The sequence below is a fragment of the Pseudomonas sp. R4-35-07 genome (genome assembly GCF_003852235.1).
GTDB lineage: Bacteria > Pseudomonadota > Gammaproteobacteria > Pseudomonadales > Pseudomonadaceae > Aquipseudomonas.
On record NZ_CP027732.1, the window covers coordinates 3,884,063 to 3,941,733 of the forward strand.

40 protein-coding genes and 1 tRNA gene (2 of these 41 running past the window's edge) are annotated in these 57,671 nt (G+C 60.7%); 14 read left to right on the forward strand and 27 right to left on the reverse strand.

What is annotated here, in order from left to right:
* Positions 1 to 326, forward strand: the 3' portion of a protein-coding gene (locus C4J89_RS17695) for a transferase (protein WP_124415178.1). Its footprint begins 286 nt before the window's first position; only the last 326 of its 612 coding nucleotides appear in the window; its start codon lies off the left edge, out of view; it ends in the stop codon at positions 324 to 326.
* An 81-nt stretch (positions 327 to 407) separates the two neighbouring features.
* Positions 408 to 578 carry a DUF2986 domain-containing protein gene (locus C4J89_RS17700; protein WP_124363663.1) on the forward strand — a complete coding sequence of 57 codons (171 nt, stop codon included), beginning with the start codon at positions 408 to 410 and terminating at the stop codon, positions 576 to 578.
* On the opposite strand, the gene C4J89_RS17705 is transcribed toward C4J89_RS17700, so the two are convergent.
* The 5 genes from C4J89_RS17705 to C4J89_RS17725 all read right to left on the reverse strand — a co-directional run bounded on the left by C4J89_RS17705 (position 550) and on the right by C4J89_RS17725 (position 4,638).
* The gene (locus C4J89_RS17705; RefSeq protein ID WP_124415179.1) at positions 550 to 1,545 is read right to left on the reverse strand and encodes a GlxA family transcriptional regulator; all 996 of its coding nucleotides are present in this window, start codon (positions 1,543 to 1,545) and stop codon (positions 550 to 552) included. The genes C4J89_RS17700 and C4J89_RS17705 overlap by 29 nt on opposite strands.
* 4 nt (positions 1,546 to 1,549) lie before the next feature.
* Positions 1,550 to 2,092 carry a cysteine hydrolase family protein gene (locus C4J89_RS17710; protein ID WP_124415180.1) on the reverse strand — a complete coding sequence of 181 codons (543 nt, stop codon included), beginning with the start codon at positions 2,090 to 2,092 and terminating at the stop codon, positions 1,550 to 1,552.
* Positions 2,093 to 2,255: 163 nt separating this feature from the next.
* On the reverse strand, positions 2,256 to 3,467 hold the full coding sequence (locus C4J89_RS17715; RefSeq protein WP_124415181.1) for a YeeE/YedE family protein: 1,212 nt from the start codon (positions 3,465 to 3,467) through the stop codon (positions 2,256 to 2,258).
* 138 nt (positions 3,468 to 3,605) lie between these two features.
* Positions 3,606 to 3,681: transfer RNA gene (locus C4J89_RS17720), tRNA-Asn, on the reverse strand.
* Between the two features lie 54 nt (positions 3,682 to 3,735).
* Entirely contained in the window at positions 3,736 to 4,638 is a 903-nt protein-coding gene (locus C4J89_RS17725) for a LysR family transcriptional regulator (RefSeq protein ID WP_124415182.1), read from the reverse strand.
* A 99-nt stretch (positions 4,639 to 4,737) separates the two neighbouring features.
* Between C4J89_RS17725 and lldD the strand changes: the two genes are divergently transcribed.
* Positions 4,738 to 5,892, forward strand: coding sequence for an FMN-dependent L-lactate dehydrogenase LldD (lldD, locus tag C4J89_RS17730; protein WP_124415183.1), 1,155 nt, complete (start codon positions 4,738 to 4,740; stop codon positions 5,890 to 5,892).
* Between the two features lie 286 nt (positions 5,893 to 6,178).
* Positions 6,179 to 7,105: a GGDEF domain-containing protein gene (locus C4J89_RS17735; RefSeq protein ID WP_124363669.1), complete on the forward strand. Its 927-nt coding sequence runs from the start codon at positions 6,179 to 6,181 to the stop codon at positions 7,103 to 7,105.
* A 21-nt stretch (positions 7,106 to 7,126) separates the two neighbouring features.
* Here C4J89_RS17735 and C4J89_RS17740 read toward each other — a convergent pair whose 3' ends face one another.
* The 6 genes from C4J89_RS17740 to C4J89_RS17765 all read right to left on the reverse strand — a co-directional run bounded on the left by C4J89_RS17740 (position 7,127) and on the right by C4J89_RS17765 (position 16,963).
* On the reverse strand, positions 7,127 to 7,900 hold the full coding sequence (locus C4J89_RS17740; protein WP_372237506.1) for a TenA family transcriptional regulator: 774 nt from the start codon (positions 7,898 to 7,900) through the stop codon (positions 7,127 to 7,129).
* Positions 7,901 to 7,976: 76 nt separating this feature from the next.
* Positions 7,977 to 10,439 (reverse strand): EAL domain-containing protein, encoded by a 2,463-nt coding sequence (locus C4J89_RS17745; protein ID WP_124415185.1) that lies wholly within the window; start codon positions 10,437 to 10,439, stop codon positions 7,977 to 7,979.
* A gap of 71 nt (positions 10,440 to 10,510) precedes the next feature.
* On the reverse strand, positions 10,511 to 12,328 hold the full coding sequence (locus tag C4J89_RS17750; protein WP_124363672.1) for an ABC transporter ATP-binding protein: 1,818 nt from the start codon (positions 12,326 to 12,328) through the stop codon (positions 10,511 to 10,513).
* On the reverse strand, positions 12,321 to 12,956 hold the full coding sequence (locus C4J89_RS17755; RefSeq protein WP_124363673.1) for a DsbA family protein: 636 nt from the start codon (positions 12,954 to 12,956) through the stop codon (positions 12,321 to 12,323). The genes C4J89_RS17750 and C4J89_RS17755 overlap by 8 nt, the downstream gene beginning before the upstream one ends.
* A 3-nt stretch (positions 12,957 to 12,959) precedes the next feature.
* Positions 12,960 to 13,901 (reverse strand): rhodanese-related sulfurtransferase, encoded by a 942-nt coding sequence (locus C4J89_RS17760; protein ID WP_124363674.1) that lies wholly within the window; start codon positions 13,899 to 13,901, stop codon positions 12,960 to 12,962.
* A 155-nt stretch (positions 13,902 to 14,056) separates the two neighbouring features.
* Positions 14,057 to 16,963 (reverse strand): RHS repeat-associated core domain-containing protein, encoded by a 2,907-nt coding sequence (locus C4J89_RS17765; RefSeq protein WP_124415186.1) that lies wholly within the window; start codon positions 16,961 to 16,963, stop codon positions 14,057 to 14,059.
* A gap of 193 nt (positions 16,964 to 17,156) precedes the next feature.
* On the opposite strand from C4J89_RS17765, the gene C4J89_RS17770 reads away from it, so the two are divergent.
* Genes C4J89_RS17770 through C4J89_RS17780 form a run of 3 tightly spaced genes read left to right on the forward strand, consistent with a single transcriptional unit; the run spans position 17,157 to position 29,388 of the window.
* Positions 17,157 to 19,985, forward strand: coding sequence for a Tc toxin subunit A (locus C4J89_RS17770; protein ID WP_124415187.1), 2,829 nt, complete (start codon positions 17,157 to 17,159; stop codon positions 19,983 to 19,985).
* A 50-nt stretch (positions 19,986 to 20,035) separates the two neighbouring features.
* On the forward strand, positions 20,036 to 24,808 hold the full coding sequence (locus C4J89_RS17775; RefSeq protein ID WP_372238988.1) for a neuraminidase-like domain-containing protein: 4,773 nt from the start codon (positions 20,036 to 20,038) through the stop codon (positions 24,806 to 24,808).
* Complete coding sequence (locus C4J89_RS17780; RefSeq protein WP_124415189.1) at positions 24,805 to 29,388, forward strand: SpvB/TcaC N-terminal domain-containing protein; 4,584 nt, start codon at positions 24,805 to 24,807, stop codon at positions 29,386 to 29,388. Before C4J89_RS17775 ends, C4J89_RS17780 begins: the two co-directional genes overlap by 4 nt.
* 73 nt (positions 29,389 to 29,461) lie before the next feature.
* Here the strand turns inward: C4J89_RS17780 and C4J89_RS17785 are convergent, their stop codons facing one another.
* From C4J89_RS17785 to C4J89_RS17795, 3 genes are all read right to left on the reverse strand, one after another.
* Positions 29,462 to 32,449 (reverse strand): RHS repeat-associated core domain-containing protein, encoded by a 2,988-nt coding sequence (locus C4J89_RS17785; protein WP_124415190.1) that lies wholly within the window; start codon positions 32,447 to 32,449, stop codon positions 29,462 to 29,464.
* 138 nt (positions 32,450 to 32,587) lie between these two features.
* On the reverse strand, positions 32,588 to 32,881 hold the full coding sequence (locus C4J89_RS17790; protein ID WP_124363679.1) for a BolA family transcriptional regulator: 294 nt from the start codon (positions 32,879 to 32,881) through the stop codon (positions 32,588 to 32,590).
* Between the two features lie 6 nt (positions 32,882 to 32,887).
* Positions 32,888 to 33,406 carry a DUF2059 domain-containing protein gene (locus C4J89_RS17795; protein ID WP_003236690.1) on the reverse strand — a complete coding sequence of 173 codons (519 nt, stop codon included), beginning with the start codon at positions 33,404 to 33,406 and terminating at the stop codon, positions 32,888 to 32,890.
* 192 nt (positions 33,407 to 33,598) lie between these two features.
* Between C4J89_RS17795 and C4J89_RS17800 the strand changes: the two genes are divergently transcribed.
* Complete coding sequence (locus tag C4J89_RS17800) at positions 33,599 to 34,987, forward strand: class II fumarate hydratase (RefSeq protein WP_124371345.1); 1,389 nt, start codon at positions 33,599 to 33,601, stop codon at positions 34,985 to 34,987.
* Positions 34,988 to 35,577: 590 nt separating this feature from the next.
* A complete protein-coding gene (locus C4J89_RS17810) occupies positions 35,578 to 36,879 on the forward strand; it encodes an IS4 family transposase (RefSeq protein WP_124416046.1) in 1,302 nt (433 codons plus the stop codon).
* 148 nt (positions 36,880 to 37,027) lie between these two features.
* Here the strand turns inward: C4J89_RS17810 and C4J89_RS17815 are convergent, their stop codons facing one another.
* From C4J89_RS17815 to C4J89_RS17865, 11 genes are all read right to left on the reverse strand, one after another.
* Positions 37,028 to 37,984, reverse strand: coding sequence for a DMT family transporter (locus tag C4J89_RS17815; RefSeq protein ID WP_124363682.1), 957 nt, complete (start codon positions 37,982 to 37,984; stop codon positions 37,028 to 37,030).
* A 75-nt stretch (positions 37,985 to 38,059) separates the two neighbouring features.
* Positions 38,060 to 39,019, reverse strand: a complete 960-nt coding sequence (locus tag C4J89_RS17820) for a fimbrial protein (protein WP_124363683.1) — start codon at positions 39,017 to 39,019, stop codon at positions 38,060 to 38,062.
* A 37-nt stretch (positions 39,020 to 39,056) separates the two neighbouring features.
* Positions 39,057 to 39,593 (reverse strand): fimbrial protein, encoded by a 537-nt coding sequence (locus C4J89_RS17825; protein WP_124415191.1) that lies wholly within the window; start codon positions 39,591 to 39,593, stop codon positions 39,057 to 39,059.
* Positions 39,594 to 39,604: 11 nt separating this feature from the next.
* Complete coding sequence (locus tag C4J89_RS17830) at positions 39,605 to 40,084, reverse strand: fimbrial protein (RefSeq protein WP_124363685.1); 480 nt, start codon at positions 40,082 to 40,084, stop codon at positions 39,605 to 39,607.
* A gap of 43 nt (positions 40,085 to 40,127) precedes the next feature.
* Positions 40,128 to 40,610 (reverse strand): fimbrial protein, encoded by a 483-nt coding sequence (locus tag C4J89_RS17835; RefSeq protein ID WP_124415192.1) that lies wholly within the window; start codon positions 40,608 to 40,610, stop codon positions 40,128 to 40,130.
* A 10-nt stretch (positions 40,611 to 40,620) separates the two neighbouring features.
* On the reverse strand, positions 40,621 to 41,202 hold the full coding sequence (locus tag C4J89_RS17840) for a fimbrial protein (RefSeq protein ID WP_124363687.1): 582 nt from the start codon (positions 41,200 to 41,202) through the stop codon (positions 40,621 to 40,623).
* A gap of 17 nt (positions 41,203 to 41,219) precedes the next feature.
* Positions 41,220 to 41,981, reverse strand: a complete 762-nt coding sequence (locus tag C4J89_RS17845; RefSeq protein WP_124363688.1) for a fimbria/pilus periplasmic chaperone — start codon at positions 41,979 to 41,981, stop codon at positions 41,220 to 41,222.
* Positions 41,978 to 44,581: an outer membrane usher protein gene (locus C4J89_RS17850; protein WP_164487600.1), complete on the reverse strand. Its 2,604-nt coding sequence runs from the start codon at positions 44,579 to 44,581 to the stop codon at positions 41,978 to 41,980. Before C4J89_RS17850 ends, C4J89_RS17845 begins: the two co-directional genes overlap by 4 nt.
* Before the next feature lie 20 nt (positions 44,582 to 44,601).
* Positions 44,602 to 45,162: a fimbrial protein gene (locus C4J89_RS17855; protein ID WP_124363689.1), complete on the reverse strand. Its 561-nt coding sequence runs from the start codon at positions 45,160 to 45,162 to the stop codon at positions 44,602 to 44,604.
* A gap of 51 nt (positions 45,163 to 45,213) precedes the next feature.
* Entirely contained in the window at positions 45,214 to 45,735 is a 522-nt protein-coding gene (locus C4J89_RS17860) for a fimbrial protein (RefSeq protein WP_124363690.1), read from the reverse strand.
* Positions 45,736 to 46,181: 446 nt separating this feature from the next.
* Entirely contained in the window at positions 46,182 to 46,949 is a 768-nt protein-coding gene (locus C4J89_RS17865; protein ID WP_124415193.1) for a TSUP family transporter, read from the reverse strand.
* Positions 46,950 to 47,059: 110 nt separating this feature from the next.
* On the opposite strand from C4J89_RS17865, the gene C4J89_RS17870 reads away from it, so the two are divergent.
* Complete coding sequence (locus C4J89_RS17870; protein WP_124415194.1) at positions 47,060 to 47,929, forward strand: LysR substrate-binding domain-containing protein; 870 nt, start codon at positions 47,060 to 47,062, stop codon at positions 47,927 to 47,929.
* 291 nt (positions 47,930 to 48,220) lie between these two features.
* Here the strand turns inward: C4J89_RS17870 and C4J89_RS17875 are convergent, their stop codons facing one another.
* Complete coding sequence (locus C4J89_RS17875) at positions 48,221 to 49,405, reverse strand: thiolase family protein (RefSeq protein WP_124415195.1); 1,185 nt, start codon at positions 49,403 to 49,405, stop codon at positions 48,221 to 48,223.
* A 176-nt stretch (positions 49,406 to 49,581) separates the two neighbouring features.
* Positions 49,582 to 51,096 (reverse strand): polyphosphate:AMP phosphotransferase, encoded by a 1,515-nt coding sequence (gene pap / locus C4J89_RS17880; protein WP_124415196.1) that lies wholly within the window; start codon positions 51,094 to 51,096, stop codon positions 49,582 to 49,584.
* Positions 51,097 to 51,251: 155 nt separating this feature from the next.
* On the opposite strand from pap, the gene mnmC reads away from it, so the two are divergent.
* The 4 genes from mnmC to C4J89_RS17905 form a co-directional block, all read left to right on the forward strand.
* Positions 51,252 to 53,243 (forward strand): bifunctional tRNA (5-methylaminomethyl-2-thiouridine)(34)-methyltransferase MnmD/FAD-dependent 5-carboxymethylaminomethyl-2-thiouridine(34) oxidoreductase MnmC, encoded by a 1,992-nt coding sequence (gene mnmC / locus C4J89_RS17885; protein WP_124415197.1) that lies wholly within the window; start codon positions 51,252 to 51,254, stop codon positions 53,241 to 53,243.
* Positions 53,244 to 53,404: 161 nt separating this feature from the next.
* The gene (locus C4J89_RS17890; protein ID WP_124363696.1) at positions 53,405 to 55,177 is read left to right on the forward strand and encodes an N-acetylglutaminylglutamine amidotransferase; all 1,773 of its coding nucleotides are present in this window, start codon (positions 53,405 to 53,407) and stop codon (positions 55,175 to 55,177) included.
* A gap of 3 nt (positions 55,178 to 55,180) precedes the next feature.
* Complete coding sequence (gene ngg / locus C4J89_RS17895) at positions 55,181 to 56,926, forward strand: N-acetylglutaminylglutamine synthetase (RefSeq protein WP_124415198.1); 1,746 nt, start codon at positions 55,181 to 55,183, stop codon at positions 56,924 to 56,926.
* Positions 56,927 to 57,062: 136 nt separating this feature from the next.
* On the forward strand, positions 57,063 to 57,671 hold the 5' portion of the coding sequence (locus C4J89_RS17905; protein WP_124363698.1) for an osmoprotectant NAGGN system M42 family peptidase. The gene runs 591 nt beyond the window's last position; only the first 609 of its 1,200 coding nucleotides appear in the window; it begins with the start codon at positions 57,063 to 57,065; its stop codon lies off the right edge, out of view.

The following is a 57,671-nucleotide window of genomic DNA, read 5'->3' on the forward strand; positions in this document are numbered from 1 at the left end:
GGCCCAGTTGCGAATTGAAAAGCACCTTCATGCTGGATGGCAGCAAGTTGGCGCACTTCAATTTTGTCGGCGACTCACTGATTGGCGAAGGCGTGAATATCGAGGCCGGCGCGATCATCGCCAATTATCGTAACGAACTGAATGGAGCAGCGATCAGGATCCGCCATGCAACCGGCGTGATAGAGACAGGCGTGAACAAATTCGGTGCCTTGGTGGGCGACGGCTGCAAGATTGGCGCAAATGCAGTCATCGCTCCCGGCGCGCTATTGCTCCCCAACAGCCATGTTCCACGCCTGGGGTTGGTTGACCAGTTCGCTTACGATTGAGCTGCAGGCGGCTGAGTGCGTTGAACGGTCAGGCTTTTCAAGCTGGTATCATCCGCGCCCTCCCCCATCAGGCCAACACACATGAACCGCCAGAAAAAACTCAAGCAGCTCTTCAAGGCCAAGGCCAAAAAGGCCAGTGCCAAACTTGCGCCGAAGAGCAAAGATACATACGTCAGCAAGGCGGACCGTTTAAAGCTGGCGGCCGAGACCGGCCAGGAGTCGGTTACGCCCCCTGAGACGCTGGCTGAATAAGGCGCATCGCTGAAGGCGTGCCCGTTTCATATTTGCCCCAGATACGCCGCAGGTGGCGCGCCGAACCAAAGCCTGCGCGTTCGGCGACGGTTTCGATGTCCAGGCTCGACTCCACCAGCAGCTCGCGAGCCACGGCCAGGCGCAGACGGTGCAGGTAATCCAGCGGGCTGATGCCGACATGCTCGTGGAACAGGCGCGCCAGATGGCGGCTGCCGGTGCAGGCCAGGTCCGCCATGCGGGTGACGGTCCAGGCGTCGCAGGGGGCGGCAGCAATGGCGTCTTGTACACGATGGACTGCCGGGTGCAGGTGATTACGTCCGGCTATCCACGGCGATAACTGCGGGTCTGCGCCGCTGCGACGCAGGTACACCACCATGTCCCGTGCGACGGCGCAGGCCAGCCTTGGCCCGGCACGCTCGGCGATCAAGTGCAGCATCATATCGATACCGGCGGTGATCCCGGCGCTGCAACTGACCCGACCATCGGTGACGTACAGCCGGTTTTCCAGGACCCGGGCCTTGGGCGCGAGGGCCTGGAGGGTGGCGCACAGCGTATGGTGCGTGGTGCATTGGCGCCCGTCGAGCAGGCCGGCACGGGCGGCAGTCAGCGCACCGGCGCACACGCATATCAAACGCTCGGCAGAGGGCGCGAACACCGTCTGCAGCCACTGCACCAGGCTGTCGCTGGCGGATTCGAAGGCCTGCTGGCGTGCTTTGTCCACCTTCATGCTGGAGCCGACCAACACCACCAGGGTGCCCGGCGCCAAGCGGGTCGGCAAGGGCGCCAGACCGGTTAACGGCAAACCGATGGAGCTGTGCAGGGATTCCACCGGGCTGACGTACTGCAGCTCGAAATCCACCGCCGCCGGGTCGTCGGCCTGCGCGGCCAGGCGCAGCACTTCGGCAGGCCCCGCCAGGTCGAGCATCAGCACATTGGGCAACAGCACGAACAGCACCGGCACGCTCATGGATTCACCCCGCCAATGCCTGGGCGACGGTGACGATGCGCGCAAACCGATCCTCCAGCACCAGCTCCGTACGCTCGCGTATCTCCGCCAAGGTGTACACCCGGCCGCTGCGTGCGTGGGTCATCGGGAAGGTCAGCGTAGCCTCACTGACGAAGTCGACGTTAAAACCGCTGTCAGAAGCCTGCCGCGTGGTGGTTTCACAGCACTGTTCAGTACGAATACCACTGATGATCAATGTGGTGACGCCCATCTGCGTGAGGCGCGCGGCCAGCGATGTACCGGCGAAGGCGCTGTGGTAGTGCTTATGAATGACCAGCTGCGGATCGATCGATAACTCGCTCAATGTCTTGACGTTACCCGATGCCATCGAAAAGTGCCCTTGGTCTTCCACATGAAAGACTTGTACCACCGGGATGCCCTGCTGAACACAGCCGTCGATGAGGGCCTGCTGGTTTGCCAGGTAATCCGGCAGGTCGTTTTCGGACCAGTAGGGTGAATGACGGAAAGAATGCTGGGCATCAATCACGATCAGGGCTTTGCGGTTCATGGCGGGTCCTTTTGGCTTATGTATGGAGGCAGTGTTGCAAGCCATGGTAAAGACCCTGCCGGATGCACAACAGGCGCAAGGCGGACCGGTTCAGGACCGATTCGGACATACATACCATGCCATGACGTCGCAGCTGCCAGCCAGCCAAATATGCACCGCTCGTTCAGCAACCACTCAGGGCTACCTGAGGCCGTTCGCCGGCGAAGAAAAACGGTCGCAGGCGTACGCCCACGCTATTGCCGATAAACGCCGCCACCAGCCACAGCCAACCATGCAAGCTCCCCGAGGCAATGCCGCTGAAGTAGGCGCCAATGTTGCAGCCGTACGCCAGGCGCGAACCATACCCGAGCAGCAAGCCGCCGATGACCGCCGCGATCAACGAGCGCGCCGGGATCTTCAAGCTCGGCGCGAAACGCCCGGCCAGGCCGGCGGCCAACAGCGCGCCAAGAATAATGCCGATGTCCATGACGCTGGTGATGTCTTCCCAAACCGGTGCGGCCAGGGCCTTGGCATTGCCCGGCACCTGCCAGAACGCCCAACTGGCCACGTCCACCCCCAGCCCGCTCGCCACCTTGGCGCCCCACAGCGCGAACGCTGAAGTAATGCCCCATGGCCGCCCGGCCAAAGCCAGCGTGGCGTAGTTGAGCAAGGCCAAGCCAATCGCCCCCCACACCAACGGCCACGGCCCGCGCAGGAAGCGACGCAGCCCCCGATGTTCGCTGGTCACGCCGGCTTCAAGTTGGCCATGGCGGCGCTTCTCCAGGCGCACGGTCACCCACGCAATGAGCGCGAACACAGCCAGGCTCAGGAGCAACGCCGGCAATACGCCGAAACTTTTGACGATTGAAACAGGCGGGAACGACGGCAGGGCAAACCACCAGTCAACGTGGTGGGTGGCGATCAACGATCCGCAGATAAAAAACAGCAGAGTCACCAGCATGCGCGCATTACCGCCGCCCACGGTGAACAGGGTACCTGACGCGCACCCGCCGCCCAGCTGCATGCCGATGCCGAAGATAAACGCGCCGAATACCACCGACACCCCGGCCGGCGCCACCAGCCCGACCACCGGCTGGCCGAACAAGGTGCCCGCGCCCAGCGCCGGGAAGAACAACAAGACCGCCACCGCCAGCATCACCATCTGCGCGCGCAAGCCGGCGCCGCGCCGATCATTGATAAACACGCGCCAGGCCGAGGTAAAACCAAAGGCGGCGTGGTACAGCGTCAAGCCCAATGCGGCGCCGACGACCAGCAACAACACCTGGCGCACACCCACTGTGTTTTGCAGGAATACGGCGCCCGCCATCAGGACGATAAAGGCCACTAATGGCGCGAACGGCTTGCGCGCCCGGGTCAGGGAAAGGGAAGTGCTCATGGGGACCTCAATGTGTTTGAAGCTGGCCAGTATAAACCCAGAGCGATGGCGGGCAGGCGCGGTCGTTCTGGTACCCGCTGTTGCCGGGTCAAATTTCAAGCAAAAAAAAGCCTGCATCTCTGCAGGCTTTTCTCTATCTGGCTCCACGACCTGGACTCGAACCAGGGACCCAATGATTAACAGTCATTTGCTCTACCAACTGAGCTATCGCGGAATGCGCCGTATGTTACTGATTAAAAAGAAGAAGTCAAGCCTCCTCTGACGTGTGTCACAACGTGGCAGGATGACTGGTCGAAACCGCCTGCTCCCTGGCCAGTTCCAGCCAGGCGCGCGCAGCGGGTGGTAAGTGGGCACTGGCGCGCCAAGCCAGGGCGATATGCCAGTCAGTGTGGGGCTCGTCCAAGGGGATCAATGCGATGCCGGCGTGTTGGTGTGTGTGCGCCAGCATCCGTGGCAGGAAGGCGACGCCCAGGCCGGCGGTGACCAGGTCGACGATAAAGTCGATCTGCCCGCTACGAGCAGTCACCTTTGGCACTACGCTCTTGCGTTCGCAGGCGGCGAGGATTTTCGCGTTGAGGGCGAAACCGGCTTCGAACAAGATGAACGGCGAGTCTGCCAGGTCGGTGAAGTCGATGCGTTCGCGGCGCGCCAATGGGTGGCTGACAGGTAATACGGCGATCAACGGTTCGTTGCGTACAGGCTGGTAGTCGAAGCCTTCATCCACCGGCAGCAGCAGGGCCGCCAGGTCAACCTCCCCGGCTTCCAGGCATTCGCGCAGTTTTTTGCTGCCGTATTCGGTGAGTTCGATGTCGATGTCGGGGTAGCGCGTGCGGTAGGTGGCGAACATTGTCGCAAACAGTACGCCGCAACCTACCGGTGGCAGACCGATGCGCAGCACGCCGCGCTTGAGACCGCGCAGGTCGTTGATCTCCACCACCAGGTCATTGTGTTCGGCAAGCAGCACCAGGGCGCGGCGGTAGGTAATTTCGCCGGCGGCGGTGAGTTCGTTCTTGTGGCCAAGACGATTGAGCAGCGGTGTGCCCAACTCCTCTTCGAGGGTCTTGACCGCCTTGCTGACCGTGGACTGGGTCAGGGATACCACCTCGGCCGCCTGGGAAAAACCGCCCTGGCGCACCACTTCGACAAACGCTCGCAGGGTTCGCAGGTTCATCAGTATTCCTTTTGCGACTGGATTGCAGCGATAAAAGTTGTTTTTATCATGCCATAACTTTGCTTATCGTGGGCCACTTTGCCGAGTGGAGCCCATGCCATGATTATTTCGTCCGCCTCCGATTACCGTGCTGCCGCCAAGCGCAAGTTACCGCGCTTTCTGTTCGACTATATCGATGGCGGCGCCTATGCCGAACACACCCTGCGCGCCAATAGCTCGGACCTGGCAGAGATCAGCCTGCGCCAGCGCATCTTGCGCAATGTCGACAACCTGAGTTTGAAGACCTCGCTATTTGGCCAGGAGCTGGCCATGCCGGTCATTCTCAGCCCGGTCGGCTTGACGGGCATGTATGCACGACGCGGAGAAGTGCAAGCAGCCAAGGCGGCGGCGAACGCCGGTGTGCCCTTCTGCCTGTCGACGGTGTCGGTGTGCCCGATCGAGGAAGTCGCCTCGCAAAGCCCGCAGTCGATCTGGTTCCAGCTGTATGTGCTCAAGGATCGCGGCTTTATGCGCAATGCCTTGGAGCGGGCGCAGGCGGCAGGCGTGACGACACTGGTGTTCACCGTTGACATGCCAACCCCCGGCGCGCGTTACCGTGATGCGCATTCGGGCATGTCCGGGCCGTATGCGGCGCAACGGCGGATATTGCAGGCCGTGACTAAGCCGCAGTGGGCGTTCGATGTGGGCTTGATGGGCCGCCCCCACGACCTCGGCAATATTTCCAGGTACCTGGGCAAACCCACGCACCTGGAAGACTACATCGGCTGGCTGGCCACCAACTTCGACCCGTCGATCAGTTGGAAAGACCTGGAGTGGATCCGCGACTTCTGGAAGGGCCCGATGATCATCAAAGGCATTCTGGACCCGCAGGATGCCAAGGATGCCGTAAGTTTCGGCGCCGACGGCATCGTGGTCTCCAACCATGGCGGCCGCCAGCTCGATGGCGTGCTGTCGACCGCCAAAGCGTTGCCGCCGATTGCCGAGGCCGTTGGCGATGACCTCACCGTGCTGGTGGATTCCGGCATTCGTTCCGGGCTCGACGTGGTGCGCATGCTCGCGCTCGGCGCCAAGGCCTGCCTGCTGGGGCGCTCCGCGGTGTATGCGCTGGCCGCCGATGGCCAGCACGGCGTGGAAAACCTGCTGGAGATATTCGCCAAGGAAATGCGCGTCGCCATGACGCTGACAGGGGTCACTTCCATCGCGCAGATTGACCGTTCTACGTTGGTAACCTCCTCTTCAAACATTCAATATTAGTCAGAGAAATGACGCGACTGTTTGTCGACGGCTTTCATGAAAAATCAGTTCATTGATTTATATAGGTATTTATTAATTCAAACGATTGGCACGAATCTGGCTCTAACCCACTCACGCAGGTCAAGCGATGACAAGACGTGTGGCAGTGCCCTGGGCTTATAACCCGGCGTAAAGCGGTCTAAACTGTTTCCAATGTTTTACGGAACTGAAGGAACAGTAAGACGCTTGGCACTTGCCACTCTCATCCCGCCTGTAAGACAGTCATGTGCTTAGAGGCCGCCTACGTATGAAAACACCGACCCAGACCAACGCAATTGACTTTGACAGTGCCAAATTGCAACGCCTGGGGTTTGGTCAGCCGTCCCTTCGCCCCCATCGCCCCGCCACCCTCGGTCAGCTTCGCCAGCAACTGAACCAGCAATTGCAGACCAGCCTGGAACCGGAACGCATCCTCGGCTTGTTCTTCCGTGAAGTGCAACGCCTGGTGCCGCTGGACGCGCTGCAATACCGCTACGCGATCAGCGACCTGCGCCTGGAGTTCGGCCATCGCGGCCATCATTCGGTGAGCTACACCTTGAGCCATGAGGGCGAGCACTTGGGTGAGCTGGTGTTCCGTCGCAACCAACGCTTCCTCGAAGAGGAACTGGGCCAGCTCGAGTCCCTGCTCGCAACGTTGCTTTACCCAATGCGCAACGCCCTGCTCTACCGCGCCGCCACCCGCAGTGCCCTGCGCGATCCTTTGACCGAAACCGGCAACCGCGTGGCCATGGACCAGACCCTGCAACGGGAAATTGACATGGCTCGGCGCCATATGCACCCGCTGTCCCTGTTGATGCTGGACATCGATCACTTCAAGAAGATCAATGACACCCATGGTCATGCCGCCGGCGACAGCGTATTGCGCGCCGTGGCCGCAGCGATCAAAAGCCAGTTGCGCAACGTGGACATGGTGTTTCGATTCGGCGGGGAAGAATTTCTGATCCTGCTCTCCAACACCGGGCGCGATGCGGCGCGGATGGTCGGCGAGCGCCTGCGCCAGGCGGCACAAGCCCATGATTACTGGGTGGAGGGTACGCGGGTCGACTTGACGGTGAGCCTTGGCTGTTCGACGTTATTGGCGGCCGAGTCGGCGGAAAGCCTGCTGCGCCGGGCCGACAATGCCTTGTACGTGGCCAAGCGCGAAGGCCGCAACCGCTTGGCAATGGCGGGGTAAAACCCCGCCATCACGGGTGCATCACGCCTCGCTGGCGACGCGCGCCTGGCGCTCACGAACGAGTACGGGCGCCTTTTCTTTCTCTTGTTCCAGGCGCATGCAGCTTTCCAGGAACAGGTACATATAGTCGTAGCTCTTGCACACCGCCTGGCGCAACTCCACCTGCAGGGCCTTGCTCGGGTTCGTGCCGGCCAGTGTGCAGATGATTTCCAGGGCTTCCCAAGGGTGCGCGTCATCATACTGGGCGTGCATCTTCAGCCACTTCATCGCGCGCTTGCGTTCTTCCTCCGGGAAGGCGGCAGCATACACGCCGGTGGAACAGACCACGGCAGACCACTCGCCAGTGGCGCCCTCGATGGCGTAGTTGGTGGCGGCAATCGCAACGATCAACGAATCCGCCGAACTGGTGTGCCAACACCAATGACTCAATGCGTGCAACTCCGGTGGCACATCCTGTGCCTGCAGCTCTTCAAGACTGACGCCGTGGGCACGTGCCCAATGCACCCAATAATCGGCGTGGTTCAATTCCACGCGGATATTGCGCATCAGCCAACGACGCGCCATGTCCTCCCCCGGATGGCGGGCAAACTTGGTCTTGGTGAGGTTCTGTGCCATGTACAAGGCGAACTGCTCCACCACGGGCCAGCCACCGATCAGGTAGTGGCGCATGGTCTTGGCGCTGAGCGTGTTATCGCGCATGCGTTGGTACAGTTCGTGTTCGACAACCCGACGCTTGCTCTCGCTACAGTCCAGGATCAATTGCTGCGCCCAGGCGGGATAACTCGAGGCTTCCATAAGCGGGCCGGTTCTGTTGAAGGTGTCGATCACTGTAGGGCTCCTTTTTAAGTGTGATGTACAGACCAGCAAAGTTTCAGCGGAATGTGCCGGGCGCCTTGAATAACAGGGGCTGCGGCCGCGCAGGTCGGCATTGCAGGCTATCGAAGGTAAACAATTGCGGACGTTCAATCAGATAGCCCTGAGCGTAGTCCACGCCTATCTCAAGTAATGCCTGTTCGATCTGCGACGTTTCAACAAACTCGGCGATAGTGCGCTTACCCATCACATGGCCTATGTGATTGATCACTTCGACCATGGCGCGGTTAATCGGGTCGTCCAGCATATCCTTTACGAAACTTCCATCGATCTTCAGGAAGTCTACAGGTAAATGTTTGAGATAGGCGAACGAGGACATTCCGGCACAAAAGTCATCCAGGGAAAAATGACAACCTAACGCTTTGAGTTCATTAATAAAACGAATGGCACTGCCTAAATTGGCGATAGCGCTTGTCTCGGTTATTTCAAAACAAATCATTTCCGGAGGGATGTTGTAAGTGCCGAATTTCTCACGTAAAAAACCAAGAAAATCGTCATCGCCAATGGTTATTCCTGACAGATTAATCGCACACATGGCCATAGGTCGGCCCGGACGCTCGTGCATGCAACGCGCGATGATCTTGAAGACGTTCTCCACCACCCACCGGTCCAGGGAAGTCATCAAGCCGTAACGCTCGGCCGCCGGAATAAAACTGTCGGGCAGAATGATTCGCCCCGCCTCGTCGTGCAGCCGCAGGAGAATTTCGATGTGCCCATTGCCCGCTTCGGTATGGCCCAGAGGCGAGATTTCCTGGGAGTACAGGCAAAACCGATTCTCTTCCAACGCCATGTGCAAGCGCTGTACCCAGGCCATTTCACCAAAGCGCAGGGACAGCTCCGAGTCATCGGCGTGATACACCTGCACCCGGTTACGCCCCTTTTCCTTGGCCATGTAGCACGCCATATCGGCGGCGCGCAGGGACGTTTCCAGGGTGGTCGGGGTGTGTGAGATATGCACCAGGCCGATGCTGACGGTGGTCATGAACGGCCGGCCCTTCCACACAAAATGCAGGTTCTGCACGGTGTGACGCAGGCTCTCGGCGATCTTCTCGGCCACCGGCGCCGGGCAATTCTCCAGGAGGATGCCAAACTCATCGCCGCCCAGCCGCGCCAGGGTATCGCCTTCGCGCAAGTCCGATTGCAGCAACGCACAAATGTGCCGCAGCAACTCGTCGCCCGCAGCGTGGCCGCAGGTGTCATTGACCAGTTTGAACTGGTCCAGATCGAGAAACATCAAGGCATGGCGGCCGTTTTGCTGGCGCGCTACCTGCTGCAGCACCTGCTCCAGGCGGTATTCGAATTCACGGCGATTGGCCAGGCCGGTCAGGGCGTCATGGGTCGCCTGCCAGGACAGGTTGGCGATGTACTGGCGCTCCTGGGTCATGTCATGCAGCACCAGCACCGCGCCACTGACCTTGCCGGCGCTGCGAATCGGCGCGCCCACCAGGGTCACGGAAACGGTGCTGCCGTCCAGGCGCTGGATCAACTTGGAATGTTCACTGCCGCCACTGAGTTCGCCCTTGATGATGTGCTCGATCAGGGTGAAGCCGTCCGGCTCGGCGTTTTCATCCAGCAACTTGAACAACGCCGCCAGCGGCAGGCCCTGGGCCTGGGCCGACTGCCAGTGGGTCAACGCTTCGGCGGCGGGGTTCATGTAGGCAATCGCACCGTCCACGTCGGTGGTGATGACACCGTCGCCGATCGACTCCAGGGTAATCTGCGCCCGCTCCTTCTCCGCCTGCAGGGCATCGGCAAACGCATGACGCTGGGTCAGCAACTTGTGCGTGCGCAGCAACGCCAACACGATCAGGCCCAGGGCCGTGGCCAAGTTGGTGATCAACAACAGGCGCAGGATCATCCGCGACCCTTCACCCAAGGCATCACTGAACGCCTTGGCCGCCGGTGTCACACCTTCGTTGATGGCCGTGATGCGCGCCTTCCACAGGCGCACATCGTCAGCATTGACCCGATCAGCAGCAACGGCGCCATGCATTGCCTGGGCGAGGTCGTCCAGCTGCAACAAGTAGCCGTCGCCCACCGTCCAGAGTTCGATGGCTTTTTCCAGGTAACTGAAATGGCGGAAGTTGAGGTACAGCCAGATCAGGCTGGAGACGTCGTCCGGGTGGTTGCCACCCTTGATGATGCCCTGGCGTGCGGCGGGGATATCCGGGGTGGGACGGTCCAACGCAACGCGCAATTCATGCCCGCCCTGGGGCACGGCAATCGCTTGCTGATATTTGAGGTAAGTGGCGGCTTCGCGGTTATCGGCGTAAAGGGTCAGGTAGTAGATGGCGTCCTTCTGGCCCTTGGACCACAGACTTTCGCCAGCCACATAGCCACGCACCGCCGAGAGCACGTAGAGACTGACGCAGCCTAACAATGCCTGGAACAGCACGACGGCAATGAAGGGCCAGACAATGCCCAGCAACCGTGGCGTTCCGAGAGTCCGCTTTTGCTTCATGAAGTCCCTTGCACATGCACAGCTCAATACGCACGCGAAAATCCGCTCCCGATCGCACAACCTAAGCCAAATCACCGCACTTGTTGCAAGTGTCCATACAATTTGGCGTACAGCCCCCCGTCGGCAATCAATTGCTGATGGTCGCCATCCTCGGCGATACGCCCGCCATCGAACACCAACACCCGATCCGCCTGTTTCACCGCTGAAAGGCGGTGGGCGATGATCAGTGTAGTACGCCCGCTGAGAAACCGCGCCAGTGCCTGGTGCAGGTTGTACTCGGTGGCCGCGTCCAGAGCCGAGGTGGCTTCATCCAGGATCACCACCTTGGGCTCGGCCAGCACCATGCGCGCGATGGCCAGGCGTTGCCGCTGGCCGCCGGAAAAGCGCACGCCAGAGCGACCCACTATGCTGTCCAGGCCCAACGGCAATGCCTTGACGGTCGCCTCCAACTGGGCTATTTCCAGCGCCTGCCAGCACGCCTGATCCGTACGCTCGCGGCCCATTGTCAGGTTGGCGCGCACGGTATCGTTGAACAGTGCCGGGTGTTGCAGCACCACCGCGACGTTTTCGCGAATAGTCGCCAGGCCGATGTCCTGCTGGGTCGCGCCGCCAAAACGGATACTGCCGGCCTGGGGTGTGTAGAGGCCCAGCAACAGTTGCACCAGGGTACTTTTGCCGCCGCCGCTGGCGCCGACAATCGCCACCTTTTCCCCCGGTGCGATGGCCAGGTTCAATTGGTCGAGCACCAGGTCATCGCCGTAGCCGAAGTCCAGGCCGCGCACGTCGATGCCAACGGTTGCACGCCCGGTGAACGGATCGGTCCCCCCGGCGTACTGCGGCTCGTCGGCGCGGGCCAGCAGCTCGTTGATGCGCGTCAACGCGCCGCCTGCCGCGTAGTAGGCATATTGCAGGTTCAGCAATTGCTCCACCGGGCCGATCATGAACCACAGGTAGCTGAACACCGCCAGCATCTGGCCGATGGACAGGTCGGAAAACAGCACGGTGAGCATCGCCGCTGCGCGAAAAATGTCGATGCCGAACTGGAACAGCAAGCCACTGGCACGGCTGGACGCGTCGGTCTTCCATTGCGAGTGAATGGCGTAGTCGCGCACTTCCTGGGCACGCTGGCCCAGACGCCCGAGGAAAAAGCCCTGGCGGTTACCGGCGCGCACTTCCTGGATGGCGTCCAGGGTTTCGGTCAGCGCCTGGGTGAAGCGCGAGGTGCTGTCGTTTTCCAGTTTCTTCAAGTGTTTGACGCGCTTGCCCAACTGCACCGTGGCGTAGATCACCAGCGGGTTGAACAGCAGGATCAACAGCGCCAGTTGCCAGTGCATCCACACCAGGATGGCCGAGGTGCCAACCAGGGTCAGCATCGCCACCAGAAAGCGGCTGAGGGTTTCGCCGACGAATTTGTCCAGTGTGTCCAGGTCGGTGACCAAGTGGGTGGTCACCGTGCCGCTGCCCAGGCTTTCGTATTCGCCGAGGGAGATGCGCTTGAGCCGCTCGATCAGCCGCACGCGGATGCGGTAGACGATGTCCTTGGCCAATCGCGCAAACAGCCGCGCCTGCACCACGTTGAACACCAGCGCGCCGCAGCGCAGGGCCAGGGTGATCACCAGCATCAGGCCGATATAACCGGCGGCCTGCTGCCAGCCCAGCGGCAAGGCGTGGTTCATCACCTTGAGCGCGGCATCGCCACGGCCCAACAGCACTTCGTCGACCAACAGCGGTAACAGCAACGGGATGGGTACGCTGCACAAGGTCGCGAGCACGGCCACGCTGTTGGCGATCCACAGGGATTTCCTGTGGCGCAGGGCCAAGCGGCGAATTTCCGCCCAGGTCAGGCGGTCGGTGCGCTTGGGTTCAGGCGTGTCGGGCTGATCATGCACAGGTGGCGCGCTCCAGCCATCGCCCCAGCAATGGCGACAATTCGGACAAGGGCTGGTAGCCATTGGTCAGCAGCGCCAACTGGCCATTGCGCTCGGCCAGCAAGGTCGGGAAGCCTGCGATGCCCAGGTCCTGTACCCAGGTGAAATCGGCGGCCGTGGCGGCGTGCTGTTCGGCGCGGTCGAACTCGCCGGCAAACTCGATACGCGGAATACCGGCCTGCTCGGCCAGTTCCACCAGCACATGGGCAGAGGTGACGTCGCGGCCTTCTACATAGAACGCGTGCTGGATCAGCCCAAGCAGCTTCCAGGCGCAATCGGGCGCCAGGCTGCGCGCAGTGACGATGGCGCGGCACGCAGGCTCGGTGTCATAGACAAACCCATCGGGCAGCGCGCCTTCGCGCTTGAACGGCTGGCCGGTGGCGTCAGTCACCGCCTGCCAGTGCTCGAGGATATAGCGCCGGGTGTTCGGCTCCAGCGCCGCGCCGCTGCCGGTGCGCAAGCCACCCACCACCAGGTGCAACTCCACACCGCTCGCCCGGGCCTGCTCAACCAGCGCCTGCGCCACTGGGGAAAAGCCCCAGCACCAGGAACACATCGGGTCCATCACATAGAGCAGGCGCGCGGGCATGGTTCAAGCCTCGGAAGGGGTTTGCTTGTAGTTGAAGCCAATCGGGTGCGGCATGTTGCGGGCCTTGGCCAGTTCGATCTGCTTTTGCCGGTCGATGGCGCTGCGACGGGTTTTCTCCGGCAGCTTATCCCAGCAATGCGGGCAACTGATGCCGGCCACGTAGTGCTCGGACGCGCGGTCTTCTACGCTGACCGGTGTGCGGCAGGCATGACATTGATCGTAGTCGCCTTCGCTCAAGTCGTGGCGCACCGTCACGCGATTGTCGAAAACAAAGCAGTCGCCCTGCCACTTGGTCTCTTCCTGCGGCACTTCTTCGAGGTATTTGAGGATGCCGCCCTTGAGATGATAGACCTCGTCGAAGCCTTCACTGAGCATAAAGCTCGAGGCTTTCTCGCAGCGAATGCCACCGGTGCAGAACATGGCGACTTTCTTGTGCCTGGCCGGGTCGAAGTTGGCTTTGATGTAGTCGGGGAATTCGCGAAAACTGGTGGTTTTCGGGTCGATCGCGCCTTCAAAGGTGCCAATCGACACTTCGTAGTCGTTGCGGGTGTCGATCAACAGCACTTCGGGGTCGCTGATCAGCGCGTTCCAGTCTTTTGGATCGACGTAGGTGCCGACCTGTTTGTTCGGGTCGACGCCGTCGACGCCCAGGGTCACGATTTCTTTCTTGAGCTTGACCTTGGTGCGGTAGAACGGCTGCTCGTCGCAATACGACTCTTTGTGGTCGATGTCGTCCATGCGTGGATCGTTCTTCAGCCAGGCCATCAGGCCATCGATGCCTTCGCGGCTACCGGAAACAGTGCCGTTGATGCCTTCCTCGGCGATCAGCAACGTGCCTTTGATGCCGTTGTCGACCATCGCCTGCAACAGTGGCTCGCGCAGGGCGACGTAATCTTCAAGGGTGACGAACTTGTACAGTGCCGCCACGACGATAGGTTGGGTCATGGGTGTTCTCTCCAGGTGGCTACCCTCGTAAGGGGTGAACCGGATAAAAAAACGCGCCGGCCAGGCGGCGCGGCGCGCATTCTAGCAAAACCACGCCGCCGCCGCATCGACACACAGCCGCTGATATTGCCTCAACATCCTGGCGGCGATCGGCTTCAGCGGTGTGGGTTGCGTACGCCCTCCACTCGGTACTTCTGGCCGCCGAGGTGTTTGAACATCAAACGATAGGCACTGCGACCACGAGAAGCGGCGTAACCGTGCAAGTCAGCAGACCACAGTTGATCTCTGTGGAGATGCCAATGAACCGCGCCAAAACGACCTTCCCGCAAATGACTGAGGGTAAGGGCGATACTGCGGTCCTCGCGGCTCGACGAACTGATATCTCCAAGTACCTCGGTATTGATCTGCATCCGTGGAGCAGCGCCTCTTATCGCCCTCGGCGCCCTCATCGGCAGTTGGGCCTGCGCTTGCCGACCACCGCGTGCGCGACTGGAACCGGCAACCTGTGTCGTCGCCCCCACCTCGAACGTGCTTGCCCCCGCCGGCTGACCGCTCGCGGCAGCGGACTCACGCCCTGGTCTTCGCAGCAGTACCGCGCCATAGCCCATGCGTTTCAACTCAGGCATCGGGTTACGACTGTCCATCAGTATGCCCTCGACGCCCGCCGATTCACCCACAGGCCCCGCATAGCCATAGATGTCCCCTTCCGATGCATTGAGGTAAAGGGACATGCCTCCCTCGGCAGGGCGGCGTGCATAGGCAAAATTCACCAACCGCTCCGTTTCTTCGTGACTCAACCGCGCCCGCTGCGCCAACTTGATCGCCATCTCCGAAATATCCCTGGCGAATTGTTCCTCCACTTGTTCCGCAGCCCTTGCCACGGCCTGCGGTTGCATTTGCAGATAGGCATTCAGGCGACTGGTGCCAAACAGTACACCGCCCACCAGAGCCCCGATGGAAGCCCCCACCGTCGCATTCCCAAGCAGCGCCCCCACGCCCAGGCCCAGCAAGACCAAAAGCAGGAGGATTACAGTACCGCCCTGTATTTGGGTATTTTCCACATCGGCCGGCAGCAGCCCCATTGAATCAACGAATGTCATCGGGTTGTTGAACGCCATGAGATAGGGATTCAACTCTGCCCCGCCCCCTAGGGGGTCGGGGTTTATCCAGCGCTGTAACCAAGGGGCGTAGTAGCGGAAACCGTAGTAATACAAGCCGCTGCTGTCCCGCTCTTTGCCTGAATATCGGCGCGTCTTGTAGCGACCCTCCACCTCGCTGCGCGATGCCCACCACGCCGTCCCTCCATAGGGAAAATAACTCTCCTGGCTCAATAACTCTGCCTGTTCGCCCAACTCCAGCCCATGACTCGATTGCTGATCCGTCAGGCAAAAACGCAGGGTTGCATCGGCTGCTCCCTCATCGAGCCCCAGCTCCCATTGCAAGACCTCAACCGTGCACCGCGCCACTTCAAGACGCACAACACTCAGCCGGCGCAACGGTCGATGGCGAATTTCCAGGCCTGGCAGGTAATACACACGCGCCGTCTGCCGGCTGCCGGCGACCTGCTGGTGCGTGAGCTTGAGCGCGCGCTGGCCGTCGCCTGCGTACACATAGGCCTCCTCATCCGGGTCCCCCTCCTCTCGCAGAATCGTCGTGACCTTGGTCAACTGATTACGCACGTTCCACGCCATCGGCAGGCCACGTCCCAGCTGTTGCTGATTGCCATTGGCATCAAAACCCTGCGCCCACTCGCCAACCGGATGCTCGCTCGACAACGCACGATTACTGCCAGTTGCGACCTGCATGTCGCGGGTATAGCCGACACCACTGGACGGCACATGACGCAGCCGGGTCAGGTTGCCCCCCTCGTCATAGGCATAGTGCTGGGTATAGTTGCGCCATAAACCGGCGTCGGTCGAACCGAACGAAATACGCGCGGGCAGTGCCGGGCCGATGGCGGCGGCAGTACTTTCCCGGCCTGTGGCCTGGGTCAGTTGGTACAGCGAGTTGTACTCATAGCGATAGGAGGCAGCTACTTGCGTGTTGTGGCTCCACCTGGTCGGTTGTGCCTGATCCTGCAGGCTTGAAACATTTCCCACGGGATCATAGTCGTAGCTCAAATCCTGTAGCGGCGCCGCCCGCTCGTTTTTGCGGTACGCCATCAGCCGGCGCATACGGCCATCCTCGGCCCGATAGGTGGCCAGGCTACTCACGCCATTGCCCAGCAGGGCCGTCTCCACCTGGCCGGCGGCAGTGTAGACGTAGCCCTCTACCACGGTCTTGCGCGTACCACTCTTCAAGGTGAGGTGAATATTTTTCGCCTGCCCGTCCAGCCCATAGGCGAACTGTCGGGCATTGCCCTTGGCGTCGAGCTGTTCCACCGTGGCACCCAGGGCGTCAAACGCCCAGCGTGTGGTGTAAAGCTCAGGTTGCAGTTGCTGGTCCTGATCGGCCGGGGCAAGCGGCCAGTCAACAGTGCCCGGGGCCTCGCGAAACCGCCGGATTTGGCGCAGCACCTGCCCGGTCATCCCATAGGCGTCGAACACCTGCGTGCCCGCCGGGTCGGCATGGCGTACCAGGCGGCCACTGCGGTTAAGTGCGCGGTGCTCAGGCGTTGGCGCGGCATACACCAGGCGTTCGACACACCGGAGTCGCGCTTCGTCGGCAGTTTGTTCGAACACCGCCACCGGACGCTGCAAGGTGTCGTAGTCGTGGCGCTGATAGGCACCGCGGCCGTCCCAGGCATGCAACAGCTGTCCCGAGGGCGCCGCCAGCATCAGCCGCATGCCGGCGTCCACATCGTTGCTGCGGACCAAGCTACCAGACAGGCTGTACACCGAGGCCTGATTGGCCTCGGTCAACGGTTCGCGCGATTTAAGGGTAGAAAGGCGCGGGTCCCACTGCTCAAGCAACAGGCCGCTGGCCCCATAGACCTGACGCCTGACACGAGCCGTCGGCGCAGCCTGGGAGGTAGCGCACAGATAAGCGACGCTGCGCACGGTCAATCCACGGGGGTCGAAGGCCGCAAGCGAGGGCGTGTTTCGATGAAGTGAAGCAGACATGATCACATGACCTCAATTGCACAATGGTCAGCAAAGCCTAGGGTTCATGCCTGCACAGAGGTGGTATCGGTGTATGGATGCCTCAACCGGCGGGGGCCGACGATGCCTGTAAATAGCTATGCCTGGCCCCGTTAACCTGCGTGATAGCGTTTTTCATTGCCCGCCGGCCCCATCGGCAGGCGTGAAGGAACGTATGAATATGCAAGCCGACAGCAGCTCCTTGCTCGCTCAACTGATTGATCACGCACACCCTCCCGCCCCGGGTCGGGACGATTTCAACACCGCGCTGCAGCGCCTCGACATTCATTCGGTATTCGACATCGTGCGCCTCAGCGAAAAGGCCTTCGCAGAGCAACTGGCCACCTGCAACGATGACGATGCCCACGCGGTATACCGCAAGGCCAAGAGCGCTGCAGCGCAACTGGAAAGGTTGTTTCGCGAACAGCAGGTCTCGTCGCAGCGCCCTACCCTGCGCGCTAAACGCGATGTCGCCGCCGATACCGATGCCACCTACCAGGCCTTGTTCAACGAAAATCGCGAACAGTTCTGCGCCAACGCGTCCATTGCCGCAGTCGATTCGCCGGCTGCCTACCTGCGCGCGCTTTATCTGTTCGCCCTGCAACTGGAACAGAATGCCAAGGGGGCCGACGTGCTCAAACTGTCGGTCCGGCGTGCAGACCTCAAGGACCTGTTGATCGACCAACACAGCGTTACGGGCCAGGTGCCCATGTTGTCGATCATCAATCAGACCTTGCTCAGCAATATCGCAAACGCCAACGACGCCTACTCGCTGCTGAGCAACAGCTGGTACCCGTTTTCGTTGCCGTATCATTTCCACCACCAGCAATGCCGGCTGGGCTTGTCGGGCGACAAGCCGATGTTGGGTGAGTTGAACTATCGCATCAGTCGCCAGTTGCCCCTGGCGGGAGCAACCAGCACTTACGGGCAAGTCGTTACCCGCAACAATGAGGTGCAATGCCTGTTATCCGGGCTGAGCCCTGAACAACAGGCCCTGCTGAAAAGAGACTGGGTAACGGCGCAGGGCGCGCCAACCTTCTATCGCACGTACTTCAACTGGACGGCTGAACAGGGGCCGGAAGACGTCACTGATTTCCTGCAGCATACGCAACTGGATGCCGAACAACTTCAAGCGTTGCTGGCACAACAGACACAAGCACCGCGCCAATCGCCAAACTGCAAACAGCCCACCGGCCTCACTTACGGTGCCTGTTACATCAACGGCGCGCTTGCATCTGCCCCCACACTCGCGATCAGCCTGAACAAAGACGCCCCCGCCAAGCTGGTCAACGTGAGCCTTGAACGCTTCGACAGGCTGCAACGGATGATTCGCCTGCAGCGCTGGCTCGGCCTGCCTTTCGCGCAACTGGACACGTTGCTGGTCAGCGCGATGCGCTGCGAAGGCGCCAGCAACCGCGCGCTGCTGATCACCCATAACACCCTTCGGGCGCTGGGGGTCTTTTGCTATCTGAGCAAGCGCTACAGCCTGCAAGCCGAAGAGTTTGCCGCCTGGCTCCATCAGTTGCCCGTTCACGGTTCGGGTGAGCGCGTGTCGTTGTTCGATCAGGTGTTCAACCGCGCGGGTTCGGCCCTGCCTGCGCTGTGTCTGGACGAGCAGGCATTCGACGCAACCACCCGGCAACAACTCTGCGCCGCGCTGGGCCTGCAAGACACCCAGGACTCGCTGCAACTGCTGATCGCCGATGAGCCCGAAACCCGCACGGTCGAGACCGTCAGCGCACTCTATCGGCAAGCGCGAATCGCTCGGCTGTTCGGCTTGTCGGTCATGGAATGCCAGCAACTGCTGCAGTTGCCCGGCGCGACGCCCTTTCTTGCGCAACTGCGTCACCCAACGCTGAGACGCAAGCCTAAGGGCGCGGCTGACTTTCTCGATATGCTCATGCACCTGGAATGGGCCAGCCGTTGGCTCAAGGAGAATGGCAACAGCCTGTCACTGTTGAGGCACCAGCTATTGCTCGATCAGCAGGTCCAGGACCCGGCCATCAACCTGCTGTTGAAAGAATTCGCGGCCTACGATCAGGCTTCTCTCTCCAAACAGCTGAACCTGCTTGAACTTCCCCAACAACCCGCTGATGAAGCAGTTCGCTTGCCCGCCGTGGACTGGGAAGCCCTGGCCCAGCAAGTACTGCAACGGATGCGCTCAAACACGAGCATTGAGGTGGCGGTCGAGGAAGCGCTGTCCGCCATTGCCATCAGCTCGGACACTAATCGCACAACCTACTATATCGAGAGCGCCAAACCCAAGCTTCGTACCCTGATGGAGACGGTGCGTAATGAGTTCTGGGCGCTGTATCTACGCCTCAAAGAGATCATCCGCGCCGTACCCCAGCTGCCAGGCGGTGCCAATGGTCATCAAAAATATGACCATCACAGCCATTTCCTGCGCCTGCACGCGCCTGCAGCCCCACCCCTGCAAACCCTCGGCTATCTGATATTGCTGCTCCCCCACGCCGTCGATGTTCTGCAATTGCCGCTCAGCCGCCAGGCGCTTGATCAGTTTCTGATAAACCCGCACTGGCTGGACAGTGGCTATCAAGCGTCTTCGGTCCTTGAACTGACCCCGCACACCCTCTGCCTCATTCAGCAGTTCAACCATTGCATTGAGCGTTTTGGCCTGACGGAAGGACAAATTCTCGATTACTTCGGACAGGCCAACGCGCGGCCCAATCGCGCGGCACAACACAACACTGAAGAAACCAGCGAGCATCTCGCCCGACTTTTTGGCTGGAGTGCCAGCGAAATAACCGTCTTCAGCAGCCAACTGAACCCTCCACGCATTACCTCCATGGATCGCCTGGACTGGCTGCTGCGCTGCCGCCAAGCCAGCACCGCAACCGGCCTGTCGGCCACCCTGCTGATTGCAGCCAGCCAACTTGAAACCAACTCGACGTTCGCTCAATGGAAGGCCGTCGGTGAGGCGCTCACGAGTGCCCATGCCTCTCTCGTCAACACGCCTTTTTCTACCGACCTGCTCAAGGACTGATCATGTCTCACTCGCTTGACCAACAGCTTAATGAAAGCCTGCGCGACGCCATGCTCGCGTACTACCTCACCCATAAAGTGCCTGATGCGCTTAAGGCAACCATCGGCAATGCCGATGACCTTTACGCGTATTGGCTACTCGACGTACAAGTCAGCCAAGCCGTGCCGACCAGCCCGGTAGCCTGTGCCATTTCCAGCCTGCAGCAATACATCAGCCGTATTGAACTGGGCCTGGAGCCGGGCTATGCCCATCAGGGCATGACCGCGCAACAAAGCAAGATCTGGCGCGAACAGTTGCACACCTACCCGCTGTGGAGTGCCAGTCAGCAATTGCATTACCATCCGGCCAACTATCTGGACCCGACGTTACGACGGGACAAGACCGACAGTTTTCAACAGTTGCAAAACGACCTCAGCCAATACCGAATTCAAGCGGACACCATCACCACGGCGGTTCAGCAGTATCTGGCCAGGTTCGAGGAAACCGCCAACATACGCACGCTCAACGGCTATATAGACGCCGACTTGAACAACCTGCACAGCGGCACTTATTACTTCATCGGTAAATCGACCTCCGAAAACACCTATTACTGGCGCTCGCTGGACATGTCCAGGCGCTCCGGCGCGGTGCTCTTGCAGGATGCCTGGTCAGACTGGAAAAAAATCAACCTGTCGGTCTCCGACGCCACCGCCGAGCAAAGTATCCGGCCGGTGTACTTCAATAGCCGGCTATTTTTCATCTGGGCCGAGTGCATCAAACCCACCCCGTCCAATTCGTTTAAGCCGGCGCGACGGGATTCGGAGGAAAAGGACCATCTGGACGATTGGATCAACACGCACTATGTCAAATTCCGGCTCAATTTCTCGTATAAAAAACATGATGGCAGTTGGAGCGTGCCCCAGGCGTGCATTGAGCAATATTGTGCGACCGAAGACGTTAACGCATCGAGCGCGGAGCTGCTCAAAAGCATTACGCAAACGGTGGCAATCGTCGACAGCAAGAGCACGCCCGTACTTTTCTTAAGTGTGCTCGCTACCAGCCGTAAAGATCCTAGACAGCAGGATAATTTCATTGGCAGGTTTTTCCAGGCCGTTCATATCGACCAGTCCTTCACTATCACCACCGTCGCCGATGGCGGCAGCCCCGAACGCTATAGCGTGCTGCCCGGCTCAGAGGTGGCCGAAGAAATAAACCGGCTGCTGGAACCCTTCGATCCGTCCCAGAAGACCAAAGTACAGGCCATACTCAAGGGCGAGGCGCACAGCACTAACGGGTATTACAGCGAATTGCTGCCTGACAGGGCCAGGCAATTTCTCACGCTCTTCGCAAGCAAGAACCAAGGCAACTTGCAGTTCAAAATAGCGCCGCCAACCGAGCACACGATTGCTATCGCGTCGCAAATGATTTTTGAAAACAAAGAACATTGGAATTTTGAAACGAACCAGAAAAAAATAAAAAACACCGACGATACTAATGTCTCCTTCGATTCAAACACCCAAGAACTTGTGTTTTCTTCTACTCTCAGTGGCCGTTTCCAAGAGCCGTACAGCGTCACCTTGACTAAACAGCAGGGCGCAACTATCACGCTGATAACCAATGATGCACTGGATGACCCCAAAGCGACTCAACTTAAACTGAGCAAGGGCTCTATCATCACCGATTCCTCAACACCGCTGAAAACTGACTACTACGCACTATATTTAAAAAATTCGACCACCCATGAAGAATTTCCTAACGCTGTAAATAATATTAGCGGCGCACTGTTTACCCATACAACAGACCCGCAGAACTCAAACACCCTCTTATTGGAAGGTAATTTCATCGACAAAAACGCCTTCGTAAACTTATACACACATAAAGATTTCCATGTCATCCTCAACCGTTATGGCATTTATACCAGTCAAGAAGATAAAAAAAACAAGCTGCATTCACAAAACGCACTGATAATGAAAAGGGCAAGGGTTACCCCGCCCAAATTACGTGCCTATAAACACGTCATCATGAGTGCGAATTTCAAAGACTACCCATTCACCGAAACCATCAATGCCAACTCTCATCGCATCATCAACTTTCAGGACACAGCTCACGAAAGCCTGACCGGATCAAGCCCCGAATTGCCCGTCGGGCATCGGGTCACGGCGCGCATTCCGGTGACGCAGGAGCAGATGAAGTCCGGCTTCACCCTGATACATGGGGTGGTGACGCTTGAGCCTGGCGAAGACGGCACGAAAATCCTCGGCTATGCGTTGAATACGGCAACCCTCAAGCTGACAACACCAGTTTCTGACCCCGCGCTCAACCCGCAACTGGCGCCAACGATCAAAAGACTCGAATCGGGCAAATTCGGCACCGCTGAATTCATCGACTTTTCCAACAATTCGGCAAGCCTGCCTGCCGACATGCCCGCTACCCTGCGCATGAATACCTGCATTGCCGCCAAGCTGGTCCAGGCGGCCAATGTCAGCCTTGACCATTTGTTCTCGTTAACGCCAGAAACCTGGAAAGAGCCGCCACTCACACCTGGCGGCACAGCAGAAGGCATCGACTTCACAGGTGCTAACGGCAAGTACTTCTGGGAGCTGTTCCTGTACGCGCCCTGGCTGATAGCCCATCGCCTGAATCAGGAGCAACGGTATGCCGAAGCGCAAGCCTGGCTCGGCTATCTGTTCGACCCCGGGCGCGCCGCCGATGCGTCCAGCAAACGGCCTGCCTTTTGGGGTTTGCGCGAACTGGCCCGTGAAGAACGGCTGCCCGGGTACACCAGCCACGATCCCCACGAACTGGCGATACGCTCACCCGTGCATTTTCGCAAGGCGATCTACCTGTTTTACCTGGACATCCTGCTCAATCGCGGCGATGCCGACTATCGCCAGCTCACCCCGGACAGCCTGACCCAAGCCAAACTCTGGTACACCCGAGCCCAACATTTCCTTGGCCCACGCCCCAGGATCATCACCACTGAACCGTGGGCGCAAATCACCCTTGGCGCGCTGGCAACGCAGGGCTCTCAGGCCCTGGCCAAACTTGAGCAAACCAACCCGACCATCGACGTCAACCTGTCGGTCGAAGGCGATGCACTGCCTTGGCTCACGGACACCGATAATCTGCGCCTGCCTTTCAACGCCGAACTGGTGGCGCGCTGGGACAAGCTCGAAAGCCGTCTGCATAATCTGCGGCACAATCTGGACATCACCGGTAAACCCTTGCACCTGCCGCTCTACGGAGCGCCACTGTCGCCTCTCAAACTGCTGGCCGCCCAAGGCCAAGGGGCTTTCGGCGAAAGTGGTGCCGCGCCGTTCGTCGACGCGCACGTCGGCCATTATCGCTTCCAGGTCATGTCGGGCCACGCGCTCACGGCCGCCGAAGCGGTGATTCAATTCGGCAGTACGGTGCTGACCCTGGTTGAACGCAAGGAACAGGCGGAATACCTGGAGTTACAGCAACAACAGGCGTGGGACTTGGCCAATATCGTCGTGACCCAGCAAACCCAGGCGTTGCAGATCGACGCAAGGAACCGCCAGGCACTCGACGCCAGCCGACGCATGATCGAGTCGCGGATGCACTACTACGCACACCAGCTCACCGAAGGCATCAGCCCCGGCGAATCCCAGGCAGGCTTGCTCTACCTGATCAGCACCGGGTTCGACACCGCCGCTTGCGCCGCCGCCGCAGCGGCCGGCGTCGCGATGGTGGCACCCAATATCTTCGGTACCAGTGTCGGCGGCTCGCGTTGGGAAGGCCCGTTCTATGCTGCCCAAGCCATCGCCCAAGGCGTTGCCACGGCGCTGCGCGGCACCGCCGCAGACTTGGATCGTTCCGAGCAATTCAACCGCCGGGCGCAAGAGTGGGCCCATGCCCAGGATCAGGCCCGACTCGAACTGGCCCAGGTCGATGCCCAATTACAGGCCTATGCCGAGCAGGAAAAAGCCACGCGCCTGCAATTGCGCCTGGCCCAGACCTCCCTGGCCCAAGCCTGGTCGAACTATCAATTGTTGGCCAAGCGCTTTTCCAAGGCACAGCTGTATGACTGGCTCAACGCTCAGCTGAGCACGTTCTATTACCAAGTCTATGACCTTAGCCTTTCCCTGTGCCGCAGCGCCCAGGCGTGCTGGCAGTACGAGATAGCGGACTATGCGCGCACGTTTATCCAGCCTGGCGCCTGGAACAACAACTACCGGGGCTATCTGGCAGGTGAAGCCCTGAAGCTGTCGCTGTTGAACATGAACGCGGCCTATTTGAACCATAACGTGCGGGATCTGGAGATCGTCAAGACCATTTCCCTGCGCCACCGCCTGCACGAGTGCGAGCTCTCCCCCCCACCAACCGACACCTCTCAGACGCCGCCGCCCACGACTGAAGAGAAGTGGACCGCTCATAAACGACAACTGGTCACTAAAGGCACGCTGTGCTTCAAATTACCCGCGGCACTGTTTGAAGAGGATTACCCCGGGCACGTCCTGCGACGGATCAAAGGCATCAGCGTCTCGTTGCCCGCGACCCTGGGCCCTTATGAAGACATCAAGGCGATACTGACCCAGACCCGCAGCCAAATGGTACTGTCCAGCGGCGAGCTGCGCACGGACCAGCGTGCCCATCAGCAAATCGCACTGTCCACCGGGCTGGATGACAACGGCCTGTTCACCCTCACGTTCGACAGCAACGAGCGTTACTTGCCGTTCGAATACACGGGGGCCATCTCCGACTGGACCCTGGAATTTCCCAACCCGAGCCGGCAAAAAGCCGTCCTGGAATCCATCAACGATATTGTCATTCACCTGCGCTATACCGCCAGGGCAGTCGCTGCCAGTGGGGGACAGGCATGAGCGACGACACTTCCATGCTACAGGTCAATACCCCGGCCCTGCCCAAAGGCGGTGCGGCCATCCAGGGCACCGGCAAGGGCTGGGGCGATATCGGCTCCAGCGGTACGGCAAGCTTTGAAATTGCCTTGCCGATTTCGCCCGGGCGTGGCTACGCGCCGGCCATGTCGCTGACCTACCACAGCGGTGCCGGTAACGGCCCCTTCGGTCTGGGCTGGGGGGTGCCCCAGCCTGCCGTCAGCCGGCGCACCTCTCATGGCGTGCCTGGCTACACGATGCACGATGTGCTGGTGGGCCCCGACGCGCAAATCTGGCTACCGGAACGCGATGCCGAGGGCGCGATCATCAGCAACAGCCACGCGGCATTCAATGGTTTGCCACTGCCCATCGCGTATACGGTCACCCGCCACTTCCCCAGGGTCGAGGGCCGCTTCGACCGTATCGAACACTGGCAATCGGCAACCGACACGGCTGGCTTCTGGTTGATACAGGGTGCCGATGGCAGCCAGCACCTTTACGGAAAAACCGCGCTGGCCCGGATTGCCGATCCAGACCAGGCGCACCATGTGGCGCAGTGGTTGTTGCAGGAAAGCCTGAACGCCCACGGCGAGCACATTTATTATCACTACACGAAAGAAACCGACACCGCGCGCTACCCCAGGGACTGCCGCGCCCGGCATTACCTGCAAAGCGTCTGCTACGGCAACTTCACCGCCAGGGAGCAGGAGCAGCTTTACCTCTGGCAGACCGACGATAAACCGGACGTGGGCTGGCACTTTCAACTGCTCTTCGATTATGGCGAACGCGCCCTCGAACTGGATAAGCGCCCGACGTATCTGAAAATCCAGGACTGGCCGACACGGCCCGACCCTTGCTCGGATTTTGCCTTCGGCTTCGAGTTACGCACCCTGCGCCGCTGCAGCCAGATCCTGATGTTTCACCACTTCCCCAAAGAAACGCAAATGGGCGCCGACCCGGTGCTGGTCAAGCGCCTGCTGCTGGAATACCGCATCTCCTCGCAAGTCAGCCTGTTGAGCGCGGTGCATGAGCAAGCCTTTGACAGCGCGGGCAATAGCGTAAGCCGCCCGCCGCTGGAGTGCCTTTATGAGTCGAGCCAGCTCAAGGTTGACCCTGGCCGCTACCAGGCATTCGCTGCATTGCCCAGGCTGCATGGCGGCGCTCGTTATCAACTGGTGGATCTGTATGGCGAAGGCCTGCCCGGTGTGTTGTACCGCGCAGACAAATGTTGGTATTACCATGAACCGCTCAGGCCGCAACACCCGCGCACCAGCAACGAGGTGACCTACGGCGCGGCCGTGGAGTTGACGCGGCTGCCGGTGGCCGACAGCACCCGGCCCATCCACCAGGCGCTGGCCGATGTGACCGGCGACGGGCGTTTGGACTGGCTGGTGGCGGGGCCCGGGATGAACGGTTTTTTCAGCCTGGATGAACAGCGCAACTGGTCAGCCTATACGCCGTTCGATGCATTCCCGTCGGAGTTCTTCCACCCGCAGGGCACGCTCGCTGACTTGATGGGGGCAGGCCGTCATGATTTTGCGATGATCGGCCCGCGCAGCGTGCGCCTGTATGAACATCGCCGGGCATCCGGCTTCGCACCCGCCACCGAGGTGCAGCATGGGCCCGACGATGGCTTGCCGGTCATTTCCTCCTCGCCCAACGAACTGGTGGCGTTCAGCGATGTACTCGCCACCGGCCAACAGCATCTGGTGCGTATCCGGCATAACGAAGTGAAATGTTGGCCAAACCTGGGTCGCGGCCGTTTTGGCCAGGGGTTCGTATTGGCCACGTTGCCATTGCGTTATCAAACGTTCAACGCGGCGCATGTACTGCTCGTCGACCTCAATGGCGGTGGCGCGGCAGACCTGCTGTATTTGAGCGCCGCTCACCTGAGTATTTTCCTCAACAAAGGCGGCAACGGCTTCGAGACACAAGCGATCAACGTCCCGTGGCCAGAGGGCGTGCAATATGACGACCACTGCCAGGTCAGCGTTATCGACGTGCTCGGCCTGGGCTGTCCGAGCCTGATCCTGACCGCTGCCCACCAGACCTCCATCCACTGGCGCTATGACTTTTTCAGCCACAAGCCCTGGCTCCTCAGGCGCACCGATAACAACATGGGCGCCCAGGCGTTGATCAACTATCGCAGCAGTGCTCAGGAGTGGCTTGACGAAAAACGCGAACTGCATGCCGCAGGTCAGCCTGCGATCAGCCGGTTACCCTTTGCGCTGCTGCTGGTCAGCCAACAAAACCAATGGGACGAGATTACCGGCAACCAACTGACCCAGCGCGTGAGCTATCGCCAGGCGTATTACGACCGCCTGGATCGCGAGTTCCGTGGCTTCGGGCTGGTGCTGCAAACCGACACCGAACGCCGCAAGGACGCGCGCAACCCGCCAGGCTCCAGCGCACCCTTGCGCAGCAAAACCTGGTTTCATACCGGGCGCTCCCTTGACATGCCCACCCTCGACCAAAGCCCTCACGACCCGCATGCCAAAGCCCTCGGGCGCACGCTGGTAAGCCGCTACAGGGCGATGGCCCAGGCAGGGCCGCTGGATCATCATGACGACTTGATCAGCGATCCTGCGCCGGCACTGACACGCGAAGTGGCCCGTGCACTGAGTGGCAGTGTGTTGCGGGTCGAGGTGATGGCGGCGGACCCGGCGCACGACGCCGTGCCCTACTCGGTCAAACACCAGCGGTATCTGGTCCGCGAACTGGCGCCGGCCAGTGCCCATACGCCCTACGCGCGGTTGCTGCCATTAGCCCTGGAGTCGATCAGCTACCAATATGAAGGTGTGGCAGACGACCCCCTCTGCCAGCACCAGATCAACCTGCGCTGGGATACCTATGGTTGTCTGGTGCATGGCGTGGCCCTGCATTATGCCCGCCGTACCACCGCCAGCGACGCGCCACCCACCGTGCTGGTGAATGAGCACCAACAGCGCTGGTGGCGCGATACCCATGACAGCGCGCAACAGTTCTATTACCTGAGCGAAACGCTGGCACAGCCGATTCACCTGGACGGCGCACAGCAGTGGCGCCTGGCCTTGCCCTACCGCCAACGAGACAACGCCCTGGTGCTCGGCAAAGCGCCGGCGCCTGGCGGGCTGGCCCCCGCGCGCATCACCTATGAACGGTTCATCGACACTCGCGACGGGCCATTGGCCGCAGGGGCCTTGCGCACACTGAGCGGCTTGTCGGTGCAGCGCTACCGGCAGGCCGGTGGCTTAGGTAAAACCCTGGACCCCGGCGTCGCCACAGCCCAGGCATTGACCGATTACCTGGAAACCGCCGAGCTGGATGACCAGGCCTTGAAGGTTTACAACGACATCCCGGCCATGCCCAACCAACCCACCGTGGACCTGGTGCAAACGCTCACCGAGAGTGGCTATCGCACCATGGCGATGTTTTTTCTGTTCGACGGCGAGGCGCCGCCCGCGCAAAACCGCCTGTGGTCGATTTGCCGCCACTTTCCCCGTTATGACAAGCCCAGCCGGTTTTGTCGGTTGAGGGCGCTGCGGGCCACCAAGGCCCACGGCGAAACGACCCTTCAATACGACGCCTACACGCTGCAAACCCTGCGGGTGAAAGCCCCCGACGATTGCGTGACCGTAGCCGAATACGACTATCGATTGCTGCTGCCGACAAAAGTCGTCGACCCAAACGGCACGGTTCAAGAGGCGCTTTATGACGGTTTTGGGCAGTTACTGGCCAGCAGCTTTCACGGCCATGAACAAAACCTCAGGGTGGGCTTCGCCGCGCTGGACAGCTACCGTCCGCTCAAGCATGTAACGCCTGGGTCTGCCATCGAACAGGCGCAAAGCGTGTTGCAAGACATGGCCAGCGCGCACTGCTACGCCCCGTTCAGTTGGATGGGCAGCATCGACCCGGCCCAGGTCAAGCCGGAGTGGATTACCAAAGGCTACCTGCTCCCCGACGGGCATATCCGCATGAGCGCGCGATTGCGCCTGAGCGGCGATCGTCAAACGCTCAGCGACAGCGAAGTACAACTCAAGGCGTTGATCGATACGGCCAGCCGGACGCCGGTACATGGGCTCGTGCTGCAAGCCGACCGCTACCCCGGCGATGTCGAACGACAGGTGCGCATGACCTTGACCTGCTGGGATGGCTTCGGCCGTTCATTGCAGACCAAGCAGAAGACCGAACCAGGCCCGGCCCATGCGGTCGACGAGAAGGGCGACCTGTTGGTCGACAAGCTGGTGGATGCATCCGGCATCTTGAAGCAGCAGCTGCGCCAAGTGCATGCCGACCCCCGCTGGCGCGTCAGCGAGCGTGTCGAATACAACAACAAGGGCTTGGTCATACGCCTCTACCGCGCCTACTTCGCCAACAGCCACGCCTACGTCAACGATCACTCCATGCGCGAGCTGGGCCACAGCGACCGGCAATTGTATGACCCTCTCGGTCGCCCGACACAGACACTCACCGCAGGAGGATTCATGCGGCGTACCACCTATTGGGCCTGGTACACCGTCAATGAGGACGAAAACGACACTTACGACGAGCTGCACCCCGCCCAGGCACTGACTGACAACCCCTAAGGGCTGTCGATATGTAAACAACTTTTGGTAACACGCAAACATGGGCCGCCGCGACGGCCCATCCTTGTACTTGTCAGGATCGCCGGGCTGCGCTCCAGTTCGAGGCTAGGCTTGTGTACCCGCGCCTGGCATACACTACGAAAAAGCCGCGCCATTCGGTCAGTGCTGCCATCAGGCCGCGGGCCACCCTCACTATCGTGCGAGCGCTCCCGCTTTGCGCAGCCTGGGGCTGGCCCGTCAGCGCAACGGCCAATGCCTCAATCCCGGTCGCGGCCCAGTACGTCCACACCTGATTGAACATTCTGCTCAGCCCGCCGTGCATCAGCGCCGCAGGGTCCGGCGTCTGCACGGTCAGGCCATGGGCATCGTGGACGGCCGTGGAGTGGCCGCTACGAATCATCGCTCCCATCGCCCCGTCGTAGGCTTCAACTGCGGGTGACACATTGGGTTGCATCAGCGCAGGCACTTCGCCGCCGTACACCGCGTTGGCGACGGTGGCGACCGCGTACGCCGCAGTCGCGCCGGCGGTGCGGCCGAGCCTGGCCCGCAGGGGCGTGCTGCCCCAGGATGACCCGGTGCCGTGACCACGCATGATCTGCTGCACCAGTTCCCTGGAGAGCGAGCGAACATGCCCGCTCAACCGTTGCACCGCTACGGGGTCCCACTGCTCCTCGGCTTGAACGCTCAGCGTGTCAACCTGGACGGCGTAAGCAACGCCCACGAGGCTTGCCGAAATAGCACCGATCTGTGGCGCCATGCGGGTCCAGTTACCGACGATACCGGTGCTCATATGGAACGTGGCCAGGGCATCCAGCGCGGCGACGCTATAGCGCAAGGCCTGATTGCGTTCCGGCGTGGGCTGGAGGGTGCTGAATACCGCCAGCTCGACACCCGTCGCGACGGCATTGGCGATATAGGTGGATAAACCATCGCGAATCGCGGCCGACGAGGCCGCTTGTATCCTCGAGCGCATAATCCACCCTATATTCGCCAGCCTGCGGCTGATGGAAAGCCTGCGTATTTGTTTGTCCCGGGGCGCCTCCAAAGCCGGGGTTGCGGCCAGCCCTTGCGCATCGTCCCTGGTGACCGGGTTACCGCCAACCATCGCGTACAGGTTCAAGCCATCGGCATCGCCGGTCGGGTCCGGGCTGATCCAGCGGCATAACCACGGTGCGTAGTACCTGTAGCCGTAGTAAGACAGCCCGCTGGCATCGCGCTCCTTGCCTGAATAACGGATGAACCGGTAGCTCACCTCGCTGGCGTTTTTCGCCGCCCACCACGCGGTCCCACCATAGGGGTAATAACTTTCCTGGCTGAGCAGTTGCGCCTGCTCGCCCAGTTCCAGGGTGCTGCTGCCCAAGTGGTCCGACAAGCCGTAACGGATCTGCGCGTCCTGGCGCCCTCCCGAAGGGTGGCGATCCCAAAGCAGGACACGGACGGTGGTGGTTCCGGCATCGAGGTTGAGGACATTCAGTTGCTCCCCCGTTGCGCTGTCATGGCGAATTTCCAGTCCCGGCAAGTAGCGCACCTCGGCGGTGTGCATCACGCCCCGGGCCTGGGCGACCCGGCGTTTGAGGATGCGCTGGCCGGTAGCATCGTAGGCGTAGCGTTCTTCATCGTCGTTGCCGCCCGCACGCCGCACCTGCGTAAGGCGCACCAGTTGATTGCGCACATCCCAGCCCATCGGATGGTCGCCTGCCAACGCCTGCAGGTTGCCGTTGTGGTCAAAGCCCTGGCCCAACCCCGGCGCGCTGTTGCCATCGGCCTGGGGCAGAAAATGATTGCTGCCTGCGGCCACGCTCATCTGCCGCGTGAAGCCCGTGCCGCTGCTGGGCACATGTTGCAACGTGAGCACGTTGCCGGCGGCGTCATAGCTGAACCGCTGGGTGTAGCGACGCCATACACTGTCGTCAGTCGAGCCAAACGCTACCCTCGCCGGTAACGCCGAACCTTCCGGGTTACCGGCGGTTTCGCGGCCGGTGGCCTTGGTCAGTTGCGACAACGTGTCGTACTCATAAAGGCTGGCCGAACCGACTTGGGTGTTGCTGGACCATTGCGTCGGCTGGGCAAGGTCGTCGATCCGCACGACGTTGCCAACGCCGTCATAGGCGTAGCGCAGGTCTTGCAGCGCCGCGCCCGGTTGTGCGGGCAGATGGGCAGTCATTTGCCGCAAGCGACCATCGAACTCACGGTAGTGCATGGCCCGCACAACGCCATTGCCGGCGCGCTCGCCAAGCACCTGGCCGGCTGCGTTGTAGCGGCGCTCGCCCAGCACCTGCGTACGCACGCCGCCGCTGGGCTTCACAGCGATACTCGCCGGTTGGCCGTCAATGCCGTAGGCGTAGTCGAAGCGATTGCCCTTGGCGTCCGTGTGATGCAACCGCTCACCCAGGGCGTTAAACCCCACGGATGTCTGGAACGTCTCGGGCTCCAGGCGCTGCTCGCGTTGTGCATCGGGCTGCGGCCAATCCAGCGCGGCACCCGCCAGCCGGAAGCGTCGGGTTTGCTGCGCAACCTGCGCGTGCAGCCCATACGCCTCGTGGAACAACGAGCCGCCGCCGTCATCGTGGCGAATCACCCGGCCACAGCGGTTGCGTGCGGCCTCTTCAGCCGAGGATAAAGCATAGGCAAGACGCTCGACGCACCGCGCTTGCTCGTCACTGGCCGCCTGCTCGAACACGGCGACCAGACGCAGATACTGATCATAGCGATGAGCCTGGTGCGCGCTCCGCCCATCCCATTCTTCCAGTAAATGCCCGGCCTCCCCCATCAGCGTCAGCCGCCAGCCGGCATCCACGCTGTCGGTGCGCAACGCTTGTCCGCCAAGGCTATAGACCGTGCGTTGGTTGGGCGCAGTGTCCGGCTGTACGCGGGCCAACTGCAACAAACGCGGGTCCCATTGTTCAATCATCAAGCCCGTACTGCCAAACACCTGACGATGAACGCGCACCTGCGGTTCAACCTCTGGACTTGCGCGGTGGTAGTTGATGTTACGAACAATTAACCCACGCGGGTCGACTGCGGCCAGGGACGGCGTGTTTCGATGGATGGAATCAGGCATGACCTTAAGACCTTATTGCTGAATAAGTAGTCCTGAAAGCCTAGGGATGCGGGGGTGGAGCAAGGTGGTGCTGGAGGATGTTTTGTGTATCCGGGTACTGGCATCGCCTCGACCCGCTCGCGCGGGTCGAGGCTGCGCTCAATGCCCGCCGGCGCAGGTCGGCGAAGCCGGCGCTGCGTCGATGTTCGCCCATTCTTCAGGCGTGTAGGTATGCAGCGCCAGCGCATGAAACTCGTTCATCAGGTCACCCAGGCTGGCGTAGACCTTCTGGTGGCGCTTGACGCGGTTGAGCCCCTCGAATTGCTGGCTGACCAGCACGGCCTTGAAGTGGGTCTGCAACCCACGGCTGTGCATGTGGCTCTCATCCAGCACACTCAAGTGTTGCGGGTTCAGGGCGGCGAGTGCCGTTTCGATACGCTGTTGCATGGTCATTCCTGCTTACTTCTTCTTGGCCGGTGCGGCGGCTTTGGGCGTCAGCTCGTTGGTCATGTCTTCCAACAGCTTGTTCACCACCGGCACGGCGCTTTCCAGCTTGGCCTGGGTCATCTGGGCCGATTGCTGGGTCAGTTGCGGCATTTTTTCCAGGACTTTCTTGCCCAGTGGCGACTGGTAGAAGGCAACCAGGTCCTTGAGCTCCGATTCGCTGAAGTTGGTGGTGTAGAGCTTGACCATGTCCGGCTTCAGCTTCGGCCAGCCGATAGCCTGGTCCAGGGCGGCATTGGCCTTGGCCTGGTAGCTGTCGAGGACCGACTGCTTGGCGGCAGGCGCCTTGGTCTGTTCGAAACGCTGGGCGAACATTTGTTGCACTTGCATGTATACCGGGGTACCCAGCTTGTCAGCGTGGGCCAGGGTAAGGAAGGCTTCGGCACTGGCGTTGTGGCTGGCGGTATCGGCAAAAACCTGGCCGCTGGCGCAAACCAGAGCAACCGCGGTACAGATGGCACGAAGACGAGTCATCGAGTTTCCTTTCTAGCAGGCGAGGTAAAACCCCAAGGGCGACCATTCTGCGCCTAAAAAACCTCGCGGCTCAACCCCAGGCCTTGTCGGGCCTGGTTTTGCGGGGGGCAAATCCGATGAAGCGTGTTTTTTGGAACCCCCTGGGCCGATCACAGCCTAAACTGCGCAAACGAACCTGAAGGAGTGTGCCCGATGAGCCGTATCGAAACTGACAGCCTGGGAGACGTCCACGTCCCGGATGACGCTTACTGGGGCGCCCAGACCCAACGTTCGCTGGTGAACTTCGCCATCGGCGAACAGCGCATGCCGCTCGCGGTGCTGCATGCCCTGGCCCTGATCAAGAAGGCGGCTGCACGGGTCAACGACCGTAACGGCGACTTGCCCGCCGACATCGCCCGCCTGATCGAACAGGCCGCCGACGAAGTGCTGGACGGCCAGCACGACGACCAGTTCCCACTGGTGGTGTGGCAGACCGGCAGCGGCACCCAGAGCAACATGAACGCCAACGAAGTGATCGCCGGTCGCGCCAATGAACTGGCCGGCAACAACCGCGGCGGCAAAAGCCCGGTGCACCCCAACGACCATGTGAACCGCTCGCAGAGCTCCAATGACTGCTTCCCAACGGCCATGAGCATCGCCACCGTCAAGGCGGTTCACGAGCAATTGCTGCCGGCCATCACGGTGTTGTCCGGCGGCCTGGCGGAACTGGCGGCGCGGCATATGAAGCTGGTCAAGACCGGCCGCACCCACATGATGGACGCAACGCCGATCACTTTCGGTCAGGAAGTCTCGGCATTTATCGCGCAGTTGGACTACGCCGAACGCGCCATCCGCAGCGCCCTGCCCGCCGTGTGCGAGCTGGCCCAGGGCGGCACCGCCGTCGGCACCGGGCTCAATTCGCCCCACGGCTTTGGCGAGGCGATTGCCGCCGAGCTGGCGGCGTTGTCGGGCTTGCCGTTCGTCACAGCACCGAACAAATTCGCCGCCCTCTCCGGCCATGAGCCGCTGGTAACCTTGCATGGCGCGCTGAAAACCCTCGCCGTGGCGCTGATGAAACTCGCCAACGACCTGCGCCTGCTGGGCTCCGGCCCTCGCGCCGGGCTGGCCGAAGTCAAATTGCCGGCCAACGAACCGGGCAGCTCGATCATGCCCGGCAAGGTCAACCCCACCCAGTGCGAAGCGCTGTCGATGCTGGCCTGCCAGGTGCTGGGCAATGACGTGACCATCGGCATCGCCGCAAGCCAAGGGCACCTGCAGTTGAACGTCTACAAACCGGTGATCATCCACAACCTGCTGGAATCGATCCGCCTGCTGGCCGATGGCTGCAACAACTTCCAGGAACACTGCATCGCCGGCCTAGAGCCAGACGCCGAACAGATGGCCGAACACCTGGAACGCGGGCTGATGCTGGTGACCGCGCTGAACCCGCATATCGGTTATGACAAATCCGCGCAGATCGCCAAGAAGGCCTATGCCGAAGGGCTGACACTGCGCGAAGCGGCGCTGGCGCTGGGCTATCTGACCGATGAGCAGTTCGACCAGTGGGTACGTCCGGAGAATATGCTGGAAGCCGGGCATTAAGCGCCAAAGGCAAATGTGGGAGGGGCTTGCTCCCATGGCGGCTCGACAGCCGAAGCCTCTCTAACTGACGCCCCGCAACCAAAATGTGGGAGGGGGCTTGCCCCCGATGGCGGTGGTTCAGTTGCCAATGCGCACACTAACCCACCGCTATCGGAGCATAGGTATCTACACAACTTGGTAGCAGCAGCCTACGCTAACCACGATGCGAAGCGAGCCGCTCTTGATCTTGCTCTTGATCTTAGGCGCCCCGTTAAACCACGCTGGCCGGAATTCGACAGTGATTTGGGGGGTAAACCGGCAGGGATGCCGGTTTAGCCGCCCCGCGCCATGGATGGCGCGTGGCGGCGGCCCCCCAAATCACTGTCGGATTACGGGCACACCGAGCCTAGGCGAGGTGCCGAGTGGTGGGGCGAGGACCTTTTGGTTACTTTTGGCTGGGCCGGCATTCCGGTCCTTCCAAAAGTGACCCGCTGTAAGAGCCAGCCCTTTCAAGGTCTTTGATAAAATCCCGCAAAACTCCGATCAGGGTGACGAAAGCGATGTGGGCAGAGGTTCTAGCGCGGTTTGAGAAAAAAGCACCGGCCAGTGTCATGACCAGAGTGATATTGGAGCAGGCTGTTCCTGCTGAATGGGTCGACCAGATATTCGAAGAGCACCGTCAGCGGCAGTACCCACGAGAGCTTTTGTTTTCAACCATCGTTGAACTGATGTCCCTTGTTTCATTGGGTTTGCGACCTTCGCTGCATGCCGCCGCGCGACAGATGGAAGATCTTCCTGTCAGCTTGGCGGCGCTGTATGACAAGGTCAGTCGTACAGAGCCTGCGCTACTGCGCGCCTTGGTCACCGGTAGCGCAGAGCGTTTGGCACCGACGATAAAAGAACTGGGGCACACAGCCATTTTGCCTGGTTGGCAACTACGGGTCGTTGACGGTAACCACCTGCCTTCCAGCGAAAAGCGTCTGGGCGCTTTGCGCCGTGAACGAGGCGCCGCCCGGCCTGGTTTTTCCGTTGTGGTTTACGACCCCGATCTGGACCAGGTCGTTGATCTTCAGCCTTGTGAAGATGCCTATGCCAGCGAACGCGTCAGCGTGCTGCCGTTGCTGGAAAAGGCCAACGCGGGGCAACTGTGGATGGCTGATCGACTCTACTGCACGCTCCCAGTCATGGAGGCCTGCGAAGATACCGGGGCCTCGTTCATCATTCGCGAACAGAGCAAACATCCACGCCTGCTTAAGGAAAGCGACTGGCAGCTGCCTGTTGCGGTCGCGGCAGGCAGCGTGCGTGAGCAAATCATCGAAGTAAAAGGTGGACGCCAGTGGCGGCGAGTCGAACTGAGCCTGCAAAACCCCACCGAATCCGGCGACACCACGCTGCTGTTCTGGAGCAACTTGCCCGACTCTATCAGTGCTGAGCAAATCGCCGATTTGTACCGCCGTCGTTGGAGCATCGAAGGGATGTCCCAGCGCCTGGAAGCGGTGTTGGACAGTGAAATCGAAACCTTGGGCAACCCTAAGGCAGCCCTGTTGGGATTTGCATCGGCCGTGTTGGCTTACAACGTTCTGGCCGTGCTCAAACGCAGCGTCGAACAAGCTCATCGCCAAACTCTGCACGACGATTGGGAAGCATCGATTTTTCACCTGACGGTGCAGGTACGCAGCGGTTACGAGGGAATGCAAATAGCCTTGCCAGAATATTTATCCATCCCTATCCCCGCAGCGGGGCTGGCTCAATATCTGCTTGCACTTGCTCGAAATATCCAGCCCAAAGCGGTCGTCAAGAGCAAGCGGGGGCCGAAGGTGCCTAAACCCAAGGAATGGCTGGAAGGCAAAGCCGCGAATGCCCATGTGTCGACGGATCGGGTGCTCAAGGCCGCTAAAATCAAAAGACCTTGAAAGGGCTGGCTGTAAGAGCGGAACCGCCAGCCGCCGTTACCGCAGCAACGGATATGTACTCGCTCTGATCCAACATCACGGTCGGCTGTCAGGCCGCCATCGGGGGCAAGCCCCCTCCCACATTTGGATCGGCGTACCGCTCAAATACTCATGAAGCCATGCGCAATCGCCGGGCCCTGAGCCCGGCCATCAATGACGGCGCCAACGCCACCATCGCCGAGCCGATCACCACCACCAGCGCGCCAAAATATCCCAAGGCATTGATCGCTTCGGCCTGCACGAAATCCGGCCACAGCCACGCCGCCAACGCCACTGCCACAAAGGTCACCAGCGGCGTCAGCGCCAGGGTCGCGCTGACCCGCGAGGCCTCCCAGTGGGCCAGCGCCTCGGCAAACGCGCCGTACGCCACCAGGGTGTTCATGCAACACGCCAGCAGCAGCCAGCCCTGCAGCGGGCTCAGTTGCAGCGCCTCCAGCGGGTGCGCCCAGGGTGTGAGCAACACGGCGCACGACAGGTAGATCACCATCATCACCTGCAGCGAATTCCACACGGTCAACAACTGCTTCTGGCCCAGGGCGTAAAACACCCAGATGCTGGTCGCCAGCAGGACCGTCAGTACCCCGGCGGTGTAGCTGCCCATCGAGGTGAGCAATTCCAGCAGGCGCTGGTTGAAGAACAGCCCGAAGCCAACGATCAATATCACCAGCCCCGCGCCCTGCCCCAGGCTGAAACGCTCCTTGAACACAAATACACTGGCAACCATCAGAAAAATCGGCCCCATCTGCACCACCAGTTGCGCGGTACCGGGGCTGAGCATTTTCAGGCCGACCAGATACAACACGTAGTTGCCGACCAGCCCACACACCGCCATCGCCACCAGCCAGCCGCCCTTGGGGCCGAGCACCTTGCGACTGGGCAAACGCCTGGTCGCCGCAAGATAAATAAACAAGCAACTGCCGGCCACCACCAGGCGAAACCAGGTGACGGTGATCGGGTCCATCACCTGCAATACCTGTTTGAGCTTGATCGGCAGAATGCCCCAGAGCAGCGCGGTCAACAGGGTCAGGAAAAAACCGTAGACCCAGCGGCCGGAAGAAATGTGCATGAGTGCCCCGAATGCCAGAGGAAGTGGAACCGGCATTCTAGGGGCAGGCGGTGAGCTTTGGGTATCACGCTGTGTTCATGGCACGCCCATCACCAGTACCCCGCTGCCGCTGATGGGGCCGGCGGCCGGCAATGAACCCGCTCGACGTACCAGGGAAAACGTCACGTCGTCGGCGCCCGTGCTGTTGGTGATTTGGGTCAGGAACGAACCGTTCACGGGCACCGCCGCCCCTCCACGAACGAGGGCCGTGCCCACGTCGGCGTTGGTCATCATCAGCAAGCGCGAATCGAACCCGGTGCCGGTGCCTTTGTAAGTGATGGTGATGGGTGAATTGATCCCGCCATCCGGGCATGAATAGGTGAGCCTGCGGTTGCTGACGATGGACGATGTCAGCGGGTCGGTGCCGATGGCGCGCTGGTGCACGTTGCCGAAGTTGATTTCGATGGGATTGTTGTTATTGATCGTGCAGGTAGACGGGGAAACGGTGAAGTTGTTGTTGGCGGTGTAGGTGACAGTGAGTTGCGGCCGGCTGCCGTCGAAGTTATTCGAACTGGTGAGACGTAACACACCAAGATTATCCCCCCTTTGAACATTGATGGGCTTCGTCGGAGAGTTACGCATCAAAATATAGGGAATGACATCAATAGGGTAACTTGCCAGGTTGTCAGGCAATGTGGCGATAAGTATTGCATTCGGGACTGGCGTATTTAGGTGTGCCCCGTTTATTCGTAAACCCGTGCCTTCATCGCTGAATTTGGGGCCAGGCGTCCAGGCGGTTCCTGCAGCGTTGCCCGTTCTCCAATAATCAATCCACCAGGACGGGCTCTGGGAGCCAGGTGAAAATCTACATTCAAGCCGCGCACCCTCCATCAGGATTCTCGTCCGATCTTCCGTCAAACGAACGGTAACGGGCACACTCAAATTTGGATTTCCGGTTTGCCAGCCACCTCCATTAACCCGACAGTCAACAGCCTGCGCGGTCGTCGTAACGCCAGTCAACACAAGAAGCGCCATCGCGCCAAACAGTCGTTTCATTTTGATCTCTCGCTGCTCTGCTCTACCCGGCCACAGCCTATGGATAGTCCAGCGTAAAAGTTGAGGTCACCGTGTACGCACCGTGCCCGATGGTTTGATTCTGGAGGGCTCTCGGCTCGCCTTGCACATAGGCCTTGAGCTCGATGGCATTGCTGCCGTCGCTCAACACCTGCTTGTCGCTGACGGCATTCAAGGGCAAGGGTTTATCACTCAACGTCTCGATGCCGACGCCAATGCCCGAGGCGCCGCTGCCACCGTCCAACGCGAGCAAGCCGGGAAGCTCGCGGTTTTCTACACCGCCGAAGGTGATGGTCACCGAGTCGCCGATCGTGGTGTCGCAGTCTTCCAGGTGCAGCTTGAAACGCTTACCCACCGAGCGCGTGTTGATATAGAGGTGTTTGCTGGTCAGGTCCCAGAGTTCCAGCGTAATTGCCTCGTCGCCGGGGCGCAGGGTGCACGCCTCTTCGACCAGGTTGCCTTTGAAACGCAGATTGTCCGCCGCGTGCCCCATGGGGATCATGCCGCAGATGAGCAGGAGTGCCAGGCCGTGCTTGTGAACCCTTTGATATCGCATCGATTCAGCTCCTACTGGTATTCGGCCAACAACGTGGCCACCGCCGTGAAACTGGCGGGAGGCAGTGTTGCGCCGGGCTGTTGCACCGGCACCACCTCCAATGTCGGCGGTGACGACAGGGTGATATCCAGCGGCGTATTGAGTGAAAATGGCAGGTCATTCTGAAAAACCCGAATGCCCAGCGCAGGCACACTGGTCTGCACCGCTGCACCATCAAACGCCGTGGGGGTGCCGTTGACGCTCAGTTTCAGCGCCCACGGCAGCGTGTCGGTGCCGCAGTTGATCGCGTAGCCGACGCCCCTGCGATATCTCACGCCGTCGACGCGCTTCACCCCGACATCGCCAAAGTCGACTTCAATGGTGTTGCCCGCGTCGATGGTGCAGGGCGGGGGCTCATTCAACGTGCCGCTGAACGTCACGTTGGCCGACGCGCCACTGCACAGGCCGATGGCCCACAGGGCGAGCAACGCTCGCGGCTGCCAAGCTGTCATGGGTCGTTCCTCTTGTTATCCATAGCCGTTTTATCGGTAGCCATCATTGGTAATCGACCACCAGGGTCGCGGTCGCGTCGAAGGCCCCGCCGGTCAGCGTGCTGCCCGCACGCTTGACCGGCACCGCCTGCACCACAGGGAAATTGGGGTAGGTAAAATTCACCGCCGTGTTCAACGGCCAGTCAGCGCCATTCACAAACAGCCTGACCCCAAGATCGGCCTTGCGGGTCGAGAGCACGCGATTGTCAAACGACGCCACCGTGCCCTTGAGTTCCAGGGTCAGCGCATTGCTGAACGGCGAATCACAGGTGACGGTATACGGCACACCGCGACGGTAGTTGACCCCGTCGACCCGTGACGTCTGCAGGTCATTGCCAAACGGCACATCGAGGGTGCTGCCACCGTTGATGACGCACGGCGGAGGCGCAATGATCACCGCGCGAATGGTCAAGCTGGTCTCGGCCTGTACGCCCTGGCTGACCGCCAGCAACACGCCGCCGGCGATCAAACCGATTGATTTAGCCATCGCTGCCCCCTTATTCATAATTGAGCCTGACTTCCACGACGGCCCTGAATGCCCCGCTGGTCAACGGCGCAGCGGTGCGCGTGGGCCGCACATTCCAGGTCTGGGTATTGCGGCCCACGGGCAAAAACAGCGGCTGGCCGCGTGTGCCCAGTTGCACGTCCCGGCCGAGGGCATCGGTCAACTGCAGGCCCATGCCGGTGACGCCCTGCACTTTGACCAGCCGTGGATCGTCGGCATCGGCCGGCGCCTCGAACAGCACCGACAGCACCGGTTGGTAGGCGCTCCAGGTCAGGTTCCCCGTACGCTCATTGCGTATGCGGCCGGCGGTGCGCAGACAATCGGTGAACCGCAGCTGAAAGGCCTTGGCGGTCGCCTGGTCACCGGGCCGTTGCAACTGGCTGGTCGATACCGCGTCCAGATCGACGGTCTGGTGCAGGGAGCTCATTTCCAGGCTGCAAGGCGACTCATGCATGGAGCCGAGCACATTGAGCATGCCGCTCATGCCTTCGATATCCTCATCATCCGCAGCCTGTGCCCCCATCGCCATGACCCATAACAGGCCGCCCAGAACCTTCACTTTTTGCGACTTCATGACGTTCTCCAGCAGCATTACTCATTCGCCGGCGCGGCCTGGGGGTTCACCTTGCAAGTGTCGCCCGTGCAACTGAAGGCCAGCACCGGGCGCCCGCCGTAATCGTTTACATAGGCCAAATAAGGGCTTGTCCCCAGCGCCTTGGCCGTGGCCCCCAGGGTCAGGACGCCCTTGGGTGGCACCATCAGTGGCGTAAAGCCGGGCACGGTTTTACCGTCCTTGCTGCTGCGCGCATCCACCAGGGTCACGTAGTACGGCGTCGGGTTATTCACCCGGTATTGATCGCCTTCGCGGGTCAGGGTCAGTTTCTCCTGCCAGGGGTTGGACAAGTCCTGCTGACTCGGCGCGATGGCTTGCGGTCGGTAGAACAACTTGATGCGGGTTTGCAGGGCAATCTGCAGGGTGTTGGACTTATCGCTGCGCGGCGGGATCTCCCGCAGGTTGAAGTAGTACACCGTCTCCCGATCCTGTGGCAGCGCCTTGGCCGCCGGCAATGCCTGGACTTTCACCTGGCTCTGTTTGCCCGGCTCCAAGCGTTGCACCGGTGGGAGCACGATCAACGGTGTGGTGATTTTCTGACCGGCTTCATCCTCGATCCAGCCCTGGGCCAGGTACGGCAGCTGGGTGTTGTTGTTGGTGATGTTCACGCTGGTGGCGTCTTTGCCACCGTCGAAAATCACTCGGGTACGGTCCAGGCCCACCGCCGCGTTGGCGCTCTGGCTCAAGCCCAGGGCCAACAGCGCGAAGGCCGGGAATGTGGAACGTGTGGTCGGTCTCATGAGGCTGTGTTCTCCGTATCGGTAGGCTTGCCGGTCAGCCCGGCGGGCTCGGGCAAGGTTGGGTCAGCGGCTACCACCTGGCAGCGCAATTGCAGGGCGTCGGTCAAGCCATCGGCGGGCAAGGTGGCGGGCAGTGTGAGCAGGCAGCGCTCGTCGCCGCCCCAACTGACGGACATCTGCTCGCCGGCCTGGATGCCGCTCAGGTAGACGTGGCCGCCGTCATTCACAATGCCGGTGTCCTGTTGCTTGAGGTTCTTCACCGTCGCGCCGAAGGGCGGCGAACTGCCATCCGCCAGGCGCAGCACCGCCATGGCCTTTTCGCCGGCAATCACGTCCAGCGAGCGATAACCGATCGCCCCTTCGGTGAGCGTCAGTTGCGTGACCGATTGAGTGGCTTCGACGTTGCTCGGCAAGCGCTCCAGATCGACGCTGGCGGCGGTACGCTGGTAACTGCTGATATCCGAGATCACGGCCTTGCCGAAGGCATTGCTGCGCGTCGGCGCGCCATAACCGCGTACGGGCACATCGGGCACCCCGGTGGTGTCGACCATCAGGCGGGTGCCGCCGGTGCTGGTGGTTCGATGGAGCGCGGCACCGTGGGCCGTGAGCGTGGCACCGCCGCGCGCAGAGACACTGAGGCTGCTGGAACCGCCCTGCTGCCGGCTGGCGCTTAGATCGACATCAGCGTGATCGCCCATATGGCTCAGGTAACCGCTGGCAGACGTATCGCTCGCGCTGAGCTGGTAGCTGTTGCGCTCATCGAGGCGATCGCTGTAGCGCGTGGCAATGTTGTTGTTGCCGGCGCCTCGACTGGCATCCATCGAGAGTGTGCCGGTACGCCCCAACGGCAGGCTGACCGTCAGCGCCATGCCGTTATCCTTATAGTTATATTCCTGAGAGCGGTACATGTTCAGGGACAGGCTCATGTTCTTGACCGTGCCCACATTGAAGTAGCGCGACAGCGACAGGTTCCAGCGCTGCGTGTCCGGCCGGTCCCAGTAGGTTTGCTTGTTGTAACTGGCGTATACGGTGGCGCCCAGGTCACGAAACTGCTTGTTGACCGTCACCGTATACAGCGCCTTGCTGCCGCCGATAGGCTTCCACCCCTCATTGGGGTCCCGATAATCCCCACGCCCGCCGAGTTCGCCGTTCAACCCGTAATACCGGGCGTCCAGGTATTCACTCATGCTCAGGAAGTTCTTCTCGGAAAAGCGGTAGCCGGCGAACGTCACCTGGCTGTCGTACTGTTCGAAATTCTTGGAATATTGAAGGCGGTAGGATTTACCCGAGAGCGTCTCGTTCCACACGCTGGCATGGGACTGCGTGACATCCAGCGAGACGGCGCCGAACGCCAGCAAGTCGCGGCCCGCGCCCACGGATAACGCCCGATAGTTGTTATCGGTGATCCCCCCACCAAACAACGACCAGCCATTGCTCACGCCCCAGGAAAACTCTCCGGTCCCGAAGACGTTGCCATCGGAGCCGTTCTGCAGATTGGAAGGCCGCCCGCTCGCCAGCTTGTAGCGGACCTGGCCTGGACGCGTCAGGTACGGCACACCGGCCGTGTTGAGTTGGAAGGTATGGACCGAACCGTCCTGTTCTTCCACGCGCACATCCAGCTTGCCGGTCACCGCATCATTAAGGTCCTGAATGCGAAAAGGACCGGCCGCGACCAGCGTCTCGTAGAGCACACGCCCCTGCTGGCTGATGATGACCTTTGCATTGGTCTTGGCCACCCCGACCACTTCCGGCGCGTAACCGCGCAAGTTGGGTGGCAGCTGGCTTTGATCCGAGTTAAGCGAGGCGCCGGTGAAGCGGAAACTGTCGAACAGGTCCGAATACAGGTAGCTCTCACCCACCACCAGGCGCGCCTGCAGCGCCGGAATGGCGCGATACGCATAGTAGCGGCTCCATTCCAGCTTCTGCGGCCCGGCCGCCTCTTGCCGGCCACTCTCCACCCGCCCCTGCCAATCGGCCCTTATGCGCCAGGCGCCGGCATTGGCCCCGACGGTGCCGTTGCCGCTGAGATTTTTGCGCTGGCCGTCATTCTTCTGGTAGTTGGACTGCGCCGTCAGGCTGTAGTCCACCAGTAGCCCCGGCACCCCCTCGTCCCAGCGCGAAGGCGGGTCCCAATTGATGGCGTTGTACTCAAGGTAAGCCTGGGGCAGGTTGATGCTCAGGCTCGAGGTGGCCAGGTCGCCACTGACTTCCATGCCCGGCAGGCTGGTGATATCCAGGCATTCGCCGTCCCTCCACCAGGTCAGTTTGCCGGCATCCGCCGCTTTCAGGCCCAGTTGCTCGACAAGACTGTGCGACAAGCAGGCCTGGCTGCCCTTGGGATCGTTATCGGGGGGATAGAACGCTACCGATTGCTCAGGAATAGATTGGGCGTTCAGCTGCACCGCCATCGAATAAGTGCCAGGCAGAATGAACCCGCTGCGTGCAAATTGAGACAAGTCAATATTAGTGCGATCACTCAGATCGAGAACGTCGGTATTGAACTCGATATCTGCGGCGCCCATTGCAGTGCCCGCCAATGACATCAACCCGCCCAACAGTCCGGGACGGAACGTATTTTTGATTTTCGACGTATTCAACATGCAAGCCTGTCCATCACTGTTCAAAAGTATTCCAACTTGAACCGCACCGCGGCACTGTGAGCCCCAACCGCCAATGGCAAGCCGTTGCCGACCAGGAAAAACCGGTAGTTGAGTGTCATGTCGCCCTCCGCCAGTGGCACCGGTGCCATGCGTTGCCCCGGACGACTTTCCTCGCCGGCAGCGTCCACGATGTGCAGGGCAACCCCCTGCGACTCGCCAAAGACCGCGAAGGAAAGCCCTGCCCTGTCGGTGGGGCCATCGAACGTCACGCGCATGTGCTCCCAGTCCGGCAGGGTTTCACCTGGGCGCAACGGGTCGGGGCGGGTCAACGAGCAATTGACCAGACGCAACTGGAAGGGATGGTCTTCGCCCCGTGTGTTGCGCAGGAGCCGGCCAACCGGTTCGGGCGGCATTTCGATGGTTTGATCGATACTGCCCAGTTCCAGCCCGCAGGCAGAATCGATCACTTCCCCTCCCAGCAGCACGACCCCATCGCCTTGCGCAGACGCCTGGGCGACCACGCAAGGGCTGATGAACGTCGTCAATGAAGAGGCGATAGCCAGACGTATGAATGTTTTCACCTGGATCTCCCGTCAGCGCTCCCCCGCCACACTGGGTGGCGGGGGCACGACTTACTGATAAGCCAAGGTGAAATTGGTGACCGCGCTGAAATCGCCAGGCACGATCGGGGCTGAGGCGGCGCCTTGTACATATGCACCGAACTCCAGGGTGTTATCCCCGGCGGAAATGATTTGCGGGGCGGTAGGCACCCCCAACTCAACCGGGGCGCCGCCATGGGTCATCATGATGCCCACGCCGCCAGCACCGCCGACCGTACCGATCGCGCCCGGTACAGCGCCGGATGGTGCGCCGGTGAAGGTGGTGGTGACGGTGTTGTCAGTGAGGCCCGTCAGATCGCAACCTTCCAGTTCAATCAGCACACGCCGGGCCTCCGACTTGCCCCCCGATTGCAACTGATGCTTGGCAATCGCCCCCAGGCGAACAGTTTGATCAACGGAGTCAGGCTTGATAGAGCAAGCGCCCGAATGGACCGACCCCAAAAACGTAACCGTTCCATCCGCCGCATGCGCCATGGACATCGAACCGGCCAGCAGACCGACAGACAACAGCACAGCTTTCATTTTGGTTTTCATCTACAGATTCCCACTTAACAAGTGTCATTAAGAAGCCTTGCCACCGAGAGGCACAGGGCTGATTAAAAGAGCGGTTTGACCCATGCATTGAGGGGGGTTGCTCCTGACATGCTTTTCCAACTTTTTGTATTGCATTTCAGGACCACACTCAACGCCGGGCAAGTGTCCGCTTCACACTTGAAGAAGTAAGCCAGCTGTTTCGTTTAACGATGTAGCCTTTGCATATCAAGGCGTGCAGGAAAATTATGGCACTTTGCCAAAACTTTGAAAACGACTGAAGGAATGGGACTACACGCAAGTTAATGCGAATAGTTTAGAGCAGGACATGGCCGTAAGAATAGGGCTACACGAACTAAACAAACAACAAATTTTATTGGGGATTTGCAACCAAAGAATATAGCTGCGGAGCGAGGGGTATGTCCGAACGGATAGGTGATGGCAACAAGCTACGAACCGAGAGCCAGCCCCATTCTTCCTATTAAAAATATCAGCAGAATCAAAAAAAACACCCTGATAAACCTGCTGCCATATCTTAGCGCCAGGAAAACCCCGGTCAGGGAACCTGCAATATTACACAGGGCAACCACTCCACCTATCGCCCACAACACGTTGCCGGACGGCACAAAAAATATAAGGGCCGCGCTGAACGTGCCTAAGTTAACCAGCTTTGCAGAAGCTGAGGCGTTTAGAAAATCAAAACCGAAATATTTGACGAATACAAAGAGTAATAGACTGCCGCTACCGGGCCCAAACACGCCGTCATAGAAACCAATTACACCACCGAAGAAAATGCCCAACAAAACTTCCCTGCTGCCGCAGTGCTTGTGTGAGCTCGCCAATCCTAAATCTTTCTTGATAAACGTGTAGCCTGCCATAGCTATCAGGAGAAAGAACACAACATACTCCATCAGCCTCTTAGGAATGATAGAGACGGACATGGCCCCAACAAACGCAAAAATAAAAGCCGAGACCATGGTGGGAAGCATTAATTTCCATATGATCCTTATTCTTTTCAGGTAACTAAATATAGAGGAACAATTCCCTGCCAATACAGCAAGTTTATTTGTTCCAAACACCGTGGCGAGACTGTACTGAGGTAGGACGTGCAGCAGCGCTGGCAATTGTACAAGCCCTCCGCCGCCAACCGCAGCGTCTATTAACCCGCCGCAAAAAGCAAAAAAACCTAATGCAATCACAGCGTATTCAAAATCCATATAATATATCCGACCAGCATTTGGGTTCAGGGTTAATAACATAATTTATTGATTAGCTTGCAACAAGTAACTTATACTGAGCCCATCATTCACTTTTAGTGAGCAATGGAATGGAACTCTCACAACTGACTATGTTCAAGGTGGTTGCCGATCAAGGCAGTATCATTCGGGCCTCCGAACTGTTGCATTGCGTTCCGTCAAACATAACAAACAGAATAAAAGCGCTAGAGAAGGAGCTTGGCGCTTCCTTATTTATACGAAAGGGCCGAGGGCTTGTTATCAGCCCTTCCGGACGATTGTTTCTAGAATACACAAATAAAATCTTGTCATTGTGCCAGGAATCTCGAAGAGCGCTTGACCCTGCATCAGTGGCTTGCGGGGTATTGAAGATTGGTGCAATAGAGTCTGCTGCGACAGGAAGACTGCCCAAGCTGCTGTCCACTTATCATCAACACTACCCCGCCGTGCAAATGGAATTCAGTACGGCAACCTGGCCACAGTTGGTGAATGATGTGGTTGACCTTAAGCTGGATGGCGCGATCATTGCTATGAGCCCTGAGCACGCAGATATTGAATGTGTGGAAATCTACCAGGAAGAGCTCGTGCTAATTGCGTCGGCGTCTGCAGGGACAATTCGAGGGCCGCGGGATCTTGGCGGGAAAAACATATTCATGTGGCCCGAAGGATGCCCTTACAGGAAGTCGCTGGAAAACTGGCTGGCTGATTGCGGCGTAGCGAACGCCATAACAAGCATTGCCAGTTATGGCACCATACTCGGGTGCGTCAATTCAGGGGCGGGCGTATCGTTAGTGCCTAAGGGCATGTATGAGCAGTTTCGGAAAATGGGTGGAATCAGCGGTTATGAATTCAGTGAGTTACTACCTATAACAAACTATTTCATCTGGAATAAAAACGTTAAAGTTCATCCTGCAAAAGATAAGTTTGCAGCCTTGCTGACGGAACAGTTAAAAAACCTTTGATCTTTTCCATGCAGGATGGCTTACGTGCAACGCTGCCCGTTCTTGATCGAACATCATGGTCGGCTGTCAGGCCGCCATCGGGAGCAAGCCCCCTCCCACATTTAGGTCGCGTGGCATCAGTTAGAGAGGCTTCGGCTCCCGAGCAATCACAGGTTCAGGGCTGTGCCAAAGTTGTGTAGATACCTATGACCATCGGGGGCAAGCCCCCTCCCACATTTGGATCGCGGGGGCATCAGTTCAGGCAGTCGTCGGCTGCCGAGCCGTCAGACTCCTGCCTTCAGTGGCCGCGCACTAGCGCACAGCTTCAAACAACCCGGTTGCCCCCATCCCGCCGCCCACGCACATAGTGACGATGCCATAGCGTAAATCACGTCGTTGCAGTTCCCGCACCAGGTGCCCCACTTGCCGCGACCCGGTCATGCCGAATGGATGGCCGATGGCGATGGAACCGCCGTTGACGTTGTATCGGGCATTGTCGATTTCCAGGCGATTACGGGCGTACAGGCACTGTGAGGCAAACGCTTCATTGAGTTCCCACAGGTCGATATCCGCCACCTGCAAGCCTTTGGCCTTGAGCAGTTTAGGCACCGAGAACACCGGGCCGATGCCCATTTCGTCCGGCTCGCAACCGGCCACGGTAAACCCGCGAAAGAACGCCTTGGGTTTGAGCCCCAGCGCCAGGGCTTTTTCCAGGCTCATCACCAGGGTCATCGAGGCGCCGTCGGACAGCTGCGACGAGTTACCCGCCGTCACCGAACCGTCTTCGGCAAACACCGGCTTCAGGCCACTGAGGCTGGCCAGTGTGGTGTCGGGGCGATTGCAGTCGTCGCGGTCGACCACGCCATCGAGTACCTGCACCTGACCGGTGTGCTTGTCTTCGACGCTGTACTTGACCGCCATCGGCACGATTTCATCGTCGAACAGGCCATCGGCCTGGGCCTGTGCCGTGCGCTGCTGGCTTTGCAGGGCGTACAGGTCCTGGTCCTCGCGGCTGACCTGGTAGCGCCGCGCGACGATTTCGGCGGTCTGGCCCATGGGCAAGTAGATACCAGGCACCTGCTCTTTGAGCAGCGGGTTGATCAGGTGGTTGGTGTTGACGCTCTTCATGGTCAGGCTGATGGATTCGACGCCGCCGGCGACGATGATGTCGCTGCAACCCGAGGCAATCTGGTTGGCCGCGATCGCAATCGCTTGCAAGCCCGACGAACAGAAACGGTTGAGCGTCATGCCCGCCGTGCCGGTGCCCAGGTGTGACAGCACCGCCACGTTACGCCCGATGTTGTAGCCTTGGGCGCCTTCGTTGGAGCCGGCACCGACGATGCAGTCCTCCACCGTCGCCGGGTCGATGCCATTGCGGCTCAGCAGCGCGTTGACGCAATGGGCGGCCATGTCATCAGGGCGAGTCTGGTTGAACTTGCCGCGAAAAGACTTGGCCAGGCCGGTTCGCACGCTGTCGACGATCACTACTTCACGCATGGGGCTACCTCGATCTTGTGGTTGTGGATCGAGGATAGAGCCGGGCCCTGGGCAGGCGCGATGATCATTCACTGCATGGATGCAAAAGCATGAGGCCGGGATGCGGTCCATCGGATGGTAGAGATCAATGTGGGAGGGGGCTTGCCCCCTCCCACATTATCGAGCTGGGCAGCCCGTTATTTCTTTTTCTTCTTGTCGTGCTTGTCGCTCTTGGCAAACGCGTCTTCCAGTGCGCGGTTGAGGGTACGCAGCACTTTGATCCGCGCCCAGCGTTTGTCGTTGGCTTCCACCAGGGTCCAGGGTGCGATTTCAGTGCTGGTGCGGTCGACCATATCGCCCACCGCCGCACGGTAGTCGTCCCACTTGTCACGGTTGCGCCAGTCGTCCTCGGTAATCTTGAAGCGCTTGAAGGGAATCTCTTCGCGGGCCTGGAAACGCTCCAGCTGGGTTTCCTTGTCGATGGCCAGCCAGAACTTGACCACGATCACCCCGGCATTGCGCAACTGCTCTTCGAAATCATTGATCTCGCCATAGGCGCGCATCCAATCGGTCGGGGTGCAGAAGCCTTCGATGCGTTCCACCAGCACCCGCCCATACCAGGAGCGGTCGAACACGGTGAACATGCCGCGCGCCGGGATCTTCTGCCAGAACCGCCACAGGTAGGGCTGGGCGCGCTCGTCTTCACTGGGCGCGGCAATCGGCACGATGTGGTACTGGCGCGGGTCCAGCGCGGCCGCCACGCGGCGGATCGCCCCGCCCTTGCCGGCCGCGTCGTTGCCCTCGAACACGCTCACCAGTGCGTGCTTGCGCATGCGTTTGTCGCGCATCAGCCCGGAGAAGCGCGCCTGTTCGGTAATCAGTTGTTCTTCGTAATCGTCCTTGTCCAGGCGCAGGCTCAGGTCGAGGCTGTCGAGCAGGCTCTTCTGGTCCACCGACGCGATCAACGGCGCCGGGTTCATGCCACTGGCCTTGCCCTTGGGCAGTTTCAAGGCGTTTTGCAGGCCCTCAAGCAGAATCTTGCCCACGGTGAGCCCACGGTAACGGGGGTCGACCCCTTCGATCACATGCCACGGCGCATAGTCGCGACTGGTACGGCGCAGCACGCGTTCGCCGAAATGCACGAATTTGTCGTAGGTCTCGGACTGCTGCCAGTCCAGCGGGCTGATGCGCCAACTGTGCAGCGGGTCATCGGCCAGCGCCTTGAGCCGCGCCTTCATCTGTTTCTTGGACAGGTGAAACCAGAACTTGAAGATCAGCGCACCTTCATCGCAGAGCATCTTCTCCAGGCGCTCGGCCCCGGCGATGGCCTGGTCGAGACGGGCGTCCTTGATCTGGCCGTGGACGCGGCTTTGCAGCATCTGGCTGTACCAGTTGCCGAAGAAAATCCCCATGCGCCCCTTGGCCGGCAATTGCCGCCAGTAGCGCCAGGCCGGTGGGCGCGCCAGTTCCTCATCGGTCTGCTGGTCGAAGGTGCGCACTTCGATCAGGCGCGGGTCCATCCACTCGTTGAGCAACTTGACCGTCTCGCCCTTGCCCGCGCCCTCGATACCGTTGATCAGGATGATCACCGGGAAGCGCTTCTGCTGTTGCAGCTCGTACTGCACTTCCAGCAGGGCTTCGCGCAGGGCCGGCACTGCGGCCTCAAAGGTGTCTTTGTCGATGGCGTGACCGATTTCGGCGGATTCGAACATGGGCAGCTCCGTTTCAAGATGGCTCAAGACTAGCGGATTGGGCAGCGGCACGCGGCAGGAAATTCCACCGAGGCTTGCCATGGCTCAATTCATGGCGTGTCGATCGGCTAGAATGGCCCCCTTGTGTTTGCCCGCTGTCTATTTATGAGCCGCCCATGACCCCCATCGCCCACGCCCAGCTCGACTGGGACGACCACGGCCGCCCGCATTCGCGGATGTTCGACGACGTGTATTTCTCCACCCAGTCGGGCCTTGAAGAAACCCGCTATGTGTTCCTGGAGCAGAACCGTTTGCAGGAGCGCTTCGCCGCCTTGCCGGCGGGCGGGCGGCTGGTCATCGGCGAGACCGGCTTCGGCACGGGCTTGAATTTTTTGTGCGCCTGGCAGCTGTTCGACCAACACGCGGTGGCCGGGGCACGCCTGCATTTTGTCAGCGTGGAGAAATACCCGCTGAGCCATGCCGACCTGCAACGCGCCCTGGGCCTGTGGCCGGAGCTGGCACCTTATGCCGAGCAATTACTGGCGCAGTACATCGCCATCCATCCAGGCTTCCAGCAGTTGGTGCTGGACCACGGCCGCGTGACCCTGACGCTATTGATCGGCGATGCCCTGGAGCAATTGCCGCAACTGGATGCACAGGTCGATGCCTGGTTTCTCGACGGCTTCGCCCCGGCGAAAAATCCTGACATGTGGACCGCCGAGCTGTTCGCCGAACTGGCGCGCCTGGCGGCACCGGACTCGACCATCAGCACCTTCACCAGCACCGGCTGGGTACGGCGGCTGATCAACGCCGCCGGGTTCAAGATGAAACGCACGCCGGGCATCGGCCATAAGTGGGAGATCCTGCGCGGGGAATTTCTCGGTTGGCCTGAACACACACCCCGGCCCGTCACTGGCGCGCCGTGGTTCGCACGGCCGGCGCCCGCGCCGAGCGAACGCCGGGCTCTGGTGATCGGCGGTGGGCTGGCTGGTTGCTGCACGGCGGCCAGCCTGGCGGCGCGGGGCTGGCAGGTGTGCCTGCTGGAACGTCACGCGGCCTTGGCCCAGGAAGCCTCGGGCAATCCGCAGGGCGTGCTGTACCTGAAACTGTCGGCCCATGGCACGGCGCTGTCACAGTTGATTGTCAGCGGCTTCGGCTACACCCGTCGGCTGCTGGAGCATTTGCAGCGCGGGGTGGACTGGGACGCCTGCGGTGTACTGCAACTGGCGTTCAATCCCAAGGAGGCCGAACGCCAGGCCCAACTGGCCGAGGCCTTCGCGCCGGACCTGCTGCACCGCGTGGATGCGGCCCAGGCCCAAGCCCACGCGGGTATACCGCTGGAGATGGGCGGGCTGTTTTTCCCCGAAGGCGGCTGGGTCAATCCGCCCGCCCTGTGCGCGTGGCAGGCGCGGCATCCCAGCGTGGAGGTGCGCGTGCATCAGGAGGCGCTCACGTTGCAGCGCGTCGACGGCCAATGGCAGGCCCGCAACGGTGACACGCTGATCGCCAGCGCGCCCGTGGTGGTGCTTGCCGGCGCCGCCGAGATCAAGCGCTTTCCCTTCAGCGCCGCGCTGCCGCTCAAGCGCATTCGCGGGCAAATCACGAGCCTTGCGCAAACTGTCGAGAGCCGAGCGTTGAGCACGGTGGTGTGCGGGCAAGGTTATGTTGCGCCGGCCCGTTTGGGCGAACACACCCTGGGCGCCAGTTTCGATTTCAAGAGCGAGGACCTCACGCCTACCCTCGCCGAACACGCCGATAACCTGACGCTGCTGCGGGAAATTTCCCCGGCCCTGTTGCACGCCTTGCACGCCGACACTCAGCCGCTTGAAACCCTGGAAGGCCGAGCGGCCTTCCGCTGCACCAGCCCCGACTATCTGCCCATTGTCGGCCCGCTGGCCGATGCGAGCGCGTTTGCCGAGGCGTATGGCGTATTGGCCAAGGACGCCCGCCAGGTACCCGATACGCCGTGCCCGTGGCTGGACGGTGTGTACATCAACAGCGGCCATGGTTCTCGAGGCCTGATCACCGCGCCTTTATCGGCGCAACTGCTGGCGGCGTGGCTGGATAACGAACCGCTGCCGTTGCCCGTCAGCGTTGCCCAGGCCTGCCATCCCAACCGGTTTGCCCTGCGCGAATTGATTCGCGGCAAAGCGCGACCAGCGCCCTGAGCGCGAAACGGCGAAAGCGGCGGTGCCATTAGCTAAAGTCCACTTATAACTTATCGTTCTAAAACTCCCGGGTTGTGCCTGGGGTCAGTTTCTGGGTAAGCGCCCTTTTGGTGCGTATTGAGTATTGACCCCTCCCCAACGGAAAAACCGGTAAGGAACTTATGTGTGGATTAGCTGGCGAGTTACGCTTTGATCATCAACCTGCCGACCTGGCAGCCGTGGAACGCATCACGCATCACCTCGCCCCTCGTGGCCCCGACGCCTGGGGTTTCCATGCCCAAGGGCCGATTGCCCTGGGCCATCGCCGCCTGAAAATCATGGATCTGTCGGACGGCTCCGCCCAACCGATGGTCGACGCCCAACTGGGCTTGTCACTGGCATTCAATGGCGCGATTTACAATTTCCCGGAACTGCGCCAAGAGCTGGAAGCCTTGGGCTATGCCTTCTATTCCGGCGGCGACACCGAAGTGCTGCTCAAGGGCTATCACGCCTGGGGCGAAGCGCTGTTGCCCAAGCTCAATGGCATGTTTGCCTTTGCCATCTGGGAGCGCGATGCCCAGCGGCTGTTCATCGCCCGCGACCGCCTCGGCGTAAAGCCCCTGTACCTATCGCGCACCGGCCAGCGCCTGCGCTTTGCCTCGGCGTTGCCGGCGTTGCTCAAGGGTGGCGATATCAACCCGATTCTCGACCCGGTCGCACTCAACCATTACCTCAATTTTCACGCCGTGGTGCCCGCGCCGCGCACGCTGCTGGCGGGCATTGAAAAGCTGCCGCCAGCGAGCTGGATGCGCATCGATGCGAACGGCAAGACCGAACAGCAAACCTGGTGGACCCTGCCCTATGGTCCCCGTGATGACGAAAAAAACCTGAGCCTGGAAGACTGGACCGACCGCGTGCTCGACAGCACCCGCGAAGCCGTGGCCATCCGTCAACGCGCGGCGGTCGACGTCGGCGTGCTGCTTTCCGGTGGCGTCGACTCGAGCATGCTGGTCGGCCTGCTGCGCGAAGTGGGCGTCGAAGACTTGTCGACCTTCTCCATCGGTTTTGAAGACGCCGGCGGCGAGCGCGGCGACGAGTTCCAGTACTCGGATTTGATCGCCAAGCACTACGGTACCCGCCACCACCAACTGCGCATCGCCGAAAGCGAGATTATCGAGCAGCTGCCAGCGGCCTTTCGCGCCATGAGCGAGCCGATGGTCAGCCATGACTGCATCGCCTTCTACCTGCTGTCGCGGGAAGTGGCCAAGCATTGCAAGGTGGTGCAGAGCGGCCAGGGCGCCGACGAACTGTTCGCCGGTTACCACTGGTACCCACAGGTGGATGGCGCCAGCGACCCGTATGCGGCGTATCGCGAGGCATTTTTCGACCGCAGCTACGACGACTATGCCGCCACCGTCGCGCCGAAATGGCTGACCGCCAACGACGCCGCCGGGGACTTCGTGCGCGAACATTTCGCGATGCCGGGCGCGGACGCTGCGGTGGACAAGGCCCTGCGCCTGGACAGCACGGTGATGCTGGTGGACGACCCGGTCAAACGCGTCGACAACATGACCATGGCCTGGGGCCTGGAAGCGCGTACGCCGTTTCTCGACTACCGCCTGGTGGAACTCTCGGCTCGCGTGCCGGGCAAGTTCAAGTTGCCCGACGGCGGCAAGCAGGTGCTTAAGGAAGCCGCGCGCCGCGTGATCCCCAGCGAAGTCATCGACCGCAAGAAAGGCTACTTCCCGGTGCCAGGCCTCAAGCATTTACAGGGCGATACCCTCAACTGGGTACGCGAACTGCTACTGGACCCCAGCCAGGACCGTGGCCTGTTCAACCCCGCCATGCTCGACCGCTTGCTGACGGACCCACAGGGCCAGTTGACCCCGTTGCGTGGCTCCAAGCTGTGGCAACTGGCGGCGTTGAACCTGTGGCTCAGCGAACAAGGAATCTGATTGATGAAACCTAACGCTGCGGCATATAGCCAACGCTTACTCAAGGGCCAGGCGCCGACCTACGAGCGCCTGCAGGCCCGGCTTGCCGAAGACGGCAGCGCCCAAGGCCCCGACCCGATTGCCGTGCATTGCGGCTGGGGCCGCTTGCTGATCGGGCATACCTTTCCCGACCCCGCCAGCCTTGCCCAGGAGCTGCTCAACGAGCAGCCCGGCGAGCGTGACATCGCGCTGTATGTAGCCGCACCCCAGCAGATCCTGGGGATCGATCCGCAGCAGCTGTTCCTCGACCCTTCCGACACCCTGCGCCTGTGGTTCAGCGATTACCGCCCGGCCACACGGGTGTTTCGCGGTTTTCGTATCCGTCGGGTACAAAGCGAGGCCGACTGGCAGGCGGTGAACCTGCTGTATCAGGGACGCGGCATGCTGCCCATCGACCCCGAACGCCTGACCCCGCGCCATCAAGGTGGCCCGGTGTACTGGCTGGCGGAAGATGAAGACAGCGGCGCGGTGATCGGCAGCGTGATGGGCCTGAACCACCAGAAAGCCTTTCACGATCCGGAAAACGGTTGCAGCCTGTGGTGCCTGGCGGTAGACCCGCAATGCACACGCCCCGGTGTGGGTGAAGTGCTGGTGCGCCACCTGGTGGAACACTTTATGAGCCGTGGCTTGAGCTACCTGGACCTGTCGGTGCTGCATGATAACCGCCAGGCCAAGAGCCTCTACGCCAAGCTCGGTTTCCGCGCGCTGACCACCTTTGCGATCAAGCACAAAAACGGCATCAACCAGCCGCTGTTTCTCGGCCCTGGGCCACAGGCGGGGTTCAATCCCTATGCGCGGATCATTGTCGAAGAAGCCCATCGGCGCGGTATCGATGTGCACGTGGACGATGCCGATGCCGGGCTGTTCACCCTCAGCCATGGCGGGCGCCGCGTGCGTTGCCGGGAGTCGTTGAGCGACCTGACCAGCGCCATCAGCATGACCTTGTGCCAGGACAAGAGCCTGACTCACAAAGTGCTCAAGGCCGCCGGTTTGCAGTTGCCTTCGCAACAGTTGGCAGGCAGCGCCGATGACAACCTGGAATTTCTCGACGAGCACCAACGCATCGTGGTCAAGCCGCTGGATGGCGAGCAGGGCCAGGGCGTGGCGGTGGACCTGCGGACTATCGAGGAAGTACAAGCGGCGATTGAAGCGGCGCGCCAGTTCGACAGCCGAGTGCTGCTCGAAAGCTTCCACGAAGGCCTGGACCTGCGCATCCTGGTGATCGGCTTTGAAGTGGTCGCCGCCGCGATTCGTCGCCCGGCCGAAGTGATAGGCGATGGTCAGCATTCGATCCGCGCCTTGATCGAAGCCCAGAGCCGGCGGCGCCAGGCCGCCACCGATGGCGAAAGCAAGATCCCGCTGGACGCGGAAACCGAGCGCACCCTGAAAGCCGCCGGGTATGACTACCACAGCGTCCTGCCGCGCGGCGTGCAACTGGCCGTGCGTCGCACCGCCAACCTGCATACCGGCGGCTGCCTGGAAGATGTCACGGCGATCCTGCACCCGACCCTGGTGGACGCCGCCGTGCGCGCCGCCCGTGCGCTGGATATTCCCATGGTCGGCCTCGACCTGCTGGTGCCCGCCGCCGACCAACCCGAGTACGTGTTTATCGAAGCCAACGAGCGGGCCGGCCTGGCCAATCATGAACCGCAACCTACCGCCGAGAAGTTTGTGGATTTGTTGTTTCCGCACAGTCAGCCGGCCACCTGACCTCTGATCGTTCCCACGCTCCGCGTGGGAATGCCTCAAGGGACGCTCCGCGTCCGCTGTTGTGACGCAGAGCGTCACGGGCTGCATTCCCACGCAGAGCGTGGGAACGATCGCCCTCAACCCATCAGGAGTTTCCATGACCCGAACCATTCCCGAACCGGATCTCGCCTACCTGCAGAAAGTCCTGCTGGAAATGCTCGCCATTCCCAGCCCCACCGGGTTTACCGACACCATCGTGCGCTACGTCGCCGAACGCCTGGAAGAACTCGGCATCCCGTTTGAAATGACCCGGCGCGGCACGATTCGCGCCACCCTCAAGGGCCAGAAGAACAGCCCTGACCGCGCCGTCTCCGCGCACCTGGACACCATCGGCGCCGCCGTACGCGCGATCAAGGACAACGGCCGCTTGACACTGGCGCCGGTCGGCTGCTGGTCGAGCCGTTTTGCCGAAGGCAGCCGCGTCAGCCTGTTCACCGACAACGGGGTGATTCGCGGCAGCGTGTTGCCATTGATGGCCTCCGGGCACGCGTTCAACACCGCCGTGGATGAAATGCCGGTGAGCTGGGACCACGTCGAATTACGCCTGGACGCCTACTGCGCGACCCGCGCCGACTGCGACTCCCTGGGGATCGGCATCGGTGACTACGTGGCGTTCGACCCACTGCCGGAATTCACCGAAAGCGGTCACATCAGCGCGCGTCACCTGGACGACAAAGCCGGCGTCGCCGCCCTGCTCGCCGCGCTC

Excerpts from the sequence above, each read along its gene's own strand:
- C4J89_RS17700 (WP_124363663.1), top strand. The coding sequence starts at position 408 with ATGAACCGCCAGAAAAAACTCAAGCAGCTCTTCAAGGCCAAGGCCAAA.
- C4J89_RS17705 (WP_124415179.1), bottom strand. The coding sequence starts at position 1,545 with ATGAGCGTGCCGGTGCTGTTCGTGCTGTTGCCCAATGTGCTGATGCTC.
- C4J89_RS17710 (WP_124415180.1), bottom strand. The coding sequence starts at position 2,092 with ATGAACCGCAAAGCCCTGATCGTGATTGATGCCCAGCATTCTTTCCGT.
- C4J89_RS17715 (WP_124415181.1), bottom strand. The coding sequence starts at position 3,467 with ATGAGCACTTCCCTTTCCCTGACCCGGGCGCGCAAGCCGTTCGCGCCA.
- C4J89_RS17725 (WP_124415182.1), bottom strand. The coding sequence starts at position 4,638 with ATGAACCTGCGAACCCTGCGAGCGTTTGTCGAAGTGGTGCGCCAGGGC.
- lldD (WP_124415183.1), top strand. The coding sequence starts at position 4,738 with ATGATTATTTCGTCCGCCTCCGATTACCGTGCTGCCGCCAAGCGCAAG.
- C4J89_RS17735 (WP_124363669.1), top strand. The coding sequence starts at position 6,179 with ATGAAAACACCGACCCAGACCAACGCAATTGACTTTGACAGTGCCAAA.
- C4J89_RS17740 (WP_372237506.1), bottom strand. The coding sequence starts at position 7,900 with ATGGAAGCCTCGAGTTATCCCGCCTGGGCGCAGCAATTGATCCTGGAC.
- C4J89_RS17745 (WP_124415185.1), bottom strand. The coding sequence starts at position 10,439 with ATGAAGCAAAAGCGGACTCTCGGAACGCCACGGTTGCTGGGCATTGTC.
- C4J89_RS17755 (WP_124363673.1), bottom strand. The coding sequence starts at position 12,956 with ATGCCCGCGCGCCTGCTCTATGTGATGGACCCGATGTGTTCCTGGTGC.
- C4J89_RS17760 (WP_124363674.1), bottom strand. The coding sequence starts at position 13,901 with ATGACCCAACCTATCGTCGTGGCGGCACTGTACAAGTTCGTCACCCTT.
- C4J89_RS17765 (WP_124415186.1), bottom strand. The coding sequence starts at position 16,963 with ATGTCTGCTTCACTTCATCGAAACACGCCCTCGCTTGCGGCCTTCGAC.
- C4J89_RS17770 (WP_124415187.1), top strand. The coding sequence starts at position 17,157 with ATGAATATGCAAGCCGACAGCAGCTCCTTGCTCGCTCAACTGATTGAT.
- C4J89_RS17775 (WP_372238988.1), top strand. The coding sequence starts at position 20,036 with ATGCTCGCGTACTACCTCACCCATAAAGTGCCTGATGCGCTTAAGGCA.
- C4J89_RS17780 (WP_124415189.1), top strand. The coding sequence starts at position 24,805 with ATGAGCGACGACACTTCCATGCTACAGGTCAATACCCCGGCCCTGCCC.
- C4J89_RS17785 (WP_124415190.1), bottom strand. The coding sequence starts at position 32,449 with ATGCCTGATTCCATCCATCGAAACACGCCGTCCCTGGCCGCAGTCGAC.
- C4J89_RS17790 (WP_124363679.1), bottom strand. The coding sequence starts at position 32,881 with ATGACCATGCAACAGCGTATCGAAACGGCACTCGCCGCCCTGAACCCG.
- C4J89_RS17795 (WP_003236690.1), bottom strand. The coding sequence starts at position 33,406 with ATGACTCGTCTTCGTGCCATCTGTACCGCGGTTGCTCTGGTTTGCGCC.
- C4J89_RS17800 (WP_124371345.1), top strand. The coding sequence starts at position 33,599 with ATGAGCCGTATCGAAACTGACAGCCTGGGAGACGTCCACGTCCCGGAT.
- C4J89_RS17810 (WP_124416046.1), top strand. The coding sequence starts at position 35,578 with ATGACCAGAGTGATATTGGAGCAGGCTGTTCCTGCTGAATGGGTCGAC.
- C4J89_RS17815 (WP_124363682.1), bottom strand. The coding sequence starts at position 37,984 with ATGCACATTTCTTCCGGCCGCTGGGTCTACGGTTTTTTCCTGACCCTG.
- C4J89_RS17820 (WP_124363683.1), bottom strand. The coding sequence starts at position 39,019 with ATGAAACGACTGTTTGGCGCGATGGCGCTTCTTGTGTTGACTGGCGTT.
- C4J89_RS17825 (WP_124415191.1), bottom strand. The coding sequence starts at position 39,593 with ATGCGATATCAAAGGGTTCACAAGCACGGCCTGGCACTCCTGCTCATC.
- C4J89_RS17830 (WP_124363685.1), bottom strand. The coding sequence starts at position 40,084 with ATGACAGCTTGGCAGCCGCGAGCGTTGCTCGCCCTGTGGGCCATCGGC.
- C4J89_RS17835 (WP_124415192.1), bottom strand. The coding sequence starts at position 40,610 with ATGGCTAAATCAATCGGTTTGATCGCCGGCGGCGTGTTGCTGGCGGTC.
- C4J89_RS17840 (WP_124363687.1), bottom strand. The coding sequence starts at position 41,202 with ATGAAGTCGCAAAAAGTGAAGGTTCTGGGCGGCCTGTTATGGGTCATG.
- C4J89_RS17845 (WP_124363688.1), bottom strand. The coding sequence starts at position 41,981 with ATGAGACCGACCACACGTTCCACATTCCCGGCCTTCGCGCTGTTGGCC.
- C4J89_RS17850 (WP_164487600.1), bottom strand. The coding sequence starts at position 44,581 with ATGTTGAATACGTCGAAAATCAAAAATACGTTCCGTCCCGGACTGTTG.
- C4J89_RS17860 (WP_124363690.1), bottom strand. The coding sequence starts at position 45,735 with ATGAAAACCAAAATGAAAGCTGTGCTGTTGTCTGTCGGTCTGCTGGCC.
- C4J89_RS17865 (WP_124415193.1), bottom strand. The coding sequence starts at position 46,949 with ATGGATTTTGAATACGCTGTGATTGCATTAGGTTTTTTTGCTTTTTGC.
- C4J89_RS17870 (WP_124415194.1), top strand. The coding sequence starts at position 47,060 with ATGGAACTCTCACAACTGACTATGTTCAAGGTGGTTGCCGATCAAGGC.
- C4J89_RS17875 (WP_124415195.1), bottom strand. The coding sequence starts at position 49,405 with ATGCGTGAAGTAGTGATCGTCGACAGCGTGCGAACCGGCCTGGCCAAG.
- pap (WP_124415196.1), bottom strand. The coding sequence starts at position 51,096 with ATGTTCGAATCCGCCGAAATCGGTCACGCCATCGACAAAGACACCTTT.
- mnmC (WP_124415197.1), top strand. The coding sequence starts at position 51,252 with ATGACCCCCATCGCCCACGCCCAGCTCGACTGGGACGACCACGGCCGC.
- C4J89_RS17890 (WP_124363696.1), top strand. The coding sequence starts at position 53,405 with ATGTGTGGATTAGCTGGCGAGTTACGCTTTGATCATCAACCTGCCGAC.
- ngg (WP_124415198.1), top strand. The coding sequence starts at position 55,181 with ATGAAACCTAACGCTGCGGCATATAGCCAACGCTTACTCAAGGGCCAG.